Origin of the sequence: Marinobacter lacisalsi (assembly GCF_042651045.1) — a bacterium.
Lineage (GTDB): Bacteria > Pseudomonadota > Gammaproteobacteria > Pseudomonadales > Oleiphilaceae > Marinobacter > Marinobacter lacisalsi.
The window spans coordinates 1-55,425 of the sequence record NZ_JBHSDI010000063.1 but is presented as its reverse complement, the minus strand read 5'-3'; the positions used below and the strand labels follow the sequence as shown (position 1 = coordinate 55,425).

The following is a 55,425-nucleotide window of genomic DNA, read 5'->3' as shown; positions in this document are numbered from 1 at the left end:
GCCAACCACCGCAAGACAATGGTGGTGGACGACGGTGACCAGCTCCGTGGCCTGATCACCTCGGCCAACCCCCATGCCGGCAGCAGCCGCCACTGGAACACGGCCGTCACCTTTACCGGACCGGCTGCCCTGGACCTGCTGGCCACGGAGGAATCGGTGCTGGCCCTGTCCGGAGTCCCCATCCCTGACTGGTCATTACCCGGGCACATATACCCGACCGGGGACCAGACCAGCGAATTGCAGGGGCAGGTACTCACCGAAGCGGGCATCCGCGACGCCGCCATTGATCTGCTTGGCCGGGCCCGTCAGGGTGACCAGGTTGACCTTGCCATGTTCTACCTGTCCCACCGAGGCAGCATCGAAGCCCTTAAGGCCGCCCATGAGCGCGGCGCCAGCCTGAGGATACTGCTCGACCAGAACCAGGATGCTTTCGGCCACGAAAAGAATGGCATCCCCAACCGCCAGGTGGCCTTTGAACTGCGACAGGCGGGCATTGAGGTGCGCTGGTGCAACACCGCCGGCGAGCAGTGCCACAACAAACTGCTGATGCTGCGGGAGGGCACCGGCCAGATCAGGCTGTTGCTGGGCTCCGCCAACCTGACCCGGCGCAACATCGACGACTACAACCTGGAAACCTCGATGCTGATGACCGGCCCGGCCAGTCAACCGGCCATGGCGACAGCAACGGAACTGTTTGACCGGCTATGGCAGAACGGCCCGGGCTCCACACCGGTTTTCAGCCTGCCCTACTCGGCCAATCCCGACGAATCCCGTTTCAGATACTGGCAATACCGGTTCATGGAGGCGACAGGCTTCTCAACCTTCTGACGGATACGGCCAAGCCCACCCCTCCGTCCGGTCAGTCGAGGAAGAAACGGTATATCTGGTTGGCGTGCTGCTGGGCATCGTGGTAGCCAAGCGTGATCAGCTCCTGACAGAAACGGGGGTCGAACAACAGGTAACTGGCGAGGCTGGCGGCGGTGCCATGGTGCCGGTCGGTTGCCCCTACCAGGTTACGCAATACCAGTGGCATGCCATCAATGTACTTTGCCGCTATGTCATTGATCTGGTGGCTGGGAGAAATCTCAAGCACGTCGATCGGCTTCAGATCGAGACCGGCCTCCTGCTTTCGCTCCTCCGGTATCAGCTCCAACAGCCGGTTTATGAGCCTCAGGCGATCTATGTCGTAATCGAGGGTGTCCAGAAACATACCATTGAAAACCTGGGCAATCACCTGTGCAAAGGTCGGACTTCCCGGTGGCTCAGGCCGCTCCGTGGGGCACATGCCGTTGGCGCTGACCCCGATCACCAGCACCCGTTCCGCGCCCAGCCTCAGGGCCGGGCTGACATGGGCCATCTGGCGGGTAACCCCGTCACCGAAGTATTCCCGGTTGATCAGTACCGGTGGGAACACGGTGGGAATGGCCGCAGAGGCCATCACATGATCCAGGGTCAGCCGGGTCCGCGAACCGGCACGCTGCCCCACGGTCCAGCTCTTGAGGTCATCCCGCCCCTGGAAAAAACACAGATTCTGGCCGGTGGAGTAGCCACAGGCGTTAACGCCGAGCGCCGATAACCGGCCCTCGTCAATCGCCGATGAAATGGCCTCAAAATCCACTTCCTCTTCCAGCATTTTCCGCAAGGGGCTGTTATTGAGCAGAGCGACCGGGGATGAATCCTGTTCGGCGACAAGTAGCCGACGGGCAACACCGGTCATATTGCGGAAAAGTGCCAGGGTCTGGCTCTTGTAGATGCGGTTGACCGTAATTTCCGACCACAGACTTTCCAGGTGGCTGATATTGTGCCGGAAAATCGGATGCCCGCCGGCCATTGCGACCGCATTGATGGCACCGGCCGAGGTGCCCACGATTACCCGGAACGGGTTCTCCCAATCAGGGTACATGTCGGAGATGCCCCTGAGCACGCCGACCTGGTAGGCGGCGCGGGCACCGCCTCCCGACAGTATGATTCCAGTTTCCATGAACGCCTCCCTGCTCGTTGCGGAACTAACCGGCACGATCCGATCCCGGGACCCGGCTAGCGATTGACCCAGCCCCCACAGACCGGGAAGACCTGCCCAACGAAACAGCTTGCCGCATCGCTACACAGGTAGGCCGCAAACTGGGCGTCCTCCCTGGCACTGACCAGCCGGCCCAGGGGCACCTCTCGTTTCAGGCGTTCCTGGAAGCGGGGATTCTCCTGAATCTCTGGCGGGAAATAAGTCGGATTATCCACAAAATTCTGGGCGATCAGGTTCACCTGGATGTTCTCGGGGGCCAGTTCCACACCCACCGACTGGGTCCAGGCCATCTGCGCCCCCCGGGCGGCACTGTAGGTGGAAGCCCGCTTCATGCCACGCAGGGCCGAGGCGCTACCCATAACCAGCACCCGACCATGGCCCTGCTCTCGCATGCCGGGCAACACCGCCTGCATCAACCTGGGCAGGGGGTCTACCATGGTCGCAAAGGTATCGCGCCACTCCCCGGCCGACACATCGCCCACCCTGCTGGAGGGCGCCGGCACGGCCAGGTTGGCCACCAGAATATCAACAGAGCCTGCCTGGTCGACAATCCGTCGGGGCGCGTCCGGGTCGGCAATATCCTCACGGCTGGCGATAACGGTAGCGCCCTGCTCTTCCAGTACCTCACAGAGTACCGGGCCCATAAAGGCGTCGGCCTGGGTCACCAGGATGCGTTTGCCCGTTAGCGGGTGTTGGAGGGAAGGTTCTGACATTGATGGTTTCTCCTGCCATTCGTAAGACTGTGTGTTTGCAGTCAGAATAGCCGAGAAACCGTCGGGGCGTAAAAGCCCCTCCCATTTCAGCAGGAATTATTCAGGAGCCGCGTTCTTCGCCAGCAACGTCGGAAGCGGCACCCGCAACCGTGGAATCGCCACAGTTGAGCAGGCCTGAGCGGGCAAGCCAGTCCTGGTCAGGGTAATATTTGAACACCAGTTGACCGCCCTTCAGGGAATCCACCACCTGGTCGCTGATTTCCTGCCTTACCGCCGGGCAGCCGAGACTCCTGCCAATACGGCCATAAGTGTCGATCCACGATGGGTCGACATAGTCCGCACCGTGAATGACGATGGCCCGTTGCCGCGCCAAGTCATTGAAACCCGGCTCGAGCCCATCCAGTCGCAGGGAATAGCCATGCTTGCCCCGATAGCTTTCAGCTGCCCGGAACAGGCCGATACTGGACTGGTGACTGCCCTCGACGTTGGAGAACCGGGTGGATTCGAGATTGCCGGAATTACGGCCATGGGCCACCAGATCTCGCATCAGGAGCGTTTGTTGCCGAAGGTCGAAGATCCACAAGCGCTCCTTGCTGGAGGGTTGTGAAAAGTCGATGACCGCCAGTCGCTCCGGGGAGCTTTCCCCGTTGCGGACCGCACACTGGGTGGCCTCCAGTGCATAGCGCAATACCTGCGGGTCGAGATCGGGAGCGGCGCTGGAAAGTCCGGAGAACAGGCTGTCCTGGCTTTCCGCTGCTAGACTGGGTACTGAAGGCAGGCTGAACGTAAGCGCACAAACCGATACCCACAAAGCGTGTCTCAGACCACTGACTACCATTTACCATTCCTCATGCTGAAGCGGGGATCCGGCAGAGCCTTACCCGGGCGGATGAAAACGGCCCCGGCTCGCCATTGATCCCTATTGTGCAATAGATCCCCCGCGATAATCCGGGAAATGGTTCGAAATGTACAAAAAACAAACAAAGCGAAATACAGCTTACCTGCGGTAACAGGCTAAAAGCCGGCTTTGGAGGACAGACATGATGCGGAACGAGTCAACCGGTTACCCACCAGGTCGCGCGATCAGTCAGCTGGCCGGTGTAGTCGGACTCTGGCTGACCCTCGCCGTTACCAGCCAGGCCCAGGACCTTCAGGCGGAGTGCCCCTCACTGCCCGAGGCGCCGGCATTTGTTACCCGAACCGTCGCTGAGCTGGGTATCATCAAACCCCATACCGAACGCTGGCGGGAACTGCTGACCTGGCAACAGCTGTTGCGGGAACTGGACCGGCTCAGATGGGATGGTCTTAACCCACAAAACTACCTGCTCTCGGACCTGGCCCGCATCACCGACCAACTGAAGGCAGGCATGCCTCCTACCCCCTGCCAGTCGCAGGTGGCATCGCTGGCCCTGGCATGGTCCCTGTCCGATCTGGCCCACGGCCGACTGGACCCGGAGAAACTCGGGCTGATGTGGCACCAGAGCTCCCGGAATCCGGACGCAGAGCGATTTGCCATCAACATTCACCGGGATTTCTATCATCAGCAAGGCCTGCGGAAGGCGTACCGTAATGTACGGCCATCCGTCAGCCCCTACATGGCGCTCCGGGACGCCTACCGGAACCTGCATCGCAACCTGCCGGAAAGCTGGCCAACCGTGCCGCCGGGCCCCACTCTGCGACCGGGAGACAGCGGCCCACGGGTAACAGCGCTGGCCAGGCGACTGGCGGCCCAGGACTATCTCACTCTGCCAGATCCGGAAATGGCAGAGAACGGCAGCCATGAGAAGGCCCCGCCAGAAGCCACTTTTGACGACTCGCTGGAGAAAGCCCTGCAGGCATTTCAGCGTGACCACGGACTGGAACCCGATGGGCTGGCAGGGCGGGCAACCGGTGAAGCGCTGAACACGCCCCCTGGCGCCTGGAAGGCCCGCTCCCGGGCCAACCTGGAGCGGTTGCGATGGGTAACTCCCTATTATGCGGACGACATGGTGCTGGTGGACATCGCCGATGCGCGGGCGACGCTGATTCGTGATGGGCGGGAAGTATGGCAAGGTAACACCCAGGTAGGCCGCCCGGAGCGCAAGACCCCTGCGCTGACCTCCACCATAAGCCACGTCACGCTAAACCCCACCTGGACCATTCCCCCAACGGTATTCTACGAGGACACCCTGCCGGCGATCCTGGCAGATCCGGATTACCTGAAACGGAACAGGCTGACGGTACTGGACCGCAATGGCGCCGAGCTGGATCCCGAAGAGGTGGACTGGAGCGCCCCGGGCAACCTGTTGCTGAGACAGGCCGCCGGCCCGGGCAATGCCCTGGGCGAAGTGGCCATACGTTTTCAGAATCCGTATGCGGTATATCTGCACGACACCCCGTCCCGCTGGTTGTTCGAGACGCCGGATCGCTTCTACAGTTCCGGCTGTGTCCGGGTGGAGAACGCCATGCAACTGACAGAATTGCTGTTCCGGGGGAATGTGGAGCAGATTCGTCAGGCCCAAAGCACCGGGGACACCCGCAACCTGTCCCTGCCAGACCGAATCAGGCTGGTGATGACCTACCGGACTGCGGAAGTCGGCCCTGAAGGCGAGATCCGCTTTCGCCAGGATACCTACGGTGAGGACCGGCTGGTGATCGACCTGCTCGACGAGGAAGTCTGATACTTGTGTTAAGGGACACGAGTGTCCCGTGCGGTCAATTCGCTGACCTACTGCGTGACGCTGGGGCCTCTGGCCAAGGCGCCAGTTCGCAGGTGTGGTGGTTCCACATCAAGGGCTGGCAACACCGGCCAGAGGCCCCAGCGTCGCGCCCTTCGGGAGCCACTGAGAGCCTTGATAGCTGTGTTGCGCTGACTCGATTTGGAACCACCAAAACTTCGCCACCGCGCCTTGCTCTCAAGGCTCTCAGTGGCTCAGTAGGTCAGCGAATTGACCGCACGGGACACTAGGCAGCCACCACCTGCGACAACTTGCGCCCCCACCAGGTGTCGGGGTCGGATCGCCATGCCGCCCGGTGCAGCCAGGCCAGGGTGTCACTGTCGCGGCATATATGGCTCAGTTCTGAACGGCTGAGGGCCTCCGGGCCCTCAGCCAGACACCGCCGGGCCAGTGCCTGCAGCGTTTCCCGGCGTAACCGGCCAGGATGGCTCCGGGCCAGGCTGCAATGCATGGCATTGACACCTGGCAACAGCACCGCCTCCTCGAACCGGTTCAGCCGATCCAGCAGCGGCAGCAGCGACTCTTCATCGTCGGTATCCCTGAGCAGCGCACTGGGACCGGTTTCCTCGGGGGTACAGAGGACTCCGGCCCGCCGCAGGCCCTGCCCCGGTCGTATGCGACTGAGCCAGACCGAGGTGGGTGCTGCCAGAATCAGGGGGATGGCTACCGGTAGCGACCAAAGGAAAAACAACGGATCCAGGTACCAGGCGAATGCCGACCAGGCAATCCCGATGGCCATACCCGGTGCCTGGGTCACCAGCGCTTCCCGCCACTGGGTTTCCTCAGTCCGGTTCTGCCCGGCCCAACTCAGTGACAGGTTGGCCAGGGCACCCAGTACGTAGGCGGAATGGGTCAGCATCTTGATCGGGGCCAGCAGTACCGACACCACCGTTTCCACCAGCACACTCACCAGAGTCCTCACGGCCCCACCGAACTGTTTCGCCCTCCCCTGTATCAGGGCATCCAGCCAGGCAATGAACTTGGGCGCAAACAGCATGGTGACGGTGGTCAGGGCAAGCGACAGCGCCAGCCCCGGCCGCCACTCCGGCCATAGCGGAAACAGCCCGGGCTGATCATCGGGGAAGTAATCGATTGGCATCAGGGCGAGCTGGGCCGCTTCCACAGTGGTCAGTATCAGGAACAGCAACCACAAAGGGGAGGCCAGGTACCCCATGATGCCATTGAAGAAAGCCATGCGGTGGGCAAATCGCAACCCCGGGGACGTCAGCATGATCCAGAGATGCTGCAGGTTGCCCTTGGCCCAGCGTCGGTCCCGGGACAGCTCGTCCGCCAGGCTGGGAGGTGACTCCTCATAGCTCGCCCCCAGGGTAGGCTCCAGCCAGACTTCGTACCCGGCCCTGCCCATGAACGCCGCCTCAACGAAGTCATGGCTGAGGATCGGCCCGCGAAACAGGCCGGCACCGGGCAGCTTGCGCAGGCCGCAATGGTCCATGAAGGCTTCGGTCCGCAGGATGGCATTGTGCCCCCAGAAGGCCGCATCGCCCATCTGGATGGCCGCCAGGCCAGTGGCAAAAAGCGGCGCATACAAGCGGTTGGAAAACTGCTGCAGGCGGGCAAACAGGGAACGCCCCCGCACCACGCCAGGGTTGGTCTGCAGAATACCCACCCGGGGCTCACGCTCCATCAGGCGGACCATGCGAATCAGGGTGTCGCCCCCCATCAGGCTATCGGCGTCCAGAACCACGGTATAGCGGCACCGACGCCCCCAGCGCCGCAGGAAATCCGCCACATTGCCGCTCTTGTAGTTGAGGTTGACCGTCCGCCGGCGATAGAACAGGCGACCGTTGGCATTCAGCTCGGTGCACAGGCCCTGCCAGGCGGCCTGCTCTTCGAGCCATATGTCCGGATCCCGGCTGTCGGAGAGAATATAGAACTCGAAATGCTCGATCTGCCCGGCTCGTTCGAGATCCCGGTAGATAGCCCGCAACCCCCGCAGCGTTCTCTGCACGGGTTCGTGGTAGATCGGCATGACCACTGCGGTCCGGGCCAGAGGGGTCGACGCCAGCGTGTTCTCGTCGTGCCTGTGCGCCAGGGACCAGCGGTCACCACCTGACAGGCGAATCAGGAAGCCATAGACCGCCGTCCAGAAGCCCACAGCAATCCACGCGTAGAGCACGGAAAACAATCCGGCCAGCCCGATTTCGACCCAGGTGCCGCCGTGATAGGGCAATACCTGAAGCATGTACCAGGTGGCAAACAGGGTTTGCCCGAGAACGACTACCGCCAGCAGGAAACGTCTGACCGTCGCTACCGATCGCCACGGACGCCGGACGACATCGGAGGTTGCCCTCAGGCTCTCCCTGGCAACCTCATACGGGAGGCCCATAGCCGATACTCCCCCGCAGGATGGGTGGCCGCTGGACCGGCAGGTCCAGCTCCGGGAGTTCAAACACCTGTGGCAAACGATCAAAAACCATGGCCAGTACCCCGGGAAGGGCCCGTTCAGTATTGCAGGCGTCCGGGTCATCGGCACCGGATTCCGCAAGGCAATCGTCAATCAGCCCCAGGGCCCGGCGGCATACGGAGGGCGACGGTTCTATTCCATAGTTCTGCAGATACAGCATCACCCGGTCAAGGGCATACTGACAGATCGCTTTATCCATGGTTCGCCTCAGTCATTCAGTAGCGGTTCCAGCAATGTATCGGACTGTCACCGGTCGCGAATATCCACCCCCGGTGGCAACTCGTAAGTCCAGGTTTCCGTCAGCGGTTCCCCACCACGGGACAGAAAGGCGCGCAGGGCCAGACTCTGTTCCGGCGCCGGGCGCACCAACATGGACAGCCGCCATTGCCCGGTAGGCTCGGAATACTCTACGAAGTGCTCCAGCACCTCTGTGTCGTTGCTCGCACTGACATGGCTCACGACATCAGACCCGGCTTCAATATCGTCAAGGGGCCCTCCTGCGAAATCCACCAGTACACGGTAGGCACCCTCCTGGTCACCCCCGCCAATGCGGTTGCCATCGCCAAGAAACGTATTCACTGCCACCCCCGCCGGGTGACCACTGATACCCGGCGGCCCGAATTTCAGAGTATAGTTCAGATCGACCGTCTCTCCGGCTCCCGGCGAGTCCGACGGCGACCAGAAGGCCACGATGTTGTCGTTGACCTCGGACCGTGTGGGTATCTCCACCAGCACCACGTTACCCTTGCCCCAGTCACCCTTCGGCTGAACCCAGGCGCTGGGGCGACGTTCATAGCGGGCCTCCAGATCGTGGAAATCCCGGAAATCCCTGTCCCTCTGGATCAGGCCGAACCCCTTCGGATCATTGGCCTGGAGATAGCTCATACGCAAAGACGCCGGATTGATCAGCGGGCGCCAGAGCCACTCACCGGAATCTCCGGATACAACCAGCAAGCCGTCAGAATCGTGGGTCTGGGGGCGCCATTCACCGTCCGGGCGCGGGGTATTCTCACCGTAGTAGAACATGCTGGTTAACGGCGCGTAGCCGGGCAACTCTGTCTCTTTACGGAAAAACAGCCGGGCCTGCACGTCGATTTCCAGGGCATCTCCCGGCTGGACAGTAAAGCGGTAGGCCCCGGTCAGGCTGGGCCCATCCAGCAAGGCATAGGCCACCACCTGTTCGGCTTCGGCATCCGGCTTCTCCAGCCAGAACTCAATAAAGGAGGGAAATTCCTCCCCACTCGGCAACCCGGTATCAATAGCCACCCCCCGGGCTGACAGACCAAACCCGTCATTGCGACCAACACCACGGAAATAGCTGGCGCCAGCGAACGAAAGAAACTGGTTATTGATGTCCGGTCCGCGCAACGGGTAGGTCAGGCGAAACCCGGCATAACCAAGATCGGCCGGAATACGCTTGGCGAATTCCTCGCTGGGGTAGGAAAAGTTGTCCCGCACAAAGGGGACGGGCTTTACGTCACCGTCGTGTATCTCGTTCAGGGCGACAGCGTGGGAAAAATAATGACCGGCGGGGGTCAGCATGACCTGGAACCGTGAGTCAGTATCACGCCACAGGTTACGTTCCTCCCGGAAGCGTATCTCCTGGAACCGGCTGTACTCGATATCCTTGAGAAAGTCCGGTACCTCCGGCGGTGCCGACCAGTTCTTCCCGGCCAGCCGGCGGGCCTTCTCTGCGACATCATCAAAACCGAAAACTTCAGCAGCGGTGCCTTCAGTGGCTACCAGAAACATGCACAACAGTCCTGCCAGCGGACGCAGCATATCGGGGTTCCCTGAATAAAATACGAGTGAACGACCTAACATTACCCCTTTTTGTAACCCCGCGCGGGCCTGGCAGCAAGTGACGGCTTTGTAAGTCAGGTACAACGAAGGCCTGGCAGACTCTGTCAGCAGCGCTTAGTGATCGCGGGAGCGTGCGGGATGAAAGGCAGGGATGTTCCCTAGAGCGTCCAGGAAAGATTGAGGGAAACATCGGGCACATTGGTGGCCACGATGCCGGGTCCGGTGCTGTCCAGCAGCGTGCCAGCCCGTACTCCGCCGGACAAATTGTCACCACTGACCTGCCAGAACACTTCAGCGACACTGGCCCGGCTGGTGAGATCCGGATCACCAGCGGCTTCCGTCCAGCCCCTCAGGACCGAGAACCGCAGGCTGGTGTAGACTTCCAGGGGCGACCATAGCAAGCGGTCGCGGGTTTCGCTGTCCAGCCTCACCCAACCGCCTTCCCGGCCGCGCATGACCTGCCCGCCAAAGCCGTGGATCAAGCCAGGCCCCACTTCCATATACCGCCAGGACGGCAGCTCATCCGGAGTAAATTGATACTCCCCGTGCAGGCCCCAGTCCATGTTCAGCCACTGCCGACGGACACTGGCGTTCAGGTTATAGCGCTGGAAGGCACCCAGCTGCTCTCCACAGGATTGCTGTTCAGCACCGTCCATCAGGGCCACGCAGCCTTCTATGGTCAGGCCCAGATCCGCGTACGCGCCAATGGCCGTCAGGTCGTGCTCCAGGTAGCCATCGAGCCGGATCAGGGAGTAGCTCTGGCGTGCTTCAGAGGAGAGGTCGCCGTTCTCATACCAGCGGTCGGTGACGTCGGTGGTGATCACCCGCGCGTCCAGTCCGCCATGGCCAGTCTGATACAGACTGCGGCCCATATCGACCTCCAGGGTCTGACGGGTGCCCCGGACCCGTTTCACATCAGCGGAATCCACTTCGTCATCGTACTGGTGCATCCGGGCGCGGAAGGCCAGCTGGTTCTCCTCCAGCGGCACCTGCCAGGCGATGCCCATGTCCATGGTAGTATCGCCCGGTTGCTGAGAGGTAGACCAGTTGTAGTTCACCGACAGGTTGTGATTGAAACCGGGAATCCGTTCAGTTTCGAAACCCACCCTGACCCGGTCGGTATGCTCGGCCTCATGATCCTCACCCTTCAGGAAGAAGTGCTGCCCAATCCAGCGGTCGCGGGCCGCCACCGAAGAAATCGGAATCGTCGCTGACGAGACCGGGCCAGGGATGGCGGCCGCCTCTGGCGACGACGCGGGCGACGGCAGCACAGGCTCATAATGACGATGCCGGATCCACAGCAGACTCTCGTGTAACAGGTTCAGGGTGCGTTGAGGCTGGTCAACCCGCGGTGTCACTTCAGCCGCCGACACCATCACGGACCCGGTCATGACCGAGAAGGCCATTACCGCGCATCGAAGGCAGGAGGAGCTGAACGGCGAGTATCTCATGGTGGTCAGGTCGGGCCGGTCGCGAAACAATGCCGCCATGCTAAACTTTCCGTAAGAGTCAATCCATGATCCAGATCTCCTGTTAGCATGTCTTTACAATTTTAATATTTCTTTTTAAACAGAGACTTCGGCAAGTCTTTGAAACCCCCACGTCAACTGTAGAACCTGACCAGTTCAACGACATGAGTTAGTTACAACAGGACACATGGATTCGGCAGTACGGACGATCAGGGCTTGTGGAAGATCGCTACGTCCTTGCAGGGGATCTCCAGCGACCACCCCAGGTGATCCGCCAGCCATTGAAGGGTCTGCTCCCGGTAGAACACGATGTGAGTGGGGTCCCGCCGATAATGCCAGTTGGCGAACCGGCTGTCGTCGGTCTGGAAACAGGTCATCACTCCCAACACCCCACCCTGCCCCAGCATGGCATCCAGCTGGTGGAATACCCCCAGGGGATCTTTCAGGTGCTCAATGACCTCGGTACAGGTAATGAAATCCCACTGCTGCCGGAACACTGAGTCATCGGGGAAAAACGCCGGATCGTATCGGGCCACATCCATTCCCTGTTCTTCCAGCATCGCAGCCAGTGCAGGCCCGGGGCCACAGCCAAAATCCAGCCCTTTGAGCCCGGGGGTGAGCTGTTGCAGCAGGGGGTCCGCCAGTTTGCTCAGAAAACGCCGGTACCCGATATCATCCACGGCGTTATCGTGAAGCCGGTAGACCTCCCGCTCCTCACCAGGTGACAGCCAGCCCTGCGGATCCATCAGCGTGGCGCCACAACAGCCACAGCGGCGGTATAGCCGCGGGCCAACCCTGGCAAATTCCGTCAGCGGTCCCCTATGACACACGCTGCAAAAATGGCGGGCCGCCAGGTTTCGCGCTTCCAAGAATGCTCTCCGGATTACAGAACGATGGTTTGAGAACCACGCAGCCACTTTCCAACCCTAGCCACGCACGGAGCGGGGATCACGGAGTTGGGGTCATGCAGCGTAGCGGTTGCGGCAAGCTACGATAACCGGAAGCAGTACAATAACAAAGCCTTCAGGGCCGCAAAGGAACAGTGTCCCGACGGGACACTCGGCGCAGTACCGGACCGGTAGACCCCGGTCGGCGGCTCTGCCAACCCGGAGTGTTCATTATGCCTTCAGGATCAACAGCCCTTCGCAGCGGGGCCATCGCCCTTGCGCTGCTGTCCGCTTTCCCGCTGACCGCACTGGCCGACGCCGAGGTCCAGCGTAGTGGTTATTACTGGCGCGCCACTGTCGATGGCGCCAATGTCTACACCGGCACCCGCATGTTCGATGCGGTGAACGCCGCCATCAATAACATGGGGCCCGGCACCGTTAACGTGCGCACCTCCGGCAGCTCCGGCTCCGACGGCGGCAACGTCTATGGCATACGTCCAGACGACGGCACCGTGCTCGACTTTCACGGCAATACCATCACCGCCAACGGTGGTGAACTGGTGGTACCGGTCTACTGTAACGGCCGCAACGGAGTTGCCGTGCGTAACCTGAACGTGGAGGGTAACCCCCGCTATGGCGTCTGGTTCCGGGGTTGCTCCAACGTCACATTGCACAACATCACCATGAATCTGAACATCAGTAACCCGGTTGGCCTGGGTATCCGGGTGGACGCCTCCACCGGACCGGCACGCAACCTGACCATCAGTGGCAATATCCGGGTGGAAGGTTCCCGCACCCATGGCATCGAAACCTACGGCGTGGACGGTTTCACCATTGGGGACGTTACAGTCAACAACAGTGGTGGCTCAGGCTTGCTGCTGAACGACTCCCGCAACGGTACCGTGGGAGCGGTCACCGGCAACCGCAACAACCAGGGCGGCGGCTATGCCACCTTCCGGGTGGCCAACAACAACGGCCCCAACGTGGAGGTGGAAAGCATCTACTCCCGCAATTCGGGCCGTGGCTTCTTCAGTGTATCCGGTAGTAACGGTACCACCATCGGCCATGTAGACATCGCCAACAGCAGCGCCCAGGGAATTTTCCTGGAAGACGCCAGTAATACCCTTGTGCTGAGCGGCTCGGTAAGTAATGGCAACCCCAACTGCCAGCTGGTGCGCACCAACAGCTCCAGCCTCAACGTATCCGGCTGTGCCCGGGTAGGAACCCCGCCCTCGAATCCGGGCAATGGCGGCGACAATGGTGGCAGTGCCAATATTGACAACGGCACGTTCCGCATCACCCCCGTCCACAGCGGAAAGGCCATGGACCTGGCCATGTGCGACACCGGTGCGGGAACCAATGTGCAGCAGTGGAACTGGCTTAACAATGTGTGCCAGAAGTGGAACGTGACCCACATCCGCGATGGCTACTACCGGATCGCACCCTCCCACGGACCGGACAAGGCACTGGATATCGCCGGGATCTCCACGGAAAACGGTGCCAATGTGATGATCTGGGACTGGCTGGGCAACGACAACCAGCTGTTCCGCTTCCAGAGTGCCGGCACCGGCCGCTGGAGGATTATCCCCAAACACAGCGAGAAATGCCTGGATGTTAACGGCTTCTCCCAGGACGCGGGCGCCAACCTGGTGCAGTGGACCTGTATCAGCGGCAACACCAACCAGATGTTTGAACTGGACAGGATGTAACCGCCTGCGGGCCCGGCAGAGGATGCCGGGCCCGCAGTGTCCCGTTTGGTGACTTCACTGACCTGCCGAGCCACTGCAAGCCCGGCGCCCTCAGCCGGCGCTTTTCAAGGCTTCAAGCATGGCGGCCATCTTCTCATGAAGCTTGTTGACCGCCTTAAGCGGGCGCACCATTACCTTGAAATCCCGGATCCGCCCTTCCTCGTCCCACTGAATCATGTCCACACCATTGATCACGATGCCGTCCAGTTCGGTTCGGAACTCCAGTACCGCATTATTACCGTCCACGATTTCTCTGAGATATTCGAACTGATCGTTGCCCAGCACATGGAACGCCGCCGCCAGATACTGCCTGGTAATAGCCTTGCCTTCCTGCGGCGTATGGACCACCGGCGAGTGGAACACCGCATCGTCCGCAAGCAGGTCATCCAGACCGGTCACATCACGGTCCCGCATCAGTCGATGCCAGGTTTCAAGGGTATCGATCACGTGTTATGTCTCCGTCTTGTTGTCTTTCGTTCGTGAGTCGTCCCGGGCCAGCGTGATACGCACCAGCCAGGGCCCGACCGCCTCAAAGGCGACCGTAGATACTACCACCACCGCCATCAGGGTACTGGCAAACTCCGGATAACGCTCTCCGGCCAGCAGTGCCATGCCCATTGCCACCCCGGCCTGGGGGGTCAGTGCCATACCCAGCCCCTTGGGCAATGTTCCCTTCCGCGCGTTCACCAGTGAGGAACCAAACCAGCCACCCGCCAGTCGCCCCAAAAGCCGCAGCACGATGTACGCCAGGGTGACGCCGACAGCCACCGTGAGATTGGCCAGGTCAAGGCTGGCCCCGGCAAGCACAAAGAAGAACACCAGGAAGGGCCACTTCAGGTACTCGATCTCACTGAAGGAGCGATTATGATGGGAGGCCAGGTTGGCCACCATCGCGCCGGCGACCATCGCCGCCAGCAGCTCCGACACATGCAGCAGGGCGGCACCTCCAGCCAGCAACAGGATCAGGGCGATAGCCTCCACCCGGGTGGGTTCACCGGCTTCCAGCCGACCGGTCAGCCATGCAGCCGGCACCCCCACAATCACCCCCAGGGCCACGGCTCCGCCCAGCTCCCATAACGCTACCAGCACAGCCTGCATCCCGTCACCGCTGCCATGCCAGCCAAGGAACGCCATTGCCAGCCCGAATATAATGACACCCCAGCCATCATCCACAGCGACGGTGCTGAGCAACAGCCGACCGGTACTGGTATCGGCGGCACCCTGCTCATGAATCGTTTCGGTTACAGCGGCCGGATCCGTTGCCACAGAGACGGCACCGAGCGTAATCGCAAGGATCAACGGAAACCCCAGCAGCCAGAGGCCCGCCCCCACCACAAACCCACTGACCAGCACCACGGAGAACGAAAATATGGCAACCACCGGTCCCAGGGTTCTCAGACGTTCCCAGGTAAACTCACCACCCAGCAGGAAAGCCACCATCACCAGCGCCAGCTGGATCATCGGCTCGGACAGGCCCTCGAGAGGACCGGCTGGCTGGCCCAACAGCCATTGCTGGATCACAGCAACGCCAACGCCGATCAGAACCAGTAACGATATCCGGGGGATCGCCGTCCTGCGGGCAATGATATCCGCCAGGATGCTGAGCGACAGCAAGGTACCGAGCATCAGCAGGACCAGCGCGTAGTGGGGAATCTCCATGTCGGCTATATCAGGCCGTGCCGGACCTGGCCTGGGAGGAATCCTCCTCGGCCTTGCGTTCTCTGGCGGCCTTGGGAGGAAGCAGGCTGATCAGTTGCCAGTCGGACTCAGGCGAGATTTCCTCGCCGGCCATGACCGGGTGGATTTTCTCCTTGTCGTTGATGACGAATAACACCCTTGCCTCGCCGTCATGACGGGCAACAAAATCCTCGTAAGTGAACGATTCGCTCAACTGGGTGGTCTTTACCATATAGCCCCGGCTTACCAGGCTGGCCAGCTTGGGATAGGACAGGCCACCGAACAGGCCACGGGTCTGCTGGATTTTCTCGGCGGTCTGGTGGCTGGCCTTCTGGTCCTGCTCACCTTCCGACAAGCTGTAGACACTATTGGCACCGAACCAGTCCAGAAAGTGGTAGGTGGCCAGGGAGTTCAGCTGCTTATAGGGCGATATTACCAGCAGCTTGCCCACCCCGGTCAGGTCAAGGTGGGTGGAAGCGTGCTCGGATGTGGGGTTGCCGAAGTAAACTTTAAGGCCGTCCATGCGTGCCTGTCGCACGTTTTCCCAGTTGGTGTCTGTCAGCACCACGGGAATCTCGTTCTTCTGCAACGCCTGGGCAATGGCCCGGGCACCACTGTTGGCCCCCAGGATCAGGAAACCATAGGCCGCCGGTTCCGCCACCCCGAGAGCCTTGGCAATGGGACGTGCCGTGAGGCTCTGGAGGGTCACAGTGACAATGATCAACATGAATACCAGTGGCACCAGGGTACCGGCGTCCTGGTAGCCCTGATTTTCAAGCTGGAAGGCAAACAGTGCCGATACCGCCGCCGCCACGATCCCCCGGGGAGCAATCCAGCTCAGGAAGAGCTTTTCCCGCCAGTTCAGCCTGGTGCCCATGGCGGACAGCACAATGCTCAGGGGCCGTGCCACCAGGATCAGTATGGCCAGCACCGCCACCAACCCCCAGCCAAGTTCAGCAATAGCTCCGAAGTCGACCCGTGCAGCGAGTATGATGAAGAGGGCGGAAATCAGCAGAACGCTGAGGGATTCCTTGAACTCCAGTATGTCATCGATGGGCACCATCTTCATGTTGGCCATCCAGATACCCATCACGGTTACCGTCAGCAGGCCGGATTCATGGGCCATCTCGTTGGACAGGGCGTAGACCCCGAGCATGAACGTCAGGGTTCCGGCATTATGGAGGTAATGCGGCAGCAAATGCTTTCTTAGCGCCACCCCGTTAAGCCATCCGGCCACCGCACCGAGGACCAGCCCGACCACTACCGTCTTGCCGAAGATATAGACCGAGTGCCAGAACACGTTGCCCTGTCCCCAGGAGACGATAGCCTCGAACACCAATACCGCCAGCAAGGCGCCCACCGGATCAATGATGATCCCCTCCCAGCGCAGGATGTTGGCCAGGTTCTGCCGGGGCCTGACCGAACGCAGCAGCGGCGCAATCACCGTCGGGCCGGTAACAATGGAGATGGCACCGAACAGCAGGGCCACCTCCCAGGACACGTCCAGCACCCACTTGGCCGCCAGGGTACCGATCAACGCAGTAACCACCGACCCCACCGGTATCAGGTTGCGGACCATGCGGCCATGACCCTTGATTTCCTGATATTTGAGGGTGAGGCTGCCTTCGAACAGGATCACCGCCACAGCCAGGGATATCAGTGGGAACAGCAGGTCACCAAACAGGGGCTCCGGCTGCAGCCAGCCCAGCATCGGGCCTGCTGCCAGGCCCCCGGCAAGCAGGAAAAGGATAGCCGGCATGCGCACCCGCCAGGCCAGCCACTGACAGAAGAGAGAGGCAACGCCAATGCTGGCCAGTACGAGAACGGTGCTTACGCTCATAGAAATCCGGTTCCGTTGGTTTCGGTTGAAAAACGTGAAGACGGGACAGGTGCCGCCGGGCCTGACGCGCTGGCGCATCACCCTTCCAGAAGGACGTCAGTGGATAGACAGGATACGTCAGCGCGCAAACGCTGTACACGGCAGGACAACAGGCTAACCGGGCGCCGGGGCCCTGCCCTCAGCAAAGGAAGCTGTCGGCCGGGCCGGGGTGTTACTGTCGAAAACGGCTGTCGCGGAGGCAGGCCGGGAGCGTCGGTTATCGCCAAAAAACAGGCCGGCAGAAAGCCGGCCTGGTCGTCATATCACGTTACTACCGGAGTCAGGGACCGCGCCCTTTCATCGCATTAGCCACCAGCGTGATTACCAGCAGGACAAGGAAGATGAAAAACAGAATCTTTGCAATGCCGGCAGCCGTGCCGGCAATACCACCAAAGCCCAGAACGCCGGCAATAATGGCAATGATCAGACAGACAACAGCCCAATAGAGCATCGTTCCCTCCTTATGGTTGGCTTGGCCTGAACAGGGCCGCCAACAGGATATGAGTTTGGGTAACGCCTTTTAACCATTGGCCGCATGTGGGAAAAACTCAAGAAATCAGGGGCGTCCTGACCAACATTTAATGCTCCGTTCGTGTTCCGGCAAACCTTCACACCGCCAGATGCCCCTGTTTGTCTGGGCTACCAGGCCCTTAACCCACGAAGCCGACAAAACACTCTCCCCTTGCGCCACTTTTTCGGTGATGCTCTTAACCGCAGAAGAGTGTTCACGCTATGAATGTGGACGGCCCGAGCATTTTAAAAGGCTGTCGTCGTTATAAGACTCGACCTTTACAAACACGCTCACTGCGAATACACACCAGAAATAAAAACACTCACACCAACAACGACATGACTACCAATATTACATATAAATAGATCAGCATCTAAACAGAAACCAAACACCACCCCCAACCAACACCCATGAATGCTTCGGGAATACTACGTTTTTGTTAACCACTCATTAAAATACTGAAAAAACATAATCTTAAAATACTTTAACCAAACCGTATAAAGCTTAAATAACATCAGCATCAAGCCTGTGCATCGTTGAATTAATTGCCTTATTTCGGTGCAAGTGAAAACGCAAAACCCCTTTATATCGATCTTCGTTACATGTCTTTCCGCCGAGGTTTTCTTTTAGAATCCAACGATCATAGCAATGCAGAAAACAGCTGATGATTTATGGCCCGCTAAATGCAGGTCCTGATCGTCTTTACCTGTTTGGTAGCCTGCGATATTCACGGAGGGATTTATGGGCAGTCAGCAAAAGCAGCAGAAGGCCACGGTGCTTCCGCCAGCTTCCGGAACCACCGCCTCGATTCGTCTTCATCGCTCCAATATCCTGGCGTTCTTCCGTGCTTTCGACAGTCTGCTGGTGATACTGGCCCTGTGGGGTGTTCTCCAGTTCTGGGGTACCCCCTGGAGCCATACCTATACCTGGCTGGGTGTGCTGGCCATTATTGCTTTCGTGTTCTTTGCGGAGAGCAACGAGGTTTATCACCTCTGGCAGGGCTTCTCCACACCCGCCCTGGCTCACCGCCTGACACTGGCCTGGGCCGGCACCGCCGTGGTTCTCGGCGTGTTCGCAGTGGCAATGGAACTCATGGCCAGCATCAACATTCGCGCCGTTGCACTGTGGCTCACCCTGGTTCCCATTGCCATTATCTCCTGCCACTGGTTGCGGCGACTGGTACTCGCCCGTTTTCGCCGGCAGTCAGCCCAGCGTCGGATAGGCATCGTTGGAGCCACGTCACTGAGCCAGCGGGTAACCACTGCCATTCGCAACCTGCCCTGGATGGGCTACCAGATCGCCGGTTACTACGACGACCGTATGCTGACAGACGACCGGAGCCGGCGACTCGACGACAATCAGGTGCAGGTATCGGGTAACCTGGAACAGCTCAAGCAGGCCGCCCGTAACGGCGATATCGACATGGTATTCATCACCCTGCCCATGGCCGCCGAAAGCAGGGTTCGTGAGCTGGTGCACGATCTGGCCGATACCACCGTATCCGCCTACCTGATTCCGGACATTTTCAGTTTTGACCTGCTTCACTCGCGCCTTACCGGCATCCAGGGCATCCCGGCCGTGAGCATCTATGACTCTCCGCTGGCTGATCAGGCATGGACCAAGCGCCTGTTCGACCTGTTCGGAAGTCTCGCCATCCTGGCAATCGTCGCCATTCCAATGCTGGCCATTGCCCTCGGCGTCAAGCTCAGCTCCCGGGGCCCGGTCTTCTTCAAGCAGACCCGTTATGGTGTGCGTGGCGAGAAGATCAAGGTATGGAAATTTCGCTCCATGTCAGTCTGTGAGGACGGTCCCGACGTTCCCCAGGCCAGGCGGGGTGATCCGCGGATCACGCCCTTCGGGGCAATGCTGCGGCGGACCTCTCTCGACGAGCTGCCACAGCTTTTCAACGTCCTTGGCGGCAGCATGTCTCTGATAGGCCCAAGGCCTCATGCGGTGGCTCACAATGAGTTCTATCGCAACCATATTCAGGGCTACATGCTGCGGCACAAGGTGAAGCCAGGCATTACCGGACTGGCCCAGGTGAACGGGTTCCGGGGTGAAACCGAAACCATGGACAAGATGGTGGGCAGGATTGCCTACGACCTGGAGTACATCCGTAACTGGTCGCTATGGCTGGATATCAAGATCCTGTGGTGGACAGTATTCCGGGGGTTTGTAGGACAGCAGGCCTACTGACCCGACGTCTGGTCTGATCCGTTCGGCACCCTAGACTCCCCTGGAACCGAAGGACCAACGCGCTTTCTGGAGTACGCGGGCCAGCTTCCTCCAGGCATCCCCTGCACCCAGAAGCACACCCGGCATGGCGGCGGCCAGGAAGTACAGAATCCGGGCCGGAAGATAGCCATTCTCCTGCAGACCACGCCGGTAGAACATCCGGGCGGTCTCCAGGTCGCCATCAGCCGCACACCGGCTGCCAATGACACACATTTCCCTGGCCAACCTCCGGCTGGGTGGGCGGAACAATGCCCCCTGCTCGCCATGGCAGCTCAACGGGTCTGGCCTTCCCGCCAGCCGTTCGCGATGGCAGTAAAGGGCGAAGTCGGAAAGATACCGCTGCAACATCAGCCGGTGCGGATCAGCCGCCACCGAGCCGGGCACCTTGGTGAACTTCCGATAGAGCACGTCGCCGAGCACCAGAAAATGGCAGTGTTGACTCATGCGACACCACAGGTCCCGATCCTGCCCGCATACAAAGAACGGCCGATACCCCCCCACCTGATCGAACAGCGCCTTGCGGAACATCACCTCACCATGATGGAACGGGTTCCAGTCGAGAATCAGCTTATGGGCAGCACCATCGTAAGCCTGCTTGTCGATGTGTGGAGGCCGGGAACTCTGCATGGTGACGATTTCCGAGCGGCACCCCACCACACCCACATCCGTACGCTTGTCCAGCACCTCTGCCTGAAGCGCCAGCCGTTGCGGAAAGGAAACATCGCCGCTGCCGTGGATCGCAATGTACTGCCCTCTGGCCTGGGCAATAGCGCCATTCAGCGCCCCGACCAAGCCCTGGTTGGGACCGGAAACCACCCTTGTCCGGTGATCTTCAAAGAGCCGTAGCCGGTTCAGGGTGTCATCGGATGAACCGTCATCCACCAGCAATATCTCGTAGTCATCCAGGGTCTGGCACTGGAGGCTTCGAACCGATTCCTCCACCAGCGCTGCGCGATTATAAAACACCGATACCACGGTAACCCGGGACATCCTCAACTCCTTTTCATGGATCCGGTGACGGCAGCCCCGATTGCCACCAGTTCATCGGCCTTGATATGAGCCGGGGTAATATCCCCGCAGGGGGATACGTAGCACACCTCAGCCACCATATCGTACCCGGTCCTGTCCCGCACGCGGCAACGCGCCAGGCTGATCAATGTCAGGATATCCAGCGCCCGGGCGTGATCATGATTCACGATGAAATTGGCATGCAGGGGGGAAATCATCGCACCTCCGACCCGGGAACCCTTGAGTCCGCACTGCTCGATCACGGCCCCCGGCGGCCCGAACTCAGCATACATTGCCGGATCGCTTACAAACACCGAACCACAGTTCGGCAGCTTACGCGGGAACTTGCGCCGCCGCTGTGCAAGGATGCCCAGCATTTCACGACGCACCGACTGGCAGGATTCAGCCCGACGGAACCGGAAACGGGCGCTGACGATGATTTCCCGCAGGCTTTGGAACACCGAGTGCCGGTATCTGAAATCACACTCCTGGCGGCTGCGGACCCTTCGTTCTCCTTCCGGCGTAACGGAAACCACGTCAATCAGGTGATCTCCAATCCCCTTGCGCTGACTGCCACCGTTCATGCAGATCAGTCCTCCCAGGGTGCCGGGAATACCGCAGGTATGCTCGGCACCCGTGAGCCCCGCCAGGGCCAGTTGACGGGCGAAGCCGGGCACCCAAAGGCCAGCCTCGCTCCGTACCCGGGCTCCCTCGACCTGAAAGCCTGATAGCGCAGACCCGATCTGGACCACCAGGACATCGATGCCTTCATCGGCAAACAGCAGATTAGAGGTGGAGCCCAGCACCACATAGGGCAACTGGTGCCGGCTGACGTAGGTCATTACCTGCTGCAGCTGCCACGCTGAACGTGGCTGCAATACCAACCTGGCTGGCCCGCCTACCCGCCAACGACTGACCTGCTCCAGTGGCACGTTGGTTTTCACGCCACCGGGCACAATGGCTTCCAGCTCCCTTATGATACCGGCATTGATGGTGGCAGGGTGTTCCATCACTCCGGACGCCTGACCGGCCACGTCCCTGTCATGAGTTCCGTTCATCAGACTGGTGATCCCTCCATTACGTTTGTCACTGGTGACCGCACGACGGAAACCAGCGCTTCCCTGCCGGTACGATGCCGCCCGAAACATCAGCAAAGGATACACATAAATTGCAACGCACTCAGCCGTCCACAAACGCGACGGACCCCTGGACGACCGCTGTGGCAATGATCCTCGAGTCGGCAATTTAACATGACATTTTATTAACCAGGACCAACACGAACGGTAATCCCCACAGGGTTCCTGACGCTTTTATTATGCCCATGAATCGGGTAACTTGACTCAATAAAATCAGTATCCTGGCGGCACCGGGGGCCGCATGTAGAATACCCTTTCAGCACCCTTTGCCCCACAGACGAGAAAAGCATTCCGTCAACCGATGCGTTGCCAGGTTAAAGGACTTCCAACATGGGTACACGGACGAACATGCTATTTGCTCTGCCCGCTTTCTCTGACGTTACACGCCACCGTCACCTGCCAGTAACCATGGCTGCATTGCTGTTCATGGCATCCCCCGTGGCCGCCCAGGAATCCGAACGACCGGACCGCTTCCAGTTCAATGTGGATCTGGGCCACACCCGCGACAGCAACTACGATCGTCTCCCCGATAATGACCCGGAACAGATCACAACCGGAAAGGCCGGGATTCGCCTGAACCAGACCCTGAGCCGCCAACACTTTAACGCCAGGGCCGCCGTTACCCGTTACAGGTTTGACGAACGGGATGAGCTGGACACCTCCATCTGGTCTGGCGGCGTCGGCTGGCAGGGTAGCATCGGTAGCCGATTCAAACCTTCTCTTTCCTGGAGCCAGACCGAGCAGCTGGTTGACCGCGCCGAGTTCGAGGGGAGGGACATCCTCACGGATGAAACTGTCCGGGGAGGGCTGGTCTATTCGCTGGGGCCACACTGGAACATACCTGTCAGGGCGCAACGCGTGGAGCAGGAGCATTCCAACGAAACCCAGACGGCTCTCGATTACATTGATGAACAGGTTTCCGTCGGGGCATCCTATGTCAGTGACCGCAATTCCTCTGCCGGCATCAACCTTATCCATGGGGATCGTGAATACCCCAACCAGAACCGGACGCGGCCGGAGGACATTCCGGACCGGGACGACCTTGATTACGACTACTGGACCGTAGAACTGGAAACCAACTGGGTAATCAGTCCGAAAACCCAGTTGGAGGGCCGGTTGGGGTTCTTCGAACGGGACGGTGAAGCCAACGATGGCTCAGGAGGCTACGCCCTGATTGAGGCACGCTGGAAGCCCACCTACAAGACCAGACTGACCACCGGTGTGCAGTACACAGAGCCGGCCATCGGTGAAACCGCGAACAGCCCCTCTGAAATCGAACGCATCTATATTGACGCCGAGTGGCAGGCCACCCCCAAGATCCTGCTCAGCAGCGGCTATTCCTGGTCTAACAACCGTTTTGATACCAATACCAACCGCGAATCCCGCACTGAAGAACTGCAGGTTATCAACCCCTTGACCGCCCGCTACCAGATGAACGAAACCCTGGCGTTTTACCTTCGCAGCACCTGGGTGGACCGCAGTTCCCCAGTGGACGACCGGGAGTTCGACGCAACCATCGTCAAGGTCGGCCTGGACCTGGCGCTCTAGTATCTGAGGCATTGCCTGACAGGGCCTGACAGGGCCTGACAGGGCCTGACCTTGTCAGGCTATGTCCCCTGCTCTCTTTCCCGGAAACAGCGAATCAGAAAATGGCCAATGTCGACAGTATATCGACGGGCCAGCCGCCGGGGTTCCAGGCTCAGACGATATAACCATTCCAGGTGCAGCCGGCGGATGATTTCCGGAGCCCTGGGCTTGTCTCCGGCCAGAAAGTCCAGCAGGGCCCCTACACCGATGAGAAGCCGGGCATCCAGTGACGGCGCGTTTGCCAGGATCCAGGTTTCCTGACGCGGGTTGCCTGTTGCAACAAGCACAATATCAGCACCGCTGGCATTCATGTCCGCTAGCACACGATTGTTGTCGGCCGACTCGTCGTACCCGTCCAGGGCACCGGCCACCAACACTCCCCTATCTTCCAGCACCCTGGCGGCCTGACGAGCCACACCGGGCTTGGCACCCAGCAGGAACACCGACGGCGGGGCAGCAACCTCGCCGTCGCCGCTGTGATAACGTGCCACCAGCGTTTCCAGCAGTGCTGGTACAAAGTCGGTGCCGTTCAGGTTGTCCGGGTAACGGCGCTGATGAATCAGCAGGCTGGCGATATCCATACCGATACCATCATTCACCAGAATCACCTCAGGCTGCTTAAACTCCGGTTTCAGGGCCGTGCACTGGTTGACGAAGTTGGTATTCACGAAGAACAGCATCCGCCTCCGCCCCCGAGCCAGATCCCGGATCAACTGCGTCTTCAGCTCTTCCGTGGTCAATGCGGACACCGGGTAGCCTGCCAGTGGCAGGACGGGAAACGGATCAGGTTTCTCGTACGCGGTCATGGCGACACCCGTGCATCATCAAATTCGGCCGGCGCCAGGATCCTGTCCGTCACCTCCGACCAGCTCAGGTGTTTCCGGGACGACTCGTGGGGCGCTTGCAGGGCCTGATTCATGGCCTGCTCCACCGAGACACCATCCCCGGGCTTATAGCCAAACCGACTGGCATAGCCCCCGACTACCGCATGGGGGCAGACCGCAGGCACGCCGAAGAAGTCGTACTGGATCAACTTCATGGAGGTATCCGCCAGGTAGGCCGGGACCGCCTCCGAACGGTAGGGCGCAATACCAATATCGGCGTGACGTATATAACGAACGGTTTCCTCGTGGGGCATCTCATCGTAGACGGTCACGTTGGGACCATAGGACGGATGGTGGGGTTGCCCACAACCGATAATATGGAAATGCACATTCGGGAAACGGTGGGAAGCCTCTGCGAAAAACGTGGGGTCGAAGAGCATCGACCCCACCGATACGGCGTTAAGGGCATCCCTGTAGGGTGAAGGTGTCTGGCCCGACGAAAGCTTATGGTCGATACCATGGGGAACCAGTGCAATGTTGCCCTTCGAGGGTATGCTGTCCACCAGCGTACGGGACGGTACGCGGATGGTATCCATCCGGGGTGCCGCCTTACGGAACGCCTCCTTGACGAAATCCGCCACCTCAATGGTATCCAGGTCGTCGGACGCAATGTAGATGGTCCTGACCTTGGGGTTGAGTCGTTTGGCCAGCTCAAAGAATATTGGCGCGACACCACTCTCGAACACCACCACATCGGCCTCCGATAACCAGCGCTTCAGGACCCGGCTGGCCAGTGCCACGTAGCCCCGGAACATCAGGTCCTCGAGCCTGCGAAGATCCGGGCGTCGGGTGTTGAACGGGTGAATCGGCGTTTTCCAGAGGTAGCATTCGACACCATCAAGCTTCTCGACCCGGTTGGCGCGGCGATCCAGTGACAATCTCGGATCACCTTTATGACGGGACAACAGACTGTAACGGAGAGAGAAAAACCGGGTCTCACCGCGTTTTGCCAGCTCCCGGGCAATAAAGTGGATATTTGCCTTGCGGGGCGAGCGGTAGTCGTGGGCGGAGAGCACCAGGTAGCGCAACCCGGACCCCAAACGGCGTGCCGGGGCTGGGGCCGCTGGCTGCCCCTGACCTGGGTTTGTTCCGTTACTGCCCGTACGCGCAACAGGTTTGCGTATCGCTGATTCCATGGCTTTTGTATCCTTTTTCTGCTTTAGTCCGCAGCCAGATTTTCAGGGGGTTCAGGGCAGCGGCCGTTGGTCACATCGGCGCAAGACCAGTTCTGGAAATAGTCCTCAAGGACGCTCATCTGCGGACGATCTACTCCGTTCCTGGGGTGTACTGTCAGGAAATAGTCCCCCCACCAGGCTCCGGCCGCCCAGTAGGCCCAGCCCCGCCAGGTCAGGGGATCATTGGTCTTCTCCAGGACCCGCTCCAGCGACGCCAGGCATTCTTGCCGTGGCGGTGAGCCGAACTCCCCCAGGAACAGCCGTTGATCGTTGTCATCAGCCCATTGGGAAATATTGCTGAACATGCTGTCGAAGTGCTCGGGGGGCAGGCAATCCGCCCTGGTTCCGGAGTAGCCCTCATTCAGGTATTGATGCACCTCGAGCACGCTCCGGTCCAGCGGATCGTGAAAGTCGGCAAATTCCACTGCGTTACTGCTGCCGGTCTTGATCTTGAACCACTCGTGTACACCACTCCAGCGACCACCGGACACGGCAATCAGATGAGGGATCTGCCGTTCGCGCAACGCGGTTACCGTCTCCTGGGCAACGTCTGCCCAATCGGCAATGTCCATACGATAAGGTTCGTTCATCAGGCCAAGGGCCACATGGTCCGCATCGTCCAGCTCTGATGCCAGCCTTGACCAGAAATCAATGAGGTGGGCGGTGGTTACCCTGCCCTCGCCGATGATATCCCCTTCATAGCCGGAGTAGTTGTGCAGGTCGATCAGCAGGCACTGGCCATGGCTCCGGGCGTTGACTACGGCCTTGCGGATCTGGTTAAGCTCGCTCTCGTGCAGCTCGCCGCCAAGCTCTCGCTGCACCCTTTCCCAGCGCACGGGCAGGCGAACCAGATTGGCTCCCTTCTCGGCGAAATACTGGAAATCCGATGGCGACGGATAGGTGTAATCGGTGAACAGTTCTCCCGGGATATTCTTGCTGTTGAACTCCGCTCCCGACAGGTTGACCCCACGCAGTGGTGCCTCCTGCAGGCAGACGGCTGAGGCTGAAGACAGACCGGCGAGCCCCAGAACAAGCCCGGCGAACCAGGGCAGCAGCCCCCGGACCGCGCGTCGGGAACCCGTTCTGCGAGAGTGGCGGTAGCGAGTCATCAGGAACCTCCCAGTGTGTCGTAAAGGTCAATGTATCGGTCCGCAATACGCGGCCAACTGTACTGACGGGCAAACGTCATCGCCTCTTCCCGCCGCGTTTCATGGGCAGCCTGGCCCTGGTCGTACAGCTTGTGGAGTTGCGCAGCGAGGGCTTCAGGTGAACCAGCGTCGGCGGTGATGCCGATACCCGATGCGTCGGTCAGCTTGCGAAACGGAGGGATACCGCTCAGAACCGGCGTAAGCCCTGCGCTCATGGCCTCGATCGCCGCCAGCCCGAACCCCTCATGGCGGGAAAGGCACAGAAACCAGGCGGCCTGGCCCATCAGCTCTGACAACCGCTGATCGGACGGGCTCGCCTCAAGCGTCACTGCGCCATCCGCAAGGTCCCGCCGACGGACCTCCTGATCGAGTGTCTCCAGGCTGAAGTCGTATTCACGCCCGGCGATGATCAGGTGCCAGCGAGGATCCTGCCTGCGCAGTACCCGCATGAGATCCAGTGTCTCCAGTAGCCCCTTGTTGGAGGACCAGCGACCGAAATAGATCAGCGTGCGGTTAATTTCCCGAGAGCCCTTGCCCGCATATTTATCCGTATTCACGCCATTCTCGATGACCTCCAGCCGGCTTTCGGGAACAATGTCACGAAAACGGCGTCCGTCATTTTCACTGGTGGCAACAATACGGTCGTAGGCGAAGGAGGAGGCTCGGGTAATGGTATTGAACCAGAGCTCTTTCAGCCGGCTGGCAAAGTCGGTGTGAAAAAAACCGCCGTGGGTCGACACCAGTAATGGCCGGCGATGCATCAGCCGGGTTATCGCCAGGTAATCGAAGAAAAAATCCACCCCGTGAACGTGGACCACATCAGCGCGGTCAATCTCCCGCAGCACCGACGGACACAAGGGGTAACGGCTGGAGCCCCGGTAGGGAAGACGGGTCACTGGTACGCCATCCACCACCTCGTCGGCATCCAGCACTTCGTCCGAATTACGGAACAGGCGGTTCAATGTGACGATGGAGGCATTCTGACGGCCGGACGACCGCTGGCAGGATGCGATATTCCGAACCACATCCTCCATGCCGCCCACCGAGGGATAATACTGCCGGATTACATGTACAACATTCAGACTCATGCGTCTGCCTCCTTGCGATGAGTCGCCAAACCAGTCCAGCCGGCCCAACCAGACCTGAGGTGCCGCGGTATCGGCAGGCGGGCAGGATCGGCGAGAATGGCACCAAACAGAAACCACAGCAGGGCTGAGGTCTTCATTGCGAACAACGATGTACCGCTGATGGTAAGAATCAGCGAAATATAAATGGCTGCGAAGCAGCGAAAGCGGGCAGCCCGTTCATCCGGCATCTGCATCATCCAGATGGTCAGCCAGAAACCCATCACCAGGACAATGCCAAAACTGGAGAGAAGGTGAGCATACCCCTGGTCCGGGAACCAGGCTCCGCCATCAGCGCCCAGCAGCATCTGTGTATCAAAGCTCATCAACGCCCAGGCACTGGTGACAAGACGACCGATGAACGTGTCGCTGTACCCGATGCCACTGAACATACCCAGGGCCACCAGCGCTCCCATAACCAGAATGGGCATGGCAGCAGGCAGGTACAGCATCCAGCCCCGGAAAGCGACCCGGACAAATACCAGAAGACTCACCGACAGCAACGCAAAACGGGAATCGGCCAGCACCATCATGGTGATACCGGCGGCGACGAACAGCCACATCAGGCCCTTTTCGTCACGCCCCTTGCTGAGCCCCCAGGCCACAACCAGGGTGGCAAAGTTACCCAGCGACACCGGCTCCAGAAAGACCGATGACACCCGGTGGTTGTCCAGCAACCATGGCAACAGGGTTCGCCCCATATCCTCGGGCCGTATGCCGTTCATCTGCAGCCGGCTATCCCGTTCGTACTCGGTGATTTCTTCCAGGCTGCCGATGTTCACGTAATAACCGAAGATGTCCAGGAAGTTCGTGAAGCTCTCCAGGGCAAACAGCTCGTAGAAACCCACCACCAGAACCACCGCGATCGCAATCTTCAGAATCCGGTCCGCCAGCCCGACGTCGCCAACATTCTTGCCTAGCCAGAAAAACCACAACGGAATCAGGACATCACGAAACCCCTTGATATCCAGCCCACCCCGGAAAAGCGCAAGCAGTAACAGCGTGGCGCCGGTCAGTGAGGCCAGTATGACCACGCCCGGGAGGAACCTGGGCAACAGCAGTGGCAAACAAGCGAGCATCAGCATGGCTTCCGCCAGACCAACCATCGCCCGGGATGCCGGGAACAGGTGGGTATTAATCAGACATAGTGCCAGCTGGTAGCACACGGCCCCGACCACAATGGCCATGACAAGTGGCCTCAGCAACACATGTTGAGCCGGATACTCTGCTGGCATGACCTTCCCTGCCTCGGGCCACCGCTGATACTGCGATGCCCGTTAAGTGTTCCCCGGCTACAGCAAGGCTTCCGGGCATGACATCAGTGTGAAAGGGCAACCCCGGTAATGGCGACCCCCAGCTCCCTGAGGCGATGCGTCGCCTTGTCCAGGGCCCTCAGCGGCGTGTGGTTCTCCCGGGCGACCATCAGGGCCGCACCCGAGCGCGCTGCGACCAGCTGTGCATCCAGGTTGCCGTTAAGCGCTGGCGTGTTGATCAGTACCGCATCGAATTTCGGTACCAACTGGGCCATCAGGGTCTGATAGCGTTTATGGGCCAGCAACTCCTGTGGGTTTGGCGCGACGGTGCCACCATTCAGGAGCCAAAGGGAATCCAGGGGAGGACAGTGACGGGGAATAGCCGATGAACGTCCCGCCAGGGCATCGGACAGCCCCCGCAGGTTGGGCAGACCGAACCATTCATGGAGCGACGGGTCCCGCAGGTTGCCGTCAATCAGCAGGGTGCGGGCACCGGTCTGCGCGATGACCACCGCCAGATTGGTTGCCAGGTCCCGGATACCCGACTCGCCGTCCACGCCGACCACCGCCAGTACTTTGTTATCAGGCCGATTGAAATAGCGCAGCATCAGTTCGCTACGGAGACTGCGCAGGGCCTCTACCCGGGGATGGGTTGGCTGGTATGCCGCGATCACCCTCGGGTGCAGACTGACCTCACTTGCCGGGCGAGCCACCACGGGATAGGCAAATTGCTCGGCAAGAACGGCTTTCACATCCTCAGCAGTGACCAGCCCCAGGGACTGGGCAGCCTCGCCAAAACGGATCCCTTTCTGTTTCTGCAGACCCAGTATCCGGTCCAGGTCATCACCATGGATCAGCCCCTTCTGAACCATGAGCCGGCCCATCAGGTCAGTCTGGTTCGGGATATGGGAGCCATCCCGGAATAGCGGAAGCGCTACTTCAGTCATACCGTCCGAGCCTCTCTCTGGCGATAGGTACCTGCGGTATCAGGTAGATAGGCGAGCACCGGAATACCCAGGGTTTCCTCGATATCCGACCGGCTCCGCACCCTGCGATTGGCGAGTTCGAGTAACAATGAAAGCGCTACTCCAAGCAGAAAGCCCAGCACCGTGGCAATCACCAGGTTGAGCTTGATATTGGGTGATGAGGGCAACGAGGGCGGAACGGCCTTGTTGAGCACGGTCACGCTGGCCTCGGCCAGCCTGCTTTCCAGGGAATTTGACTGGGCTCTTCCGGAGGCCGCGTTATAGGCCTCCTGGGCCATCTGGACTTCCTGCTGCAGGAGATCCAGTTCGTCCCGCTTGGCCTTCAGCGATAAAACCCGTTCTTTTTGCTGATCAAAGGCCTGCTGGAGCTCCTGCAACCGGCTTTCAGAGACTTCGGCCGTTGAATTCAGGCTACGGGCAGCAATGCCACGTTCGGTGGCCAGGCTCTGACGCAAGGCCTGCACTTCGGCAAGCTGACGGCGGTATTCCGGGTGGCGTTCGCCATAACGCGTCGACATTTCCTCCAGTTCCGCCTGGGCTCGGCTCAGCTCGGAGCGCAGACTCTGGATCGCCGCACTGTTGGGAATGGAAGCGTCGGCCCCCTCGCCACTACGCAACTGGTCCTGGGTACTCTGGTCCTGGGCCTCCACCAGGCGGGAAGACAGCTCCGCCAGCCGGGCGTTCTCCAGATCCAGCTGTTCATTCATACCGACGATGCCATGCTTCTGCTGGAAGTCGGAAAAATTCTTCCGCGCTTCCCGCAGATTTCCCCTGAGCACATCCAGCTGATCCTGGTACCACTTTGAGAAGCGTCGCGCCGGATCCGTGCGCAGTTCGATGCTGGTATCAATATAGGCGGTTGCCAGGCTGTTGAGCGCCCCCGCAGCCACCTGGGGATCTTCAGCGGTCATGGAAATCGTCATCACACTGCTGTCCTTGCCGGGCTCGACAGTGAGATTCCGGCGAACGTAGCCAGACAGCCAACCAGCGGGATTCACTTTACCTTCAGCCTGCTCTTCAGCAGCCCGTTGATCCACCAGCGCCCGGACGTCTTCAGGAAGGTATTCATAGACGCGCTCCGCTACCCGCCGGCTGCGGATAATTTCTGACTGCGTCGACATATAACCCGAACGCGCGGAGACCGTCTCCCCGGTCACCCGGTCCTGCACCTTGCCCTCCATGATCAGCTCGGTGGACGCGGCGTACTTGCGTGGCATGAACATGGATACCACGCTCATGGCGCCAACGCAGACCACGACGAGCGCCGCCGTGATCCACCATCGAGCCAACAGGATTCTCAACAGACTGCTCAGGCTCATGCCTCTCTCCCTGGAAGCGGTTTCAGAACAGGCTTTCCTTGACGAACAGCACATCCCCGTCGCGGATCGGATCAGACAACTCCACGTCGAGTGTTTTCACCGTGCCATCCGCCTGCTTGCGGTAGAGCACCACCCCGCCGGTATTGGCCCGGGGGTTGAAACCACCGCTGACCGACAGCGCCTGCATAACGTTCAGGGGACGGTCCAGAGTGTAGGTCCCCGGCTTCTGGACCTGGCCATGGACATAGAACTGTTCCGCCTTGGGGACGAACAGGGTATCGCCCTTTCGAACCTGTACGGCCGGCCGGTTGCCCGCCTGGCCATCCAGCAGTTCCGTCAGGAAGTACTCCTGGCGGACCTGTTGGCCATCCGCATCCTCTCGTATCAGTACCAGCCGTTCGCCGCCACCATTCTTGATACCTCCGGCCAGGGCCAGAATCTCGGTCAGGCTGGTGTTTCCCTCAAGGGCAATCTTGCCCGGCTGATTCACATGCCCCAGCACCGATACCGTGTTACTGCGGTATTCTTCCACCACGACATTGACGTTTGCGTTACGGAGATAACCTTCGTTTTCCAGACGGGATTCCAGCAAGCGGCTGACGGCCGGCGGTGTCATTCCCTGGACGTTCACCCTGCCGATCAGCGCCATGGTGATGGTGCCATCTGCAGCCACTTCCGTTGTGGTACTCATGTCTTCCTGGCCATAAACGGAAATATCCACCCGGTCGCCGATCCCGAGTTCATAGGCATCCTGTGCCTGCGCCGCCATGGCCGTCAGCAGCATCAATGCCATTACCAGAATCGATCTCCGGAAAGTAATGCTCTTCATCATCCCAATCCATCCCTTGTTGGAGCGTCAGCACGTCAGGCACACCTCGGGGGCGAAACCTGAACCGTTCCATGCAATTGCTGGGCCTTTGGATACATGGCCCGGGTAAGAATTCAATCACACCACGCACTCTCGGCCACTCTACCGGCCTTGATTCACAAGGCCTGGCGGCAACCAGCGCGGCATCTATTATGCGCACCTATTCGCAGCATCATCAACGTGTCGCAGCAAAGGGTATATGACCGAATACAAACGGTAACTACATGTTTTACAGAGCTTTTAAAGACTACCAACGGAACATGACAGCGTGATTATGAGATATTCATCACAGTCACGCCGGTCAGTTCGACGATGAAGCCAATAAGGTCGTCGCGGAGGGGAATAGCCCGGGCAAGCCCGGGCACGGGCGGGATTCAGTGGCTCTGGTGACCACCGGAGTGATCCATGGCCGGCGCTGCACCCGGCTGTTCAACGTGGAGTTTGATGGCAATAGGATCCAGCTCTTCAAAGGTCAGCGTCAACGGCACTTCATCACCTTCCATCAGCGGCCTTTCAAGCTGTTCCAGCATGAGGTGGTAGCTGTGCGGCTTCAGGGTCACGGTTTCCCCGGCCGCGACTGTCAGCCCGTCCTTGAGCGGGCGCATCTTCATCAGGCCGTCCTGCATGGTCGTTTCATGAATGGAGACCCGCGCCGCCAACGGCGTCTGCCCGGCCACCAGAGTGACCGCCGCATCCCCCCGGTTGCTGATGGTCATGTACCCCACGCCAACCGGCGTCCCCGGTGGTGTCGGTCGAGACCAGGGGTGACTGATGGTCAGATCGCCGTGTTGATAGTCTTGGGCCAGGGTGGGAGTGGCTACAACAAGGAGTCCGAGGGAAAAAATACAAGCTTTCGACAACATGGTCATTCTCTTGGTCTGGTTCAGGAAGATAACGACAGTTTTCCCCGAACCGTCACAACTGACAAGTCTCAGCGGTGCGATATATTGTCACGCACCTGGAAATGCCGATGCAGGAACGGCCTGAAGGCACTCATGGGCGAGCCGGGGCGTTCCCCGGGCCAGATACCACTACTGAAGCCGTCCAACCCGTATCCCGGCTTCATCCCGTCGCCCGCAAATGGCTCGAGGAGAGCAGGGTCCGCACTGATCAGGTGCACCGGCACATCACGGCTGGCATCCTCTCCGGTCACCAGCGGCGCTGGCTGATGATCCCCGAGGACCACCAGCAGTGATCGCTGGTTCATGCGGTTCTCGATGTAACCCGCCACCACATTGATACTGTATGCAACAGCCCGGGCGTAATGCGCTCTCACCCGTTCCGGGTCTTTCCACAATGACACCGGAGCCTCCCCGGCCCCCCGCCAGGGTTCAAACACTTCCCCTCTGCCAATAGAGCGCCAGTCTTCCAGCACGGGCAATACCGGAACCCATGGCGCGTGACTGCTGATCAGCGATAACTCCGCAAAGACAGGCACCTGCGACGGCTCCAGAATAGCACTGTGCAGCCATGACCAGGTGTACTGGTCGGGCATTGTGACCCAGTTCAGGGCCGGCCCAAGGTAGTCCATGGAATCGGCATCCAGAATCCGGTCATAACCCAGCGCCCGCCCTTCCGGCCACGCCATGGTTATCGCTGGCATAACAGCAACCGTTTCGTGTCCGGTCGCCTGGAAATCGTTGATCAGGGTCGGGCTCCGGCTGGCCAGCAGGGCATCATAGTCCTGTTGATTATCGATCCACAGGCCACTCACCAATGTGCCATGGGCAAGCCAGGACTGTCCGCCCTGAACCGGCGAACGCAGGCGGCCCGAGACCACGTGGAAACCGCGCGCTTGCACGGCACTCTCGAGATTGGCCAGGGCTTGCTGCACCACCGGTCGATAGCGCTCGTCAAACAATGCCGATACGCCATAGGATTCCACGAAAGCCAGCACAACCGTGGTGTCGGTCAGGCCTCCCAGCGCCACGGGGCTACTGCCCCGCTCCATCGGCCCTGCCGTTATTCGCTCCCGGAAATGCTGGCTGGCCTGATGGGCCTCCAGTGCCTCGCCAGCGTGGACAGCACCGATCCTCACCACGGTTGCCCCCACCAGCTGTGCCGGCAGTATCAGACCTGTCACAGCCATACCTGCCATCCCGACAGCCAGGTGACGACCGGGCACCTGACGGGCCTGATCGCCGATGCGTAACAGCAGGCCCGCCACCAGCGCTACCAGTATCAGACACAGGGCAAGGGCCACGACGAAGACCAGCAGAGCTCCCATCCAGCCGAGGTTGGCCACCAGCAGATCCACACTGGCCCCCATAATGGACAGATCAAGATACAGGTTCAGGGAACGCCCCAGGCTGAGTCTGACCATACTGTCGAGCAGGACAAACAGGGCCGAGAGGCCGTAGAGCACACCGGCTCCCCACGCCAGCCCGAGCCTCAGCGACCGGGCTGGCAGCCACAGGAACAGCCCGGCCAGCACCAGGCCTTCCGCGGCAATCCACGGCACGCTGGCAGACCCCGGAATCATCAGGGCCAGCAGAAGCGCATTGAGAACAAAAACCAGAAAAACCAGACGCCGCATGTCACCTGAACCGGATTAACCAACGGGTTGATAAAAGCGTGTACGAGCAGGCCGCAAGCCCGGGCTCGTCGCAAATACAGGTTTACTCTACCGCCTCCCCCGCCATAACGGACAGGATTGCTGATGAACAATCTGTCAGGCCCGTGGAAATGCGGATTGCGTCATGGGCAGATGAAATGAAATTATTGTTATTATTAGCTGACAAACAACAAACTGTTGTCCCGTGCCCTTGAGCCCAGGACACGCCAATGACAGGATTTTCCCATGTCCAGACAGGTCCCGCAGGTCGACCCGGAAGGGTTGCTTGAGTACTCCGTGGTCTTCAATGATCGCTCCCTGAACCATATGTCCGCTGTCTTCCAGCAGGTCATGCGTGACATTTCCGCCACGCTCAAACAGACCTACAAAGCCGAGGGTGCCGTGGTTGTGCCTGGTGGTGGCAGCTTTGGTATGGAAGCGGTCGCACGCCAGCTGGCTCACGACCGGCGCTGTCTGGTCATCCGCAACGGCTGGTTCAGCTACCGGTGGAGCCAGATTTTTGACATGGGGCGCATCCCCTCACAGGCAACGATACTGAAAGCCGGCCCCGTCAGCGACGGTCGCCAGGCGGCCTACGCCCCGCCGCCTGTCGATGAGGTGGTGGCCAGCATCCTCTCGGAAAAGCCGGAAGTGGTCTTTGCCCCCCATGTCGAAACCGCCTCGGGCATGGTGCTGCCGGATGACTACCTCAAAGCGATCGGCGACGCCGTGGATCACGTCGGTGGCCTGTTCGTGCTGGACTGCGTGGCGTCCGGTGCGCTCTGGGTGGACATGAAAGCCTGTGGTGTGGACGTGCTGATCACTGCCCCGCAAAAAGGCTGGAGTGCCTCGCCTTGTGCCGCACTTATCGCCCTGAGCGGTCGCGCCCTGGAGCGCATCGAACAGACCACAAGCAGCAGTTTTGCCGCCGACCTGAAAAAGTGGCTGAACATCATGCGGGCTTACGAAGACGGCGGCCATGCCTACCACGCCACCATGCCTACGGACACCCTGGCGATACTGCGGGATGCCATGCAGGAAACCTGGAGAACGGGGCTGGATACACTCAAGGCCCGGCAGTGGGAGCTGGGCAGGCAGGTGCGGGCGCTGTTTGCCGAAGCCGGCTTCCGCAGCGTTGCCGCCCCGGGCTTTGAGGCACCCGGAGTGGTCGTGCTGTACACCGACAATATCGATATCCACAACACCCGCCTTTTCCGGGAACAGGGCATCCAGACCGCTGCGGGCGTCCCCATGATGTGCGATGAGCCGGAAGATTTCCGCACCTTCCGTGTCGGCCTGTTCGGACTGGAGAAGCTGAACAATATCGACCGCACCGTCGACAATCTGCGCCAGGCCCTGACGGCAATCAACCCGACGGACCGCTGAAACGCGGAGCCGGTGCCGCCATGGCATAAAGCCACAGGCCCCTATTTTCCGGGCATGCGCCCGGTACGCTCCAGCCGCCGGGTCACCATCCGGTGATAGGCGCGAGCCAGCAGGGGCCGTATCACCGGCAGGCCGATCAGCCAGGCCAGGGGCTTGAGCACTGGCGCCCGGGACATCAGCAGGATATAGGCGTCAAGCTCCCGGTGGATGCGTCCATCACTGTCCTCCACGTGCAATTCCTGCAGGGCGGCGTCGGGGTCGATGCCAACGGCCTTCAGCTCCTCGTCGCGGCCAGTGATGTCCACCCATTCCACGTTGTCGGCCGCCTGGCCCGCCAGCTTTTCGTACTGGCGACGGTCGCGGATGCAGCTCGGGCAGGAGCCGTCGTAGTAGACACGAAGTCTGTCACGATCTTCCGGCATGGTGCCTCCTCATTGGTGAGCATCACCCTTTCTGTTGTTCGTGGGGCACTTTCAGGCTGCTTTCAACCAGCGGGAATAACGCCAGCTGCTGATAGCGGGAGCCATCCGGCCCCGGTTGGCTGAGAAACAGGCTGACGCCGTCGACCGTAAAGACCGGTGCCGCCTCATTCCGGAACTGCTTCAGGAAGTCACCGGCCGGGCCCGCCTGGTGCCGGCTGAAACGGGCCAGAGTGATGTGCGGATGGAAGCGGCGGGCTTCCACCCGGAATCCGGAGTGCTCGAGCCGTTGGCAGAGCGCCCCATGGAGCGACCGCAGGAAATCTTCAGGCCCGGCCCCCGCCCACAGGGTACGGGGCTGCTCAGGATCACCAAAGCAGCTCACCCCCATGGGCTCCAGGTCGAATGCCGGAGCCTCCAGGCCATCCAGTGCCCGGAACAATGCCGGTACCCGCTCCGGTGCCACCTCACCCAGAAAGCACAGGGTCAGGTGCAGTTGCTCGCGGCGTTGCCAGCGGGCGCCAGGAATGTCACTGCTCCAGCTCATCAGGCATTTCTTGACCGGTTCAGGCAAGGCCAGCCCCAGAAACAGTCTTGGCACGGCAGGCTCCTCAGGAAGAATGTCGGCGGGGTGGAAACCACCACCAGCTGGCCAGTACCAGCAACCCGAACCCGGTATACAGGGCAATAAATACCCACGCTGGCGCCTCGTAGTAAAGCAGCTGCTGCAGCCAGTGTTCGACGAAACTGCCCTCATAGCCGGCCTGCCCGGCCTGACGCCGCAGCCAGATCTCCAGGGTGGTGAGCGGACAGATTACGCCCAGCCAGGCCTGGGCCACCACCACGGCAATGGCAGCAAGATGGGCCAGACGGAACCACAGGTGGTTGACCCACCTCCAGCCAAGGCCATTACCCGCCAGCACCACTACCAGCCCCAGCACCACAAACAGCACGATCGCCACGTGCAGCATTAGCACTCCATCCGCCAGCCACTGCCAGATCATTGCGCGCCCTCGCAGCGGCGAACCTGATCCAGATCCAGGTTACCGCCAGTCAGCACCAGCAGGTCCGCGCGCTCAGGCGCCGGCTCGACCGAGCCCTCCAGCAGGGCAGCCAGGCCCACGGCAGCACCCGGCTCCACATAAAGCCGGGCCTCTGTCAGCAACAGCCGGGTTGCCTCCCGAATCGCCGGTTCACTCACCGTCACCATCCGGTCTACCACCTGGCGCGTGGCCGCAAAGGTGTACTCGCCCACCACAGCCGGTGCCAGGCTGGCGGCCCAGGTATCCACGGACTCGAGGCTCGCGGCGGGATCATTTCGACGCCAGGCATTGCCCATGGTGGCTGCCCCCTCCGGCTCTATGCCAATGATCTCCACCTCCGGCCGGCTGGCCTTCACGGCAAGCGCGAGGCCGGATATCAGGCCACCACCACCCACCGGACACAGTATCCGGCACATATCAGGGCATTGCTCCAGCAACTCCAGCCCCACCGTACCCTGCCCGGCCATGACGCGAAGGTCGTTATACGGATGCACCAGGGTCAGGTTCTGGTCTTCCACCCGTTGATGACAAAGCGCAACGGCGTCCTGGATGCTGCCATGCACTTTTACTTCGGCGCCCAGGTCCCGGGTACGCCGGATTTTCATCTCGCTGGAACCCTCTGGCATCACCACGGTCAATGGCGTGCCTGTGCGGGCAGCAGCCCAGGCCAGGGCAATGGCATGGTTGCCGGCAGACACTGTTACCAGCCCCCCTTTCAATTCCTGCTCCGTCGCCGTCCGTACCCAGTTGAGCGCACCCCGGGCCTTGAAGCTGCCTGTGCGTTGCAGGTTCTCGCATTTCAGTAACAGGGAGTGGCCGGCGGCCTGATCCAGATCCGCCGACTGCCAGACCGGCGTCTGGATGACATTATCCCGAATCCGGTCACCGGCCTGACGTATGACTGCCTGATCCGGCAAGGTTGATGGCTGCATAACCGCCTCCTGGCAACTGACTACTTCCTGAAGAATCTTGGATTACGTTCGACAAACGTTCCAATCCACCGTTCCAGAAAAGAGGCCTGCTGCGGATTCCTCAGGTAATGCCAGCCCAGCAGGGAGATTGCCAGGGCACCCAGGGCATCCACGATCAGATCCCACATGGTGTCGGTCAGTCCTGACGGGTCACCCAGCATGGGCTTCTGCATGTTCATGCCGAACAGCGTATCCATGGTGAACTCGAAGATCTCCCACAAGGCCCCCACGCCGAGGGCGAACAGGAACGCAAAGAACGCAACGAAACCGGGCTTCATGTGGACCTCGATACGCTCGGTTTCGTTCATGATGTGCACCAGCAGGAAACCCAGGATACCCAGCAACACGCCTGAGGACGTGTGCAGGGCGATATCCCACCACCAGAAGCGGGTGTAGTAATCGCGGACCTCTCCCAGAAACAGGGACGCAAACACGAAGCCGATGGCCAACAGCTGCAGCTCCGGCGGTATATGAATCCGGAAACGTCGCTCCAGCAACACGGGCAGGAAAGTCACGATGATGATCAGTGCGGTGAAAAAGCCGGTGAACCAGCGTCCGGTCCACAAAGCCACAACAACTTCAAGGAATAGGACAAACTGCAGGAAAAAGGTGATTCTCTGATGGGTAACCCTGATGCGCACGGTTCACTTTCTCAGATCAATGGGGTCATGGAGGGGCGGATGTCGTTCTCTGCACTCGAGTCGTTCATACAGGGGCAGGCTATCACATCTTCCGGCATCGCCGGGGTAGCGGCCGTCCCGGGGCAACCCGGTGCCGCAACCCGATAACAGCACCGAGGCCACCAGGAAGGCAACAAGCCGCACCGTCATCAGAACGTCAGGACAAAACCCACGGCCACCGCCAGCAAGAGCAGCAGGAACCAGCGGGCGTAGAACTCGCCGGCATCATTGACTGGCGGAATACGGCCTCCATCGCTGGTGGCTGCACCCTCGTATTCAGCGATCAGGCGTCGGGCTTCCAGATAGTCACCGTCCTCCACGTGTACATTGGTGAAACCGGCCGCCCCGATCTCTCCCAGGGCACCCTGGAGGTAGTGCCCCCCGACATGGCTGTCAATTCCATGGGACCCCAGCAAACCGGCGATGATATGGGCCTCGGTGAGGTCCCGGGCATTATAGGCAATCTGCATAGCAAGGCTCCCGATGCAGCTCCGGAAGACTCTGCCGATCAGTCAGATATCAGCAGGGACATTCGTAGTGTAGCCCCTCCGGCAGAAAGTCACCCAAACGGTTACGCAGATGACACCACAACAGACTAGACTCCTTGTGTGCCGTCTGATTAATTCGCTGAACAGCTGTCAGCGAATTAATCAGACGGCACACTTATAAACCCTTAACGGAACACGGAATTCATGCTGGTACTGATACTTGGACTGATTATTTTCCTGGGCGTTCACTCGCTCTCCATCGTCAACGAACCGTTTCGCAACCGCCTGCTGAAGTCCATGGGCGAGGGACCCTTCAAGGGAGCCTTCTCGATCGCATCTGCAGTGGGTCTTGTGCTGATTGTGGTTGGTTACGGCATGGCAAGGACCGACCCGACCCTGCTTTATGCGCCTCCAACCTGGTTGCGTCATGTCGCCCTGCTGTTGCTGGTTCCGGTCTTTCCACTGCTGGTAGCCACCTATTTTCCCGGCCGAATCAGTCGCACGCTGAAGCACCCGACACTGGTCGCCGTCAAACTATGGGCTGTGGCCCACCTGCTCGCCAATGGCATGCTCCACGATGTCGTACTCTTCGGCGCTTTCCTCGCCTGGGCAGTGATTGACCGGATCTCCCTGAAGCGCCGCGAAGGTCACCCTGTTCCCGCGCTTCCGGCCAAACCCGCCAATGATGCCATCGCGGTTATCGTCGGGTTGGTGATCTATGTGCTGTTTGTGATGTGGATCCACCAGTGGCTGATCGGCGTGCCCCCGGTGCCAATGTAATCTTCCACCCCGGGCGCATGAACCGGGGATTCCTTTAGTGACCTCAAAACCATATTCTTCTGACTACCGCTCGACAGGAGTCATAATCATGAAAATCGGTGTGCCCAAAGAAGTCTTTAAGGACGAACGGCGGGTGGCAACCACGCCAGCCGCCGTCGAGAAGCTGATCAAGCTCGGCTATGAGGTAGCCGTTGAAACCGGCGCTGGTGAGGCCGCTGACTATAACGACGAAGCCTATCGGGAGGCCGGCGCGGCCATTGCGCTGGATACCACCGCCCTGTGGAAGGAATCCGATATCGTGCTGAAAGTACGTGCCCCCATGGATCACCCGGGCACCCATAAGCACGAACTGGACATGATCCGCGAGGGGGGACACCTGGCAGGCTATATCTGGCCCGCCCAGAACCCCGAACTGCTACAGAAAATGGCGGACCGGAAGGTGACCGGCTTTGCCATCGACGCCCTGCCCCGCATCAGCCGGGCCCAGAAAATGGACGCCCTCAGCGCCATGGCCAACATTGCCGGCTACCGCGCCGTCATTGAGGCTGCCAACCAGTTTGGCCGGTTTTTCACCGGTCAGGTAACCGCCGCAGGCAAGGTGCCCCCCGCCAAGGTTATGGTGATCGGCGCTGGTGTGGCCGGCCTGGCCGCCATTGGTACAGCCAACAGCATGGGCGCCGTTGTGCGTGCGTTCGATACGCGGCTGGAAGTGAAGGAGCAGGTGGAAAGCATGGGCGCCGAGTTCCTGGAACTGGACTTCGGCGACGAGGAAGGCAGTGGCAGCGGCGGTTACGCCAAGCAGATGAGCGACGAGTTCATCAAGGCGGAAATGGCCCTGTTCGCGGAACAGGCGAAGGAAGTGGACATCATCATTACCACGGCCCTGATCCCCGGCAAGCCCGCCCCCAAGCTGATCACCGCCGAGATGGTGAAATCCATGAAGCCCGGCAGCGTCATCGTGGACCTGGCCTCGGAGCGTGGTGGCAACTGCGAACTGACTGAGCCGGGCAAGGTGGCCGAGCACCACGGCGTCAAACTGATCGGCTACACCGACCTGCCCAGCCGTATGTCGAAGGTGGCCAGTGATCTATACGCCACCAACCTGGTCCACCTGATGACGGAGCTGACCCCCGAGAAGGACGGCAAGCCGTCGGTCAACATGGACGATGCGGTCATCCGCGGCCTGACCGTGAGCCACCAGGGGGAAGTCACCTGGCCACCACCCAAACCGGAGGAACCGGCCGGCAAGGCGCACGCCCCGGGTACCGAGGAACCGCTACCGAAGACAAAAGCCAAGCCCGCGCCCTCCCCCGCCCGCAAGCTTGCCGGCAAGGTGGCGCTGCTGGCGGTGACCGTGCTGGCGCTCTACGGTGTTGGTGCCTATGCCCCGGAGAGCTTCCTCAGCCACTTCACGGTGTTTGTGCTGGCCTGCTTTATCGGCTGGCAGGTGATCTGGAACGTGACCGCCTCGCTGCATACGCCCCTGATGAGTGTGACCAACGCCATCAGCGGCATCATCGTCATCGGCGCCCTGCTCCACCTGGCTCAGGCGGAGAATGTGGCGGTGGGGATACTGTCGTTTATCGCGGTACTGATCGCCATGATCAACGTGTCCGGGGGCTTCCGGGTCACCCATCGCATGCTCAAGATGTTCCACCGGTAAGGAGGCGACCAACATGAGTCCAGGATTGATCAGCGTCGCCTACGTCGCGGCCAGCATACTGTTTATTCTCAGCCTGGGTGGCCTCAGCCATCAGGAGTCCGCCCGCCGGGGCAACTGGTACGGGGTCGCCGGCATTGTCATTGCCATTGGCGCCACCATCGCCGGTTTCGGCCTGGGCGATCTGACCGCAGTCATCATTGCCATGGTGCTGGGTATTGCCATCGGCCTGCCCATGGCCAACAAGGTGGAAATGACCCAGATGCCCCAGCTGGTGGCCCTGCTGCACAGCTTCGTGGGGCTTGCCGCCGTTCTGGTGGGCTTCTCCAGCTACATCGAGCCGCTGGTGGACAAGGTGGGCGTGGAACACACCATCAAACTGGTGGAGGTCTATCTCGGCATCTTTATCGGGGCTGTCACCTTCACCGGCTCGCTGGTGGCCTGTGGCAAACTGGATGGTCGCATCGACAGCAAGGCCCTGACCCTGCCGGGAAGGCACTGGATGAACCTGGCGGCAGTGGTGGTTGCGGTCATCCTCGGTGGCTGGTTCCTGGGCACCGACAGCATGGCCCTGGGCATTCTGCTGCTGGTGGTCATGACCGTGATCGCCGCCGCCCTGGGGGTTCACCTGATCATGGCCATTGGCGGGGCCGATATGCCGGTGGTGGTGTCCATGCTCAACAGCTATTCCGGCTGGGCCGCGGCGGCCATCGGCTTCATGCTGGGCAATGACCTGCTGATTGTGACCGGCGCCCTGGTTGGCAGCAGTGGTGCCATACTCAGCTACATCATGTGCAAGGCCATGAACCGCTCGTTCATCAGCGTGATCCTGGGGGGCTTTGGCCAGACGTCGTCCAGCTCGGCCGCCAGCGATGGTGACCAGACCGTGCATGAAACCAGCGTCGAAGAGCTGGCGGAAGAGCTGCGCAATGCCGACTCGGTTATTATCGTACCTGGCTACGGCATGGCTGTGGCCCAGGCCCAGAACGGCGTCAGTGAGATCACCAAGACCCTGCGCGACCGGGGTGTCAACGTGCGCTTTGGCATTCACCCCGTGGCGGGACGCCTGCCAGGCCACATGAACGTGCTGCTGGCCGAGGCCCACGTGCCCTATGACATCGTGCTGGAAATGGACGAAATCAACGATGACTTTCCGAAAACCGACGTGGTGCTGGTGATTGGTGCCAACGATACCGTCAACCCGGCGGCTGCGGAGGACCCCGCCAGCCCCATCGCGGGCATGCCGGTACTGGAAGTCTGGAAGGCACGTCAGGTGGTGATCCTCAAACGGGGCATGGCCACCGGGTACTCCGGCGTGGAGAACCCGCTGTTCTTCAAGGACAACAGCCTGATGCTGTTTGGCGACGCCAAGGACTCGGTGGACAAGTTGATGGGCGCACTGCGGGGCTGATCCATCAGCGATAGCGGACCGGTAATGGCCGGTCCGCTATACTCTCACTCCTACTATCCGCACTGGAACAGGAAACCTGAATCATGCCAGCGATTGCCCGTTGCCTGCTTGCCATCATCGCTGTGGCGGCGGCCATCCCGGCCCAGGCCGAGGTGGAAATTGCTCCCTTTGCCGGTTTCCGGATGGGCGGCGAATTCAGTGTGAACGACCGCGACACCGATGAGTCCGACACCCTGAAATTCAAAGACGCGGAAGCTTTCGGGGTGATCATGAATTTTGACCTGAAAGAAGCCGGCAAGCAGGCAGAACTGTACTTCGGCAGGCAGGAAACCACAGCCTCCACATCGGACCGCCTGCTGACGGAAGACAGCTACTCGGTGGATGTCACCATCTACCAGCTTCAGTTCGGGGGGCTGTACTTTCCGGGGGGCAAAAACACCGGGGGCTTTGTCTCCGGCGTATTGGGAGTGACCCGGCTGGAACCGAAGCCGTCGGGGCTGGATGACCATCACCGCGCTTCGATTGCGCTGGGGGGTGGCTACAAGCTGGCGCTGACCGACAAGCTGCTCGCCCGGTTCGACCTGCGCGGCATCTACACCGTTCTCGACAGCGGTGGCGCTGTGTTCTGCGACGGCGGCTGTGCCATACGCTTCGACAGCAGTGGCTATGGCCAGGTTGAGGCCAGTGCAGGCCTGGCGCTGCGCTTTTAAGTCCGGTTCCAGGACTGTAAATACTGCGCAAATCTGCGAGCCAATGCCTGACAGTGTCGCCGCCTGGCTATAGAATTCAATGTGAAGCCACGTCGAGGATCCGACCCATGCGTCTTATACGCCACTCCCATGCTCTTCTGCTGGTGATGGTCCTGGTGCTGACGGGCTGTGCCTCCGGGCCAGAGGTCAGTCAGCGCGGCAATCAGGATTACACACCGGTTTACCAGCCCGCTACAGAAGCTGACGAGAGTCGCGTTGCCCGCCTGCAGGATGTGTTCGCCCGCTATGAAGGCACCCCCTACCGCTACGGTGGCACCACCGCCCGGGGATTTGACTGTTCCGGGTTCATCGGGCGGGCCTACCAGGAAGCCTTTGGCGTTGAATTGCCCCGCACCACCTCGCAATTGCTGGCCCAGGGAGACCGGGTTTCGCCGGATGAGCTGCAGCCCGGTGACGTGGTGTTCTTCAATATCCGGGGCAAGGAAAGTCACGCCGGTATCTTCATGGGGGGCGACGACTTTATCCATGCTTCCACGTCCGTGGGCGTCACCCAGTCCTCACTGAACGGTTATTACTGGCAGGGGCGCCTGACTGAGGTCCGGCGCTTTGACTGAGAGAAAGCATCAGGATGTCTTGAGGCCAAACAGCTGCGGATACCAGCGCAATACAGCGATAACCACCAGGTCATACACGGCGTGCCACACCATCACCAGTTGCAGGCTGTCCGTGATCGCATAGGCCACCCCGAACAGGGCTCCCAGGGCGGTTGCCACCATAAAGTAGGCCAGTGACATGGCATGGGCCAGGCCAAACACCATGGCCCCGGCCAGAATACCCGCGACAACGCCCAGGTGGTGGCCAACCCACCCCTGGATGACGCCCCGGAACAGTAACTCCTCCCCGATACCAGCCAGCACCGCCAGCCCGATCAGCACCGGCCAGCGCTGGGAACAGACAAACCAGTGCAGGTCCCGGATATGCTTCATCAGGCTGTCCGACGACAGTATATCCACCAGCGACAGCACCAGCAGCGCCCCATAGGTCAGCAGGCCCGCCAGGGTGCCCCAGAGCAGATAACCGACAACGGTCAGGCCGTCGGTTGCCACCGGTATATCAAAGACCATCAGTGGCAACAGCCCCAGCACAACAATGCCGGCCTGGAACAACAGGCCCGACAGTGGTGAAAGACCCCGTTTTCGACGCTTTGCCATTCGTCCCGACTTCCCCCGGTCAATAAGTCACACCGCGCTCACTCTACGTGGCCCGACGATAAAGGCAAGAAGCTACGACTGTAGTAACCGGCTAATACCCGCTGAAAGAGCCAGCCTGCTAGCGTTATAAATGGCAACCGTGCCCTGACAATGACAAGGAGAAGGCCATGAGCGGTAAAAAGATCCTGATGATTACCGGTGATTTCACCGAAGACTACGAAACCATGGTGCCCTTCCAGGCGCTGATGGCCGTTGGCCATACCGTGGATGCCGTATGCCCGGACAGGAAGGCAGGCGATACGGTCGCTACCGCCATCCATGACTTCGAGGGTGACCAGACCTACACGGAAAAACCCGGCCACCGGTTTGCCCTGACAGCGGACTTCGATTCGGTGGACCCGGCCAGCTACGACGCCCTGGTGATCCCCGGGGGCCGCGCGCCGGAATACCTGCGGCTGAATGACCAGGTCCTGAAAATGGTGAAGCACTTCTTTGAGACCGAAAAGCCGGTAGCCGCCATTTGCCACGGCGCCCAGATTCTGGCGGCGGCCGGTGTACTCAAGGGCCGGAAGTGTTCCGCCTACCCGGCCTGTCAGCCGGAAGTGGAACTTGCTGGCGGGTCTTTCGCGACCATTGAAGTGGACCAGGCGGTTACCGATGCTAATCTGGTAACAGCACCGGCATGGCCGGCCCATCCGGCCTGGCTGGCACAGTTCTTCAAGTTGCTGGACCGCTGACATGGGTGTTCCGGGCTGGCGGTTGTCCGGCCCGGAACACGTCGACAGGAGATCATCGCATGTGCAAGCTCTTTATCAACGCCGACCCGGAGCTGTGGATCAGCAGGACACACTCGCTGCGCATCGATGGCATGGTGACCAGTATCCGCATGGAAAACACCTTCTGGACCGTGCTGGCGGAACTGGCGGAACGGGACGGCATGAACGTGCCCCAGCTGGTAACCCGCCTGTATCACGAGTCCATCGATGCTGGCCATGACCTGGGCAATTTCACCTCGTTCCTGCGGGTCTGTGCCATGCGGTACCTGGCCCTGCAACTCAGTGGTGATGTGCCCCGGGACAACCGGGTACCCATCGCGTCACTGGATGCGGAGAAAATTCTGAAGCAGGAGCCCAAGCAGCCCATGGCAAACGTTGACGCTGGCAACGCTACCCACTGACGTTTCGGTCAACCCAGGCCGCTGATGGCCAGGTGCAGCGCAATGCCCGCCATCATCAACCCGATCAGGCCATCGATCATCCGCCAGGCCAGCGGGCGGGACAATATCGGCGCCAGGGTAGCGCCACCCCAGGCCAGTCCCCCGAACCACAGGATGGAGGCACTGCTGGCGCCCGCCACGAATGTCGCTGTGCTCTCCTGCTGGGCACCAATCGCCGGAATGAGCAACAGCGTATCCAGGTACACCTGGGGGTTAAGCAGGGTCACTGCCAGGGTGGTAAACAATACGCCCTTCAGGCTACGGGCTTTTACCTCCCCGGCCTGCAACCGGTCACGCCCACGGCTCGCCCGCACCAGTGCCTGCAGCGCCAACCAGCCGAGAAAGACCACCCCGAGCCAGCGTAAAACCTCCAGCGCCTCCGGCACTGCCATCAAGGCAGCACTCACGCCCAGCATACCGGCGCTGAACAGCACCACATCCGACAGCATGCACAGGCCGGCGGCCCACCAGTGGTGCTCCTGCCGAATGGCCTGGCTCAGCACATAGGCATTCTGGGCACCAATCGCTACGATGATCCCGCCACACACCAGCAATCCAGTCAGGTAACTGTCCAGCATCCTTCTCTCTCGATCCGATCGATTTCATTTGAACGGCGCAAGCATAGCGACTTCCCGCTATACTGGAAATTCATACTGCTACTGCATCATCAGTTTTACTTATGATTGACTACAAACTCCTGGAAGCTCTCTCGGCGGTGGTCGAACACGGTGGCTTTGAGCGCGCCGGCGATGCTATGGGGATCAGCCAGTCCGCCGTGTCCCAACGATTGCGCTCCCTGGAGGTACGCATTGGGCAACCGGTGCTGATCCGCTCGCCGGTTCCCCATGCGACGCCGGCCGGTCAGCGACTGCTGAACCATGTCCAGCAGGTCAGGCTGCTGGAGCGAGACCTGGCCCAGAGCATTCCTACCCTCGTCGAAACCGCCAGCCGCTTGCGCATTGCCCTCAACGCCGACAGCCTGGCCACCTGGTGGGCGGATGCCATCAGTACCTTTTGCCAGCAGGAAGGCGTGCTACTGGATCTGGTGATCGAAGATCAGGACATTGGCCTGCAGAAGATGCGGGAAGGTGACGTGGCTGCCTGCCTGTGCAGCAGCCCTCAGCCGGTTGCCGGTGCCCGCTGTGTGCCGCTGGGAACCATGGTCTATCTGCCGCTGGCTACCGACGACTACCAGGCCCGATATTTTCCTGAGGGGCCTACCCCTGAATCGTTCCGCCACGCCCCGGTCATCGTGTTTGGCCCCAACGACCAGCTCCAGCACCGATTCCTGGCCCAATGGGGCTACCACGGTCGCTTTCCGTACCACCTCTGCCCTTCATCGGAAGGCTTCGTACGATTGGCAGTCAGTGGCATGGGCTATGGCATGATTCCGGAAATCCAGGCGCGCAGGGAGCTGGAATCGGGGGTACTGTCCCGCATTGTCCCGGACGGGCAGTTGGATGTGCCCCTGTACTGGCACTTCTGGCGCCACGGAGGCAGCCTGATGGACCGCCTCACTGACGCGTTGTTGGCCGCATGGAAGCCGTGACACCTGACCGCCAGAGACGGTTGGCCGGATTTGTTACACTGGTCGGCTCATTCTGTTGAGAGCGTCTTATGCCGACACTGATACGCCTGTCCAACGCGGTGGAGCTGGCCGACTGGGAGGTGGAGCTTACCCAGATCCGGGCCCAGGGTTCCGGTGGCCAGAACGTGAACAAGGTGGCCAGTGCGGTTCACCTGCGCTTTGATATACAGCGTTCCACGCTGCCGCCTTTCTACAAGGAACGGCTGCTGGCCCTGTCCGACCATCGCGTCACCAAGGACGGGGTGGTCATTATCAAGGCCCAGTCCCACCGTACCTTTGAGCTGAACCGGCAGGACGCCCTGGACCGGCTGCAGGCCCTGATCCTGGATGCGGTAAAGATACAGAAGAGGCGCAAACCCACCCGGCCTACCCGGTCGTCCCAACGCAAACGGGTGGACAAGAAGACGCAGAAAGGGAAGACCAAAGCGTTGCGCGGCAGGGTTATCTGATTATCCGGCCGCTAAGGGTATGCTCTCGCGTTTCACGGGAGCACTTCGTCTCCCTGTTCCTGCCACCCTGCTCCAACCTGTACCCGGATATCCCTGGCAGTGACGGTGTCGCCACACTCTGAACAAACGGTTACTGGCGTCATCGCCTTCCCACACCCCTTGTGGATGTGCTGCAACGGGGCGCCACGTTCGTCGGCCATATGGCGATCCCCCCAACTGACCAGCGCCAGGATCAAGGGATGCAGCTCCAGGCCTTTCTCTGTCAGCCGGTACTCCTCCCGCAACGGTCTTTGCTGATACGGAACCTTGGTGAGCACACCGTGCTCAACCAGCTTTTTCAGGCGATCCGTAAGCACGTGCCGGGTGATGCCCAGGCGCTTCTCAAAGTCATCGAACCGCCGAATGCCCAGGAAGCAGTCCCGCAGGATCATCAGGGTCCACCGGTCGCCCACCACTGCCAGGGTCCGGGCCAGGGAGCAGGGTTGTTGGTCGAGATCTTGCCAGCGCATGGTCGCTCCTACGCAAATGAGGTCCCAGAATAACTTGACAAGTTCTTTTTTGGAACCGACTATTTGTTAGTTCCAAAAAAGAACCCACCACTGAATCAGAGGAGAGGCAGAATGGCCAGCAAGGAAGTGGTTGTGATCATAGGCGCCGGCGATGCTACCGGAGGCGCCATTGCCCGGCGTTTCGCACGAGAGGGCTACATTGTATGCGCCACACGACGCAACGCAGACGCTCTCGCACCCCTGGTGGAGGGCATTGAGGAAACCGGCGGCATCGCCCATGCCTTTGGTTGTGACGCCCGTGATGAGGACGCCATGACCGCATTGTTCGATCAGATAGAGCAAACCATCGGCCCCGTGACGGTGACCGTATTCAACATTGGCGCCAACGTTCGTTTTTCCATTACCGACACCACAGCCCGGGTATACCGCAAGGTCTGGGAAATGGCCGCGTTCGCTGGCTTTCTGGCGGGCCGCGAGGCCGCCAGGGTCATGCTGCCACGCCAGAAGGGCACCATCATTTTTACGGGCGCAACGGCATCGCTGCGTGGCGGCAATGGCTTCTCCGCCTTTGCCGGCGCGAAGTTCGCCTTACGCGCCCTGGCCCAGAGCATGGCCCGGGAACTCGGCCCCAAGGGGATCCACGTCGCTCACAGTATTATTGACGGCGCCATCGATACCGACTTTATTCGCGAGAATTTCCCGGATCGCTACGCGCTCAAGGATAAGGACGGCATTCTCAACCCCGATCACATAGCGGAGCAATACCTGCAATTGCATCGCCAGCCGCGGGATGCCTGGACCCATGAACTGGACCTGCGTCCCTGGCTGGAAAGTTTCTGAAGCAACCGGAGGATAATCATGAACAAGACTTTGGAGTGCTACTTCGACGTGGGCAGCCCGGCCAGTTACCTGGCCTGGACCCAATTGCCTGCGCTGGCAAGTCGCCACAATGCCAGCCTGGTGTGGAAACCCATGCTGCTGGGTGGCGTGTTCCAGGCAACCGGCAACCAGTCTCCTGCTGCCATCGAGGCCAAAGGCCGATACTCAAGAATGGACATGCAGCGGTTCGCCCGCCGCTACGGGGTGACGCTGAACCACAACCCCCATTTCCCGGTGAACACGCTGCACCTGATGCGCGGGGCCGTCGCCTGGCTGGACGACCCCAGGTTTCAGGACTACCTGACGGCGGTATTTACGGCGCTGTGGGTGGACGAAAAGAACATGGGTAAGCCAGAAGTGGTCGCCGAGGTACTGACGGCGGCAGGGTTCAGCCCCCAGGAGGTCATGGACCGGGCCAGCGACCAGGCGGTCAAGGACCGCCTCAAGGCGATCACCATGGAAGCCATTGAGCGGGGCGTATTTGGCGCTCCCACCTTCTACGTCAACGACGAGATGTTCTTCGGCCAGGACCGCCTGTGGATGGTTGAAGAAGCACTTTCGCAATAGAGAAACAGAACACCGGTGCATCAACGAACGATGGCTTTAACCGACCGCGGTGGGAATGCGAACAGTCAACGAGTGCCCGGTATCAGGGCATGTCCGGGGTGACAACGCCCCACTGCGGGACGCCCAAAGGCATAGAAATCCGGAGGGTCGGTGTCAGCGCAGTTGGGAGTCCTTGCTGCCCCGGCGGTTGAACAGGCTTACATCGGCATTATGCCGGTCGCGCTCACTCTGACAACGCACACAAAGGCGAACGCCCGGCAGCGCCCTGCGGCGGGCCTCGGGGATGGGCTCGTCGCATTCCTCACAATGGGACAGGCTCTCACCACTTGGAAGACTGGAACGAGCCCGTTCAAGGGCATCATCCACAGTACTGTCGATCTGGTCCTGCACTGCGCCATCTTTTGACCAGCCACCCGCCATGACTCAGTCCTCCTTGCGGCCCGGTGGCATCACCACCCATTCCGGGTCTTCGAATTCGCCAATGGGTGTGATGTCCACAAAGGGTGCGGCACTGCGAATGATCTTGGCGATTTCAGGGTTATGCTGCCCTTCCATGGCATCCCGCTGCTCCTTGCTTTCCCAGGTGGCAATGGCAATGAGGGTGCTGGGGTCACCAATCTTGCGGTGCAACTCCGTACCCCGTGCCCCGGGCGCCCGCTGGATCAGTTCACTCGCCCTCACCCAGGCGTCGGCGTATTCTTCGGCGGTGTGACCTTCCTTGATGCGGACCTCAAAAATAAACTTCACATAGCCTCCCGAATCGTTACCGGCCAGCCTTACACACGCGACTGCCTCTACCCCCTGTCCCCGGGGCCAGGCGGTGTCTCAACAAGACAGCGCACGGGACACCAGGGACATGCTCAGGCCGGATAGGTAATCCCATGCCGGTCAAATATTTCATGGACCTCCCGGGCCTCCTCAGGGGGCATCATCACGCGAATCACCTGTGCTTCCTCATCGATATAGATCAGGTCCTGGGGGATCTCACTGCCTATCAGATCCTCCCGGGTGTTGCGGGCCTGCTCCAGGCTCTGAAACTTTCCATTGACGGCTTTGCTCATGACCCATCTCCTCTTGAGGGTTCACCCTTGAGAATAGAACGCAGCCTGATACCTGTAAAACAACGACAGGATTCTGCCCGTACCGGATGGTCACTTCAGCGGGGAGCCACCCGCACCAGGCGGCCTTCAGGGCTGTCAGTCAGCAGGTAAATGGCACCATCCGGGCCAGTACGGACATCCCGGATACGCGCCCCCAGCTCACTGAACAGCTTTTCCATGTCTGTGGCGCCATCCGGGCTCAATGCAACCCGGTGCACCGCTTGAGTGACCAGGCCGCCAACCAGCAGGCTGCCCTGCCACTGCGGGAACAGCTCGCCGTCGTAGAGGGTCATGCCGGAAGGCGCTATGGACGGCGTCCAGTGCAGCAGCGGCTGCTCCGTGCCCGGGTACCGGGTAAAGGGTGTCACCCGGGCCCAAGTGTAATCCAGGCCGTACGTGGCCACTGGCCAGCCATAATTGAGACCTGCCTCAATCCGGTTGATCTCGTCGCCACCCCGGGGGCCGTGCTCGTGGATGATTACCTGCCTGCTGGCATCATCGTAGACCAGCCCCTGCACATTACGGTGGCCGTAGCTGAAGATTTCCGGACGGGCTTGCCCGTTGTTCACGAAGGGGTTGTCCCCGGGTACTGAACCATCGACGTTCAGGCGCACAATGGTGCCAATATGGCTGGACAGCTTCTGGGCTTCCTCCCGGTAATCGAAACCGTCCCCCAGGGTTAACAGCAGGGTGCCATCCCCCAGCCAGGCCATCCGTCCGCCATAATGCGCCGCGCCAGCCTTGGCGGGCATGGCCCGGAACAGCTCCTCCACCTCGTCAAGCGCACCGTCCTGCAGTCGCCCCCTGGCCAGGCAGGTGTGATTGGCCTCCAGGGTACCGCAGGCGTAACTCAGATAGAGTCGCTGACTGGTGGCAAAATCACGGGCTGGCAACACCTCAAACAGGCCTGCCTGGGCATGGTTGAACACCTCGGGCACGCCGTCCACCGGCTCGGGCAGCAGTTCCCCGCTCCGCGACACAATGCGCAGACGGCCGGGACGCTCAGTGACCAGCATCCGGCCATCCGGCAGGAACGCCAGAGACCAGGGATGCGCCAGCCCGTCAACGACGGTCTGCAACTGGTAGGCATCGGCAGGCTGGGCACGAACGTCATCGGCCGGAAAAGCGGAGGCCAGAACCAGCACCGCGACTGCGGCACCGCCGCCCTGCGCCGAACGTCCTGGCCGGCTGCCGGCCATTGTGGCAAACAACCAGCCGGCCACCGCTGCCGTAAAGACCATGGCCAGCATGCCGCCGACATCCCGTGTGGCAGCAATCAGCGTAGGTGGTGGTGCCAGCGCATCCACCAGCTTGAACGTGGCCCACAGGCCCACCGCCGCCGCGAGTGCACAAACCGGTGGACGCCACGCCGTCAGCACATACCGGGTCGCCACCATGGCGACCAGCTGGGAAACCAGGAAACCACACCCGAACATCGCCAGATACACCGGTCCAAACTTGAACAGGTCTTCCAGCGTGGTGCCCAACCAGGCACCAACCCCTATTTCAACGCCAAGGCCCCGCAGGGCCAGTAGGTTGATCTGGGTTTGCATCACTGAACCCAACACGGCACCAATAATCAATGCGGTAGCGAAGGCCAGGACGATTCTTGACCAGGATGGCCGGTTGTTCATAAAACCTCGCTGTCTGGAATTCTGGTAAGCTCGCCGATAAGCATTCCAGTGTAGATGATAGAAGGATACACCGGTGGAATTCACCTTCCTCGGCACCTCTGCGGGCACGCCCACCCGCGCCCGCAATGTGACAGCCCTGGCCCTGCAGCACGGCGGCCCACGCCACTGGTATCTGGTCGACTGTGGCGAGGGTACCCAGCACCAGTTGTTGCGTACCCGACTGTCAGTGGTGCAGCTGCAGGCGATCTTTATCACCCATGTCCACGGTGACCACACCTTCGGCCTGCCTGGCCTGCTCACCAGTGCATCCATGGCCGGGCGCACAACGCCCCTGCCCCTGATCGGCCCTCCCCAGCTCAAGCCGTTTATCGAAACCATTCTGGCCAATACCGACTCCAGCCTCAGCTTCGAACTTCTTTACATCAATTCGGAGGCCGATGATTTCCAGTGGCAGGATGATGCCCTGCGGGTGACCAGCTTTCCGCTGTCTCACCGGGTGCCCTGCCACGCTTACCGTTTTGAAGAACTCCGGCTGGAACGAAAGTTACTGACAGAGCGGCTGAAAGCCGATGGCGTCAAACCGGGCCCCGAGTGGGGCAGGCTCCAGAAGGGCCACGATGTAATCCTTGCTGACGGCACACTGGTGCGCGCCACCGACTACACCGAGATTCCGCGGTCGCCGCGGCGGGTAGTGGTGGCTGGCGATAACGACAACCCGGATCTGCTGACGGATGCCTGCCAGGATGCTCATTTGCTGGTCCATGAGGCCACCTACACCCAGGAGGTTGCCGACCGGGTCGGTCCCTGGCCCCAGCACAGTTCAGCACGGCAGGTTGCCGCGTTTGCCCGCAAGGCAGGCCTGCCCCACCTCATACTGACCCATTTCAGTTCCCGGTATCAGGCCGCGGGCACTCGCGGCCCGGTCATTGATGAGATTACCACCGAAGCCCGTGAGAGCTACACCGGTAACCTGCACCTGGCCCGGGACTTCCAGCGCTTCCGGCTGGATCGCGACCTGACGCTGACCGAGGTGGATGAGTAAATATACCCATAACGCAAAAAAAGGTAGCAATTGCCGGAAAAGATAAGTACCTTGGTCGACGTAGGAAAGAGTTAGCAAAGCAGTTCATCAATAAGACGCCCTGTCGAAGTTCGTAGTGCACGTCCTGTTTTTGATCCCGCGCGTTTCTTGTTTCCGAAAAATGCTGACCAGCCCCATCAGGGTTCCTGGCGGCGCATATTAGAAGATTGAATTCAGGAAATTAAAAGATATGTCTACAGTTACCGGTACCGTTAAGTTCTTCAACGAATCCAAAGGCTTCGGCTTTATCACTCGTGAAGGCGGCCCCGACGTATTCGTTCACTTCAGCGCTATTCAGGGCGACGGTTTCAAGACCCTGGCTGAAGGCCAGCAGGTCGAGTTCTCCGTGACCCAGGGCCAGAAAGGTCCTCAGGCAGAGAACGTTGTTGGTCTGTAATTAACAGACTCAACAGTGACCCGTCCTAAAATACGTTGACGGTTTTTGTTGAAGCCAGCGCCTTATGGGGGCTGGCTTTTTCATGTACCTCTTGGGGCGTTTTCATGCCCAGGCTGAGGT

The 55,425-nt window shown here is 60.4% G+C and carries 57 protein-coding genes (1 of these 57 only partly in view); 19 read left to right on the top strand and 38 right to left on the bottom strand.

The window, feature by feature from the left end; all coding sequences use genetic code 11:
* Positions 1–828: the 3' portion of a phospholipase D family protein gene (locus tag ACFOZ5_RS18680; protein WP_379890202.1), read on the top strand. It extends 615 nt beyond the left edge of the window; only the last 828 of its 1,443 coding nucleotides appear in the window; its start codon lies beyond the left edge, outside the window; the stop codon is at positions 826–828.
* 31 nt (positions 829–859) lie between these two features.
* Here the strand turns inward: ACFOZ5_RS18680 and ACFOZ5_RS18675 are convergent, their stop codons facing one another.
* From ACFOZ5_RS18675 to ACFOZ5_RS18665, 3 genes are all read right to left on the bottom strand, one after another.
* Positions 860–1,981 (bottom strand): patatin-like phospholipase family protein, encoded by a 1,122-nt coding sequence (locus ACFOZ5_RS18675; protein WP_379890201.1) that lies wholly within the window; start codon positions 1,979–1,981, stop codon positions 860–862.
* Positions 1,982–2,037: 56 nt separating this feature from the next.
* Positions 2,038–2,733, bottom strand: coding sequence for an SDR family NAD(P)-dependent oxidoreductase (locus ACFOZ5_RS18670; RefSeq protein ID WP_379890199.1), 696 nt, complete (start codon positions 2,731–2,733; stop codon positions 2,038–2,040).
* 100 nt (positions 2,734–2,833) lie between these two features.
* The gene (locus ACFOZ5_RS18665) at positions 2,834–3,571 is read right to left on the bottom strand and encodes a murein L,D-transpeptidase catalytic domain family protein (RefSeq protein WP_379890196.1); all 738 of its coding nucleotides are present in this window, start codon (positions 3,569–3,571) and stop codon (positions 2,834–2,836) included.
* Positions 3,572–3,773: 202 nt separating this feature from the next.
* Here ACFOZ5_RS18665 and ACFOZ5_RS18660 point away from each other — a divergent pair, with 202 nt between their 5' ends.
* The gene (locus tag ACFOZ5_RS18660; protein ID WP_379890193.1) at positions 3,774–5,393 is read left to right on the top strand and encodes a L,D-transpeptidase family protein; all 1,620 of its coding nucleotides are present in this window, start codon (positions 3,774–3,776) and stop codon (positions 5,391–5,393) included.
* A 283-nt stretch (positions 5,394–5,676) separates the two neighbouring features.
* Here the strand turns inward: ACFOZ5_RS18660 and mdoH are convergent, their stop codons facing one another.
* The 5 genes from mdoH to ACFOZ5_RS18635 form a co-directional block, all read right to left on the bottom strand.
* Positions 5,677–7,797: a glucans biosynthesis glucosyltransferase MdoH gene (mdoH, locus tag ACFOZ5_RS18655; RefSeq protein ID WP_379890190.1), complete on the bottom strand. Its 2,121-nt coding sequence runs from the start codon at positions 7,795–7,797 to the stop codon at positions 5,677–5,679.
* On the bottom strand, positions 7,781–8,074 hold the full coding sequence (locus tag ACFOZ5_RS18650) for a hypothetical protein (protein ID WP_379890188.1): 294 nt from the start codon (positions 8,072–8,074) through the stop codon (positions 7,781–7,783). The genes mdoH and ACFOZ5_RS18650 overlap by 17 nt, the downstream gene beginning before the upstream one ends.
* A 47-nt stretch (positions 8,075–8,121) precedes the next feature.
* Positions 8,122–9,627 (bottom strand): glucan biosynthesis protein, encoded by a 1,506-nt coding sequence (locus tag ACFOZ5_RS18645; RefSeq protein WP_379890186.1) that lies wholly within the window; start codon positions 9,625–9,627, stop codon positions 8,122–8,124.
* A gap of 209 nt (positions 9,628–9,836) precedes the next feature.
* Positions 9,837–11,168 (bottom strand): hypothetical protein, encoded by a 1,332-nt coding sequence (locus tag ACFOZ5_RS18640; RefSeq protein WP_379890184.1) that lies wholly within the window; start codon positions 11,166–11,168, stop codon positions 9,837–9,839.
* A 188-nt stretch (positions 11,169–11,356) separates the two neighbouring features.
* Positions 11,357–12,016, bottom strand: a complete 660-nt coding sequence (locus tag ACFOZ5_RS18635; RefSeq protein WP_379890182.1) for a class I SAM-dependent methyltransferase — start codon at positions 12,014–12,016, stop codon at positions 11,357–11,359.
* A 251-nt stretch (positions 12,017–12,267) separates the two neighbouring features.
* Here ACFOZ5_RS18635 and ACFOZ5_RS18630 point away from each other — a divergent pair, with 251 nt between their 5' ends.
* On the top strand, positions 12,268–13,743 hold the full coding sequence (locus tag ACFOZ5_RS18630) for an RICIN domain-containing protein (protein ID WP_379890180.1): 1,476 nt from the start codon (positions 12,268–12,270) through the stop codon (positions 13,741–13,743).
* Positions 13,744–13,833: 90 nt separating this feature from the next.
* On the opposite strand, the gene ACFOZ5_RS18625 is transcribed toward ACFOZ5_RS18630, so the two are convergent.
* From ACFOZ5_RS18625 to ACFOZ5_RS18610, 4 genes are all read right to left on the bottom strand, one after another.
* Positions 13,834–14,229 carry a nuclear transport factor 2 family protein gene (locus ACFOZ5_RS18625; RefSeq protein ID WP_379890179.1) on the bottom strand — a complete coding sequence of 132 codons (396 nt, stop codon included), beginning with the start codon at positions 14,227–14,229 and terminating at the stop codon, positions 13,834–13,836.
* Positions 14,230–14,232: 3 nt separating this feature from the next.
* Positions 14,233–15,441, bottom strand: coding sequence for a cation:proton antiporter (locus ACFOZ5_RS18620; RefSeq protein WP_379890177.1), 1,209 nt, complete (start codon positions 15,439–15,441; stop codon positions 14,233–14,235).
* A 10-nt stretch (positions 15,442–15,451) separates the two neighbouring features.
* Positions 15,452–17,299: a cation:proton antiporter gene (locus tag ACFOZ5_RS18615; RefSeq protein WP_379890175.1), complete on the bottom strand. Its 1,848-nt coding sequence runs from the start codon at positions 17,297–17,299 to the stop codon at positions 15,452–15,454.
* A gap of 319 nt (positions 17,300–17,618) precedes the next feature.
* A complete protein-coding gene (locus tag ACFOZ5_RS18610) occupies positions 17,619–17,789 on the bottom strand; it encodes a DUF1328 domain-containing protein (protein ID WP_379890173.1) in 171 nt (56 codons plus the stop codon).
* Between the two features lie 801 nt (positions 17,790–18,590).
* Between ACFOZ5_RS18610 and ACFOZ5_RS18605 the strand changes: the two genes are divergently transcribed.
* Positions 18,591–20,045: an undecaprenyl-phosphate glucose phosphotransferase gene (locus ACFOZ5_RS18605; protein WP_379890171.1), complete on the top strand. Its 1,455-nt coding sequence runs from the start codon at positions 18,591–18,593 to the stop codon at positions 20,043–20,045.
* A 30-nt stretch (positions 20,046–20,075) separates the two neighbouring features.
* Here ACFOZ5_RS18605 and ACFOZ5_RS18600 read toward each other — a convergent pair whose 3' ends face one another.
* Together ACFOZ5_RS18600 and murB are read right to left on the bottom strand one after the other, a co-directional pair.
* The gene (locus tag ACFOZ5_RS18600) at positions 20,076–21,074 is read right to left on the bottom strand and encodes a glycosyltransferase (RefSeq protein WP_379890169.1); all 999 of its coding nucleotides are present in this window, start codon (positions 21,072–21,074) and stop codon (positions 20,076–20,078) included.
* Between the two features lie 2 nt (positions 21,075–21,076).
* Positions 21,077–22,150: a UDP-N-acetylmuramate dehydrogenase gene (gene murB / locus ACFOZ5_RS18595; RefSeq protein WP_379890167.1), complete on the bottom strand. Its 1,074-nt coding sequence runs from the start codon at positions 22,148–22,150 to the stop codon at positions 21,077–21,079.
* 408 nt (positions 22,151–22,558) lie between these two features.
* Between murB and ACFOZ5_RS18590 the strand changes: the two genes are divergently transcribed.
* A complete protein-coding gene (locus ACFOZ5_RS18590) occupies positions 22,559–23,776 on the top strand; it encodes a hypothetical protein (protein ID WP_379890165.1) in 1,218 nt (405 codons plus the stop codon).
* 59 nt (positions 23,777–23,835) lie between these two features.
* On the opposite strand, the gene ACFOZ5_RS18585 is transcribed toward ACFOZ5_RS18590, so the two are convergent.
* The 10 genes from ACFOZ5_RS18585 to ACFOZ5_RS18540 all read right to left on the bottom strand — a co-directional run bounded on the left by ACFOZ5_RS18585 (position 23,836) and on the right by ACFOZ5_RS18540 (position 35,108).
* Positions 23,836–24,621 (bottom strand): WecB/TagA/CpsF family glycosyltransferase, encoded by a 786-nt coding sequence (locus tag ACFOZ5_RS18585; protein WP_379890163.1) that lies wholly within the window; start codon positions 24,619–24,621, stop codon positions 23,836–23,838.
* The gene (locus ACFOZ5_RS18580) at positions 24,618–25,727 is read right to left on the bottom strand and encodes a glycosyltransferase (RefSeq protein WP_379890161.1); all 1,110 of its coding nucleotides are present in this window, start codon (positions 25,725–25,727) and stop codon (positions 24,618–24,620) included. Before ACFOZ5_RS18580 ends, ACFOZ5_RS18585 begins: the two co-directional genes overlap by 4 nt.
* A 131-nt stretch (positions 25,728–25,858) precedes the next feature.
* Positions 25,859–26,983 carry a glycoside hydrolase family 5 protein gene (locus ACFOZ5_RS18575; RefSeq protein ID WP_379890159.1) on the bottom strand — a complete coding sequence of 375 codons (1,125 nt, stop codon included), beginning with the start codon at positions 26,981–26,983 and terminating at the stop codon, positions 25,859–25,861.
* Positions 26,983–28,110, bottom strand: coding sequence for a glycosyltransferase family 4 protein (locus tag ACFOZ5_RS18570; protein WP_379890157.1), 1,128 nt, complete (start codon positions 28,108–28,110; stop codon positions 26,983–26,985). The genes ACFOZ5_RS18575 and ACFOZ5_RS18570 overlap by 1 nt, the downstream gene beginning before the upstream one ends.
* Positions 28,107–29,381, bottom strand: coding sequence for a polysaccharide biosynthesis protein GumE (locus ACFOZ5_RS18565; RefSeq protein WP_379890155.1), 1,275 nt, complete (start codon positions 29,379–29,381; stop codon positions 28,107–28,109). Before ACFOZ5_RS18565 ends, ACFOZ5_RS18570 begins: the two co-directional genes overlap by 4 nt.
* A gap of 83 nt (positions 29,382–29,464) precedes the next feature.
* On the bottom strand, positions 29,465–30,346 hold the full coding sequence (locus ACFOZ5_RS18560; protein ID WP_379890153.1) for a CpsD/CapB family tyrosine-protein kinase: 882 nt from the start codon (positions 30,344–30,346) through the stop codon (positions 29,465–29,467).
* A complete protein-coding gene (locus ACFOZ5_RS18555) occupies positions 30,343–31,704 on the bottom strand; it encodes a Wzz/FepE/Etk N-terminal domain-containing protein (protein ID WP_379890151.1) in 1,362 nt (453 codons plus the stop codon). Before ACFOZ5_RS18555 ends, ACFOZ5_RS18560 begins: the two co-directional genes overlap by 4 nt.
* A 22-nt stretch (positions 31,705–31,726) precedes the next feature.
* A complete protein-coding gene (locus ACFOZ5_RS18550) occupies positions 31,727–32,497 on the bottom strand; it encodes a polysaccharide biosynthesis/export family protein (protein ID WP_379890149.1) in 771 nt (256 codons plus the stop codon).
* Between the two features lie 449 nt (positions 32,498–32,946).
* The gene (locus tag ACFOZ5_RS18545) at positions 32,947–33,435 is read right to left on the bottom strand and encodes a copper chaperone PCu(A)C (protein ID WP_379890147.1); all 489 of its coding nucleotides are present in this window, start codon (positions 33,433–33,435) and stop codon (positions 32,947–32,949) included.
* Between the two features lie 68 nt (positions 33,436–33,503).
* Positions 33,504–35,108, bottom strand: coding sequence for a hypothetical protein (locus tag ACFOZ5_RS18540; RefSeq protein WP_379890145.1), 1,605 nt, complete (start codon positions 35,106–35,108; stop codon positions 33,504–33,506).
* A 264-nt stretch (positions 35,109–35,372) separates the two neighbouring features.
* Here ACFOZ5_RS18540 and ACFOZ5_RS18535 point away from each other — a divergent pair, with 264 nt between their 5' ends.
* Positions 35,373–36,512: an aminotransferase class V-fold PLP-dependent enzyme gene (locus ACFOZ5_RS18535; protein WP_379890142.1), complete on the top strand. Its 1,140-nt coding sequence runs from the start codon at positions 35,373–35,375 to the stop codon at positions 36,510–36,512.
* A gap of 41 nt (positions 36,513–36,553) precedes the next feature.
* Here ACFOZ5_RS18535 and ACFOZ5_RS18530 read toward each other — a convergent pair whose 3' ends face one another.
* The 7 genes from ACFOZ5_RS18530 to ACFOZ5_RS18500 all read right to left on the bottom strand — a co-directional run bounded on the left by ACFOZ5_RS18530 (position 36,554) and on the right by ACFOZ5_RS18500 (position 40,095).
* The gene (locus ACFOZ5_RS18530; RefSeq protein ID WP_379890139.1) at positions 36,554–36,934 is read right to left on the bottom strand and encodes a thiol-disulfide oxidoreductase DCC family protein; all 381 of its coding nucleotides are present in this window, start codon (positions 36,932–36,934) and stop codon (positions 36,554–36,556) included.
* Between the two features lie 22 nt (positions 36,935–36,956).
* On the bottom strand, positions 36,957–37,532 hold the full coding sequence (gene thpR / locus ACFOZ5_RS18525) for an RNA 2',3'-cyclic phosphodiesterase (protein ID WP_379890137.1): 576 nt from the start codon (positions 37,530–37,532) through the stop codon (positions 36,957–36,959).
* Positions 37,533–37,542: 10 nt separating this feature from the next.
* Positions 37,543–37,935, bottom strand: coding sequence for a DUF2784 domain-containing protein (locus ACFOZ5_RS18520; RefSeq protein ID WP_379890135.1), 393 nt, complete (start codon positions 37,933–37,935; stop codon positions 37,543–37,545).
* Complete coding sequence (locus ACFOZ5_RS18515; protein WP_379890133.1) at positions 37,932–38,906, bottom strand: threonine ammonia-lyase; 975 nt, start codon at positions 38,904–38,906, stop codon at positions 37,932–37,934. The genes ACFOZ5_RS18520 and ACFOZ5_RS18515 overlap by 4 nt, the downstream gene beginning before the upstream one ends.
* A 20-nt stretch (positions 38,907–38,926) precedes the next feature.
* Positions 38,927–39,517, bottom strand: a complete 591-nt coding sequence (locus ACFOZ5_RS18510; RefSeq protein ID WP_379890131.1) for a hypothetical protein — start codon at positions 39,515–39,517, stop codon at positions 38,927–38,929.
* Positions 39,518–39,589: 72 nt separating this feature from the next.
* The gene (locus ACFOZ5_RS18505; protein WP_379890129.1) at positions 39,590–39,775 is read right to left on the bottom strand and encodes a hypothetical protein; all 186 of its coding nucleotides are present in this window, start codon (positions 39,773–39,775) and stop codon (positions 39,590–39,592) included.
* On the bottom strand, positions 39,775–40,095 hold the full coding sequence (locus ACFOZ5_RS18500) for a putative signal transducing protein (RefSeq protein WP_379890127.1): 321 nt from the start codon (positions 40,093–40,095) through the stop codon (positions 39,775–39,777). The genes ACFOZ5_RS18505 and ACFOZ5_RS18500 overlap by 1 nt, the downstream gene beginning before the upstream one ends.
* A 222-nt stretch (positions 40,096–40,317) precedes the next feature.
* Between ACFOZ5_RS18500 and ACFOZ5_RS18495 the strand changes: the two genes are divergently transcribed.
* From ACFOZ5_RS18495 to ACFOZ5_RS18475, 5 genes are all read left to right on the top strand, one after another.
* Positions 40,318–40,893, top strand: a complete 576-nt coding sequence (locus tag ACFOZ5_RS18495; RefSeq protein WP_379890125.1) for an NnrU family protein — start codon at positions 40,318–40,320, stop codon at positions 40,891–40,893.
* Positions 40,894–40,981: 88 nt separating this feature from the next.
* Complete coding sequence (locus tag ACFOZ5_RS18490) at positions 40,982–42,556, top strand: Re/Si-specific NAD(P)(+) transhydrogenase subunit alpha (protein WP_379890123.1); 1,575 nt, start codon at positions 40,982–40,984, stop codon at positions 42,554–42,556.
* Positions 42,557–42,569: 13 nt separating this feature from the next.
* Positions 42,570–43,964, top strand: coding sequence for a Re/Si-specific NAD(P)(+) transhydrogenase subunit beta (pntB, locus tag ACFOZ5_RS18485; RefSeq protein WP_379890120.1), 1,395 nt, complete (start codon positions 42,570–42,572; stop codon positions 43,962–43,964).
* Between the two features lie 83 nt (positions 43,965–44,047).
* Positions 44,048–44,674: an outer membrane beta-barrel protein gene (locus ACFOZ5_RS18480; RefSeq protein WP_379890118.1), complete on the top strand. Its 627-nt coding sequence runs from the start codon at positions 44,048–44,050 to the stop codon at positions 44,672–44,674.
* A 107-nt stretch (positions 44,675–44,781) separates the two neighbouring features.
* Positions 44,782–45,288, top strand: coding sequence for a C40 family peptidase (locus tag ACFOZ5_RS18475; protein WP_379890116.1), 507 nt, complete (start codon positions 44,782–44,784; stop codon positions 45,286–45,288).
* 9 nt (positions 45,289–45,297) lie between these two features.
* Here the strand turns inward: ACFOZ5_RS18475 and ACFOZ5_RS18470 are convergent, their stop codons facing one another.
* Positions 45,298–45,885 carry a CPBP family intramembrane glutamic endopeptidase gene (locus ACFOZ5_RS18470; protein ID WP_379890114.1) on the bottom strand — a complete coding sequence of 196 codons (588 nt, stop codon included), beginning with the start codon at positions 45,883–45,885 and terminating at the stop codon, positions 45,298–45,300.
* Positions 45,886–46,052: 167 nt separating this feature from the next.
* Between ACFOZ5_RS18470 and ACFOZ5_RS18465 the strand changes: the two genes are divergently transcribed.
* Positions 46,053–46,622: a DJ-1/PfpI family protein gene (locus ACFOZ5_RS18465; RefSeq protein ID WP_379890112.1), complete on the top strand. Its 570-nt coding sequence runs from the start codon at positions 46,053–46,055 to the stop codon at positions 46,620–46,622.
* A gap of 59 nt (positions 46,623–46,681) precedes the next feature.
* On the top strand, positions 46,682–47,062 hold the full coding sequence (locus ACFOZ5_RS18460; RefSeq protein ID WP_379890110.1) for a ribbon-helix-helix domain-containing protein: 381 nt from the start codon (positions 46,682–46,684) through the stop codon (positions 47,060–47,062).
* Positions 47,063–47,070: 8 nt separating this feature from the next.
* Here the strand turns inward: ACFOZ5_RS18460 and ACFOZ5_RS18455 are convergent, their stop codons facing one another.
* A complete protein-coding gene (locus ACFOZ5_RS18455) occupies positions 47,071–47,679 on the bottom strand; it encodes a LysE/ArgO family amino acid transporter (protein ID WP_379890108.1) in 609 nt (202 codons plus the stop codon).
* A gap of 101 nt (positions 47,680–47,780) precedes the next feature.
* Between ACFOZ5_RS18455 and ACFOZ5_RS18450 the strand changes: the two genes are divergently transcribed.
* Positions 47,781–48,650, top strand: coding sequence for a LysR family transcriptional regulator ArgP (locus ACFOZ5_RS18450; protein WP_379890106.1), 870 nt, complete (start codon positions 47,781–47,783; stop codon positions 48,648–48,650).
* A 77-nt stretch (positions 48,651–48,727) separates the two neighbouring features.
* Positions 48,728–49,138, top strand: a complete 411-nt coding sequence (gene arfB, locus ACFOZ5_RS18445; protein WP_379890340.1) for an alternative ribosome rescue aminoacyl-tRNA hydrolase ArfB — start codon at positions 48,728–48,730, stop codon at positions 49,136–49,138.
* A gap of 32 nt (positions 49,139–49,170) precedes the next feature.
* On the opposite strand, the gene ACFOZ5_RS18440 is transcribed toward arfB, so the two are convergent.
* Positions 49,171–49,647 (bottom strand): winged helix-turn-helix transcriptional regulator, encoded by a 477-nt coding sequence (locus ACFOZ5_RS18440; RefSeq protein WP_379890104.1) that lies wholly within the window; start codon positions 49,645–49,647, stop codon positions 49,171–49,173.
* A 111-nt stretch (positions 49,648–49,758) separates the two neighbouring features.
* Here ACFOZ5_RS18440 and ACFOZ5_RS18435 point away from each other — a divergent pair, with 111 nt between their 5' ends.
* Positions 49,759–50,487, top strand: coding sequence for an SDR family oxidoreductase (locus ACFOZ5_RS18435; protein ID WP_379890102.1), 729 nt, complete (start codon positions 49,759–49,761; stop codon positions 50,485–50,487).
* A gap of 18 nt (positions 50,488–50,505) precedes the next feature.
* Complete coding sequence (locus ACFOZ5_RS18430) at positions 50,506–51,093, top strand: 2-hydroxychromene-2-carboxylate isomerase (RefSeq protein WP_379890100.1); 588 nt, start codon at positions 50,506–50,508, stop codon at positions 51,091–51,093.
* A 153-nt stretch (positions 51,094–51,246) separates the two neighbouring features.
* On the opposite strand, the gene ACFOZ5_RS18425 is transcribed toward ACFOZ5_RS18430, so the two are convergent.
* The 4 genes from ACFOZ5_RS18425 to ACFOZ5_RS18410 all read right to left on the bottom strand — a co-directional run bounded on the left by ACFOZ5_RS18425 (position 51,247) and on the right by ACFOZ5_RS18410 (position 53,827).
* Entirely contained in the window at positions 51,247–51,513 is a 267-nt protein-coding gene (locus ACFOZ5_RS18425; RefSeq protein ID WP_379890098.1) for a DksA/TraR family C4-type zinc finger protein, read from the bottom strand.
* Between the two features lie 3 nt (positions 51,514–51,516).
* Entirely contained in the window at positions 51,517–51,840 is a 324-nt protein-coding gene (locus ACFOZ5_RS18420) for an antibiotic biosynthesis monooxygenase family protein (protein ID WP_379890096.1), read from the bottom strand.
* Positions 51,841–51,953: 113 nt separating this feature from the next.
* Positions 51,954–52,154: a hypothetical protein gene (locus ACFOZ5_RS18415; protein WP_379890094.1), complete on the bottom strand. Its 201-nt coding sequence runs from the start codon at positions 52,152–52,154 to the stop codon at positions 51,954–51,956.
* 95 nt (positions 52,155–52,249) lie between these two features.
* Entirely contained in the window at positions 52,250–53,827 is a 1,578-nt protein-coding gene (locus tag ACFOZ5_RS18410) for a PQQ-dependent sugar dehydrogenase (RefSeq protein WP_379890092.1), read from the bottom strand.
* A 73-nt stretch (positions 53,828–53,900) separates the two neighbouring features.
* Between ACFOZ5_RS18410 and ACFOZ5_RS18405 the strand changes: the two genes are divergently transcribed.
* Both ACFOZ5_RS18405 and ACFOZ5_RS18400 read left to right on the top strand, forming a co-directional pair.
* Entirely contained in the window at positions 53,901–54,869 is a 969-nt protein-coding gene (locus tag ACFOZ5_RS18405) for a ribonuclease Z (protein ID WP_379890090.1), read from the top strand.
* A gap of 229 nt (positions 54,870–55,098) precedes the next feature.
* Positions 55,099–55,305, top strand: coding sequence for a cold-shock protein (locus ACFOZ5_RS18400; RefSeq protein WP_379890088.1), 207 nt, complete (start codon positions 55,099–55,101; stop codon positions 55,303–55,305).
* Positions 55,306–55,425: the final 120 nt, after the last annotated feature.

What these genes read in the sequence shown, in the direction of transcription:
- ACFOZ5_RS18500 (WP_379890127.1), bottom strand. Translation starts at nt 40,095, where the DNA reads ATGCAGATTGCCTATAATGCCCGGGACCTCACCGAGGCCCATATCATC.
- ACFOZ5_RS18650 (WP_379890188.1), bottom strand. Translation starts at nt 8,074, where the DNA reads ATGGATAAAGCGATCTGTCAGTATGCCCTTGACCGGGTGATGCTGTAT.
- ACFOZ5_RS18645 (WP_379890186.1), bottom strand. Translation starts at nt 9,627, where the DNA reads ATGTTTCTGGTAGCCACTGAAGGCACCGCTGCTGAAGTTTTCGGTTTT.
- murB (WP_379890167.1), bottom strand. Translation starts at nt 22,150, where the DNA reads ATGAACGGAACTCATGACAGGGACGTGGCCGGTCAGGCGTCCGGAGTG.
- ACFOZ5_RS18400 (WP_379890088.1), top strand. Translation starts at nt 55,099, where the DNA reads ATGTCTACAGTTACCGGTACCGTTAAGTTCTTCAACGAATCCAAAGGC.
- ACFOZ5_RS18585 (WP_379890163.1), bottom strand. Translation starts at nt 24,621, where the DNA reads ATGACCGCGTACGAGAAACCTGATCCGTTTCCCGTCCTGCCACTGGCA.
- ACFOZ5_RS18590 (WP_379890165.1), top strand. Translation starts at nt 22,559, where the DNA reads ATGGGTACACGGACGAACATGCTATTTGCTCTGCCCGCTTTCTCTGAC.
- ACFOZ5_RS18490 (WP_379890123.1), top strand. Translation starts at nt 40,982, where the DNA reads ATGAAAATCGGTGTGCCCAAAGAAGTCTTTAAGGACGAACGGCGGGTG.
- ACFOZ5_RS18460 (WP_379890110.1), top strand. Translation starts at nt 46,682, where the DNA reads ATGTGCAAGCTCTTTATCAACGCCGACCCGGAGCTGTGGATCAGCAGG.
- ACFOZ5_RS18630 (WP_379890180.1), top strand. Translation starts at nt 12,268, where the DNA reads ATGCCTTCAGGATCAACAGCCCTTCGCAGCGGGGCCATCGCCCTTGCG.
- ACFOZ5_RS18560 (WP_379890153.1), bottom strand. Translation starts at nt 30,346, where the DNA reads ATGACTGAAGTAGCGCTTCCGCTATTCCGGGATGGCTCCCATATCCCG.
- ACFOZ5_RS18675 (WP_379890201.1), bottom strand. Translation starts at nt 1,981, where the DNA reads ATGGAAACTGGAATCATACTGTCGGGAGGCGGTGCCCGCGCCGCCTAC.
- ACFOZ5_RS18555 (WP_379890151.1), bottom strand. Translation starts at nt 31,704, where the DNA reads ATGAGCCTGAGCAGTCTGTTGAGAATCCTGTTGGCTCGATGGTGGATC.
- ACFOZ5_RS18455 (WP_379890108.1), bottom strand. Translation starts at nt 47,679, where the DNA reads ATGCTGGACAGTTACCTGACTGGATTGCTGGTGTGTGGCGGGATCATC.
- ACFOZ5_RS18535 (WP_379890142.1), top strand. Translation starts at nt 35,373, where the DNA reads ATGTCCAGACAGGTCCCGCAGGTCGACCCGGAAGGGTTGCTTGAGTAC.
- ACFOZ5_RS18505 (WP_379890129.1), bottom strand. Translation starts at nt 39,775, where the DNA reads ATGACGGTGCGGCTTGTTGCCTTCCTGGTGGCCTCGGTGCTGTTATCG.
- ACFOZ5_RS18470 (WP_379890114.1), bottom strand. Translation starts at nt 45,885, where the DNA reads ATGGCAAAGCGTCGAAAACGGGGTCTTTCACCACTGTCGGGCCTGTTG.
- ACFOZ5_RS18435 (WP_379890102.1), top strand. Translation starts at nt 49,759, where the DNA reads ATGGCCAGCAAGGAAGTGGTTGTGATCATAGGCGCCGGCGATGCTACC.
- pntB (WP_379890120.1), top strand. Translation starts at nt 42,570, where the DNA reads ATGAGTCCAGGATTGATCAGCGTCGCCTACGTCGCGGCCAGCATACTG.
- ACFOZ5_RS18565 (WP_379890155.1), bottom strand. Translation starts at nt 29,381, where the DNA reads ATGCCAGCAGAGTATCCGGCTCAACATGTGTTGCTGAGGCCACTTGTC.
- ACFOZ5_RS18450 (WP_379890106.1), top strand. Translation starts at nt 47,781, where the DNA reads ATGATTGACTACAAACTCCTGGAAGCTCTCTCGGCGGTGGTCGAACAC.
- ACFOZ5_RS18415 (WP_379890094.1), bottom strand. Translation starts at nt 52,154, where the DNA reads ATGAGCAAAGCCGTCAATGGAAAGTTTCAGAGCCTGGAGCAGGCCCGC.
- ACFOZ5_RS18465 (WP_379890112.1), top strand. Translation starts at nt 46,053, where the DNA reads ATGAGCGGTAAAAAGATCCTGATGATTACCGGTGATTTCACCGAAGAC.
- ACFOZ5_RS18665 (WP_379890196.1), bottom strand. Translation starts at nt 3,571, where the DNA reads ATGGTAGTCAGTGGTCTGAGACACGCTTTGTGGGTATCGGTTTGTGCG.
- ACFOZ5_RS18600 (WP_379890169.1), bottom strand. Translation starts at nt 21,074, where the DNA reads ATGTCCCGGGTTACCGTGGTATCGGTGTTTTATAATCGCGCAGCGCTG.
- ACFOZ5_RS18530 (WP_379890139.1), bottom strand. Translation starts at nt 36,934, where the DNA reads ATGCCGGAAGATCGTGACAGACTTCGTGTCTACTACGACGGCTCCTGC.
- ACFOZ5_RS18620 (WP_379890177.1), bottom strand. Translation starts at nt 15,441, where the DNA reads ATGGAGATTCCCCACTACGCGCTGGTCCTGCTGATGCTCGGTACCTTG.
- ACFOZ5_RS18610 (WP_379890173.1), bottom strand. Translation starts at nt 17,789, where the DNA reads ATGCTCTATTGGGCTGTTGTCTGTCTGATCATTGCCATTATTGCCGGC.
- ACFOZ5_RS18515 (WP_379890133.1), bottom strand. Translation starts at nt 38,906, where the DNA reads ATGCAGCCATCAACCTTGCCGGATCAGGCAGTCATACGTCAGGCCGGT.
- ACFOZ5_RS18570 (WP_379890157.1), bottom strand. Translation starts at nt 28,110, where the DNA reads ATGAGTCTGAATGTTGTACATGTAATCCGGCAGTATTATCCCTCGGTG.
- ACFOZ5_RS18430 (WP_379890100.1), top strand. Translation starts at nt 50,506, where the DNA reads ATGAACAAGACTTTGGAGTGCTACTTCGACGTGGGCAGCCCGGCCAGT.
- ACFOZ5_RS18480 (WP_379890118.1), top strand. Translation starts at nt 44,048, where the DNA reads ATGCCAGCGATTGCCCGTTGCCTGCTTGCCATCATCGCTGTGGCGGCG.
- ACFOZ5_RS18475 (WP_379890116.1), top strand. Translation starts at nt 44,782, where the DNA reads ATGCGTCTTATACGCCACTCCCATGCTCTTCTGCTGGTGATGGTCCTG.
- ACFOZ5_RS18410 (WP_379890092.1), bottom strand. Translation starts at nt 53,827, where the DNA reads ATGAACAACCGGCCATCCTGGTCAAGAATCGTCCTGGCCTTCGCTACC.
- ACFOZ5_RS18545 (WP_379890147.1), bottom strand. Translation starts at nt 33,435, where the DNA reads ATGTTGTCGAAAGCTTGTATTTTTTCCCTCGGACTCCTTGTTGTAGCC.
- ACFOZ5_RS18425 (WP_379890098.1), bottom strand. Translation starts at nt 51,513, where the DNA reads ATGGCGGGTGGCTGGTCAAAAGATGGCGCAGTGCAGGACCAGATCGAC.
- ACFOZ5_RS18660 (WP_379890193.1), top strand. Translation starts at nt 3,774, where the DNA reads ATGATGCGGAACGAGTCAACCGGTTACCCACCAGGTCGCGCGATCAGT.
- ACFOZ5_RS18495 (WP_379890125.1), top strand. Translation starts at nt 40,318, where the DNA reads ATGCTGGTACTGATACTTGGACTGATTATTTTCCTGGGCGTTCACTCG.
- ACFOZ5_RS18440 (WP_379890104.1), bottom strand. Translation starts at nt 49,647, where the DNA reads ATGCGCTGGCAAGATCTCGACCAACAACCCTGCTCCCTGGCCCGGACC.
- ACFOZ5_RS18550 (WP_379890149.1), bottom strand. Translation starts at nt 32,497, where the DNA reads ATGGCATTGATGCTGCTGACGGCCATGGCGGCGCAGGCACAGGATGCC.
- ACFOZ5_RS18670 (WP_379890199.1), bottom strand. Translation starts at nt 2,733, where the DNA reads ATGTCAGAACCTTCCCTCCAACACCCGCTAACGGGCAAACGCATCCTG.
- ACFOZ5_RS18615 (WP_379890175.1), bottom strand. Translation starts at nt 17,299, where the DNA reads ATGAGCGTAAGCACCGTTCTCGTACTGGCCAGCATTGGCGTTGCCTCT.
- ACFOZ5_RS18520 (WP_379890135.1), bottom strand. Translation starts at nt 37,935, where the DNA reads ATGATCTGGCAGTGGCTGGCGGATGGAGTGCTAATGCTGCACGTGGCG.
- ACFOZ5_RS18540 (WP_379890145.1), bottom strand. Translation starts at nt 35,108, where the DNA reads ATGCGGCGTCTGGTTTTTCTGGTTTTTGTTCTCAATGCGCTTCTGCTG.
- ACFOZ5_RS18575 (WP_379890159.1), bottom strand. Translation starts at nt 26,983, where the DNA reads ATGACTCGCTACCGCCACTCTCGCAGAACGGGTTCCCGACGCGCGGTC.
- ACFOZ5_RS18640 (WP_379890184.1), bottom strand. Translation starts at nt 11,168, where the DNA reads ATGGCGGCATTGTTTCGCGACCGGCCCGACCTGACCACCATGAGATAC.
- mdoH (WP_379890190.1), bottom strand. Translation starts at nt 7,797, where the DNA reads ATGGGCCTCCCGTATGAGGTTGCCAGGGAGAGCCTGAGGGCAACCTCC.
- ACFOZ5_RS18605 (WP_379890171.1), top strand. Translation starts at nt 18,591, where the DNA reads ATGGGCAGTCAGCAAAAGCAGCAGAAGGCCACGGTGCTTCCGCCAGCT.